The organism is Nonomuraea recticatena (assembly GCF_039533245.1).
GTDB lineage: Bacteria > Actinomycetota > Actinomycetes > Streptosporangiales > Streptosporangiaceae > Nonomuraea > Nonomuraea roseola.
The window spans coordinates 114,585-169,144 of sequence record NZ_BAAATE010000007.1 but is presented as its reverse complement, the minus strand read 5'-3'; the positions used below and the strand labels follow the sequence as shown (position 1 = coordinate 169,144).

Here is a 54,560-nt window from a genome sequence, read left to right as displayed (position 1 = left end):
CAGGATGGATGCCATGAGGGAAACCCGAGTCTCAGCCGCGGGCCTGCGTGAAGCGATCGAGCGCAGCGGCTACTATCCCGACCTCGTCACCGATGCGGTCGAATCCGCGCTGGGCAAGGAGGCGGTGACCGCCTACGTGGTGCACCACGAGGCCACGTTCGACCCGGCCATGGAGGTGCGCAGGCACGTCACGGTGCTGGTCCTGACGGGCTCCCGGCTGCTGGTCTGCCACACCGACGAGCACCCGCCCGCCGAGGGCGTCTCGGCCTCCCACGCCTCCACCACCACCGAGGCCGTACGGCTCAGCCGCGTCCAGTCGGTCGCGGTCACCAGGGTCGTGCCCGATCCCGCCTCCTACGTTCCCGGGGTGCCGCCCACCGAGGCGACGCTCACCATCGGGTGGGGCGCCATCTCCCACGTCGACCTCGAACCCGCCACCTGCGGCGACGAGAACTGCGAGGCCGACCACGGCTACACCGGCGCGATCACCGCCGACGACCTGTCGCTGCGGGTCAGCGAGGCCGCCGACGGTCCCGAGGCGGTGGGGCACGTGCTCGCCTTCGCCAAGGCCCTGTCCGAGGCCACCGCTCGCGCCGCCACCTGACCTCCCGCCACCCCGTGCCCCCGCCTCCGCGCCCTACGCCACCGCCCCGCGCGTGCTCGTACCGCCCCCATCGCGCGCGGGCCGAGGCGGAGCCCCTGCGTGCGCCCCCTGTGCGCGGGGCGAGGTCAGGGGCCCGCTTCCCCGCGCCCCGCCGCGCACCGGACTCGCGAGGGCGCGCCGACGCACGTCCCCTGAGCGGCGGTGGCGCACGCGTCCGGCCGCCCTGGCCCCGGCGAGCTCGAGCGGAGGCCCGCACGAGCGCGCACCCATCCGAGTTCGACACCTCAGGAGCGTGATGGACGGCAAGCCCCCCCAGCCCATGGTCCCCGCCTACGGCGGCAACTCCCTGGCCGACCTGCCGAGCTCACTCCTCGCCGCCCTCGGCGTCCCGAGCCGCGACCAGGGCGCCCGGTCCGCGGATTCGGACAACCTCCTGGATCTCGCCCCCGCCGACCGGGTCTGCCTCTTCCTGGTCGACGGGCTGGGCGCCGAGCTCCTGCGGGCCCACGCCGACCGCGCCCCCTTCCTGTCCTCGGCCACCGCGAGGCGTCTCACCGCGGGCTTCCCCTCGACCACCGTGACCAGCCTGTGCTCGCTCGGCACCGGCCTGCCTCCCGGCGAGCACGGCATGCTGGGCATGACGCTGGCCGTGCCGGGGGAGCGGCACCTGTTCAACTGCCTGCGCTGGACGCTGCCCAAGGGCATGCCGCCGATGGACCCCTCCGAGTGGCAGCCCGCCGAGACCGTCTACCAGCGCGCGGCCAGGGCGGGCATCACGCCCAGCTACGTCGGGCCCGCCGCCTTCGAGGGCACGGGCCTGACCGAGGCCGTCTACAGGGGCGTGCGCTACGTGCCCGCCGACACGGTGGAGGAGCGCGTGGCGGGGGTGAAGGCGATGCTGGCAGGGCCCCGCGCCCACGTGACCGTCTACCACGGCGACCTCGACGCGACAGGGCACCTCGTGGGCTGGGGCAGCCCCCAGTGGCTCGACCAGCTCGAGCTGGTCGACGACATGGCCGCGCGGCTGGCCGAGACGCTCCCTCCCGGCTCGGCGCTGTACGTCACGGCCGACCACGGCATGGTCAACGCCGTGGAGAAGATCGACGCGCAGGCCACGCCCGCCCTGAGCGAGGGCGTGGCGATGTTCGGAGGAGAGGCCAGGGCCAGGCACGTCTACACCGAGAAGGGCGCCGCTCCCGCGGTGCTCGAGGCATGGCGTGAGGTGCTGGCGGGCAAGGCGTGGGTGGTGTCCAGACAGGAGGCGGTGGATTCGGGGTGGTTCGGCCCCGACGTGCGCAGGGAGTGGATGGGCAGGATCGGCGACCTCGTCGCCGTGCCGTACACCGACTGTGTCATCCTCGCCTCTGCGACCCACCCGATCGAGGCGGCCTTCGTCGGCTACCACGGCTCGATGACGGCCGCCGAGCAGCTTGTCCCACTTCTGGAGGTGTCCACCCGATGACCAGCCCTCTGATCGGTCCATCCGAGCTCGCCGCGCTCGAAGGGGCCGCCCTGCTCGACGTGCGCTGGCGTCTGGGCGGCCCGCCGCAGCGTGAGGCCTACGCCGAGGGCCACATTCCGGGCGCCGCCTTCTGCGACCTCAACGCCGACCTGGCCGCGCCCGCGGGCGAGGGCGGCCGTCACCCGCTGCCTTCCGCGGAGGCGTTCACCGCCTCCATGCGCAGGCTCGGCGTGGACGGCTCGCGCCCCGTCGTCGTCTACGACGACGCCGACGCCACCGCCGCGGCGAGGGCCTGGTGGGCGCTGCGCTACTTCGGCCACGAGGACGTCAGGGTCCTCGACGGCGGCTTTCGCGCGTGGCAGGAGGCGGGCCTGCCGGTCACGAAGGACGTCCCGGAGGTCACGGGCGACTTCACCGCCAGGCCGGGCGGCATGCCGGTGCTGTCCGCGCAGGAGGCGGGCGCGCTGGCCAGCACCGGCGTGCTGCTGGACGCCCGCGCGGGCGAGCGGTACAGGGGCGAGGTCGAGCCCATCGATCCGGTGGCCGGGCACGTGCCGGGCGCCGTCAGCGCCCCCACCACGGAGAACGTCGGCCCCGACGGCCGCTTCCTCGATCCGGCCGCGCTGCGCTCCCGCTTCGCCGTGCTCGGCGCGGTCGAGGACGTGCGGGTGGGCGCCTACTGCGGGTCAGGCGTGACGGCCGCGCACGAGGTGCTGGCGCTGGAGGTGGCGGGGGTCCGCGCGGCGCTGTACGTGGGCTCGTGGTCGCACTGGATCACCGACCCCTCGCGTCCCGTCGCGACCGGCTGACGACCACGGGGTGCTCGCCCGCGCCGAAACAGGCGAAGCCGGGCACCCTCGTCTTGCTGGAGGCCGTGGCCAGTGCGGCGGCGGGCGGCTCGCCTGCGGCGATGAGGTTGTGGAAGAGCGTCATCAGCGCCAGCGCCTCGTCGTCGGGCACCGGGATGAGCCCCGCCACCACGCAGGCGGCGCCCCTGGCCAGGAACGTTCCCGCCAGCCCGAGCGGCGCGCCCTCCGCGGGCACCCTGGCCATCCCCGAGTCGCACGCCGACAGCACGACCAGGCGCGGCGGGCAGTCGTGGGTGAGCAGGTCGTAGGCCATCAACGGCCCGTCCTCCAGCTCGATGCTCGACAGCAGCGGGCTGCGGGAGTGGAAGGTGCCGTGCGCGGCCAGGTGCAGCACGTCGGCCCTGCCGAGCGCGTCGGCGACGTCGGCGAGGCGTCCGCGCACCAGCTCGGTGCGCCGGTGGGCGGCCAGCACCCGCTCGACCTCGGTGGCCGCATGCCGCAGCCCGGGGCCCGCGGCGGCGATCACCAGCGGTTGCGCGCGGCGAGCCCGCTCACGGGCCGCCAGCCACGCCGCGGCGCTGGGCACGACGCTCACCGGCCTGGCGTGCAGGCACGGCAGCACCGACCAGGGCAGCGTGTGCAGGGGGCCGGCGGGGACGATCACCAGAGCGCGGCCGTCGATCTCCTCGGCCACCTCCTCCAGCAGCAGCCGCTGGAGGATCGTGGCCTCGGCGAGCACCGGGTTGGGGCCGCCGTGCCTGCCTCCGGGGGCGGCGTCGCCCAGGCTGGCGCGGCGCAGGCCGTACCTGAGCCTGACGACGGCCTCGGACACGGTCGCCGTGTCGGCGACCCTGCGCAGGGTGATGCCCGTGGCGGTGATGACCAGGACCAGCAGCGCGTCGTCGTGGCAGACGAACTCCACCAGGGCCGCCCCCGCCAGCGCGGACCTGACCGCTGTCATGCCGGGCGCGTCGGGGCGCCCGCCCGCCACCGCCCGCCACCGCTCGGCCCAGGCGAACACCGACTCGGGCTCGCGCGTGTCGATCGCCAGCCCCAGGCCGAAGGAGGCCAGCCGATGCCCCGCGCGGGCCATGTGCGCCCTGAGCGAGGGATCGTCGAAGCGCCCCGCGTCGGAGCCGACCTCCCGCAGCCCTCGATGCACCGCGGCGAACGCCGCCGCGCTGTCGCCGCGCAGCCCCGCCAGCACCGCCGCCGCGTGCCATCGCACGGGGGACGGCACGCCGTCGCAGGGGTCGGGCTCGCCGCCCGGGTAGGCGGCCTGCTGCGCCGAGGCCAGCGGGATGAGGTGGCGCAGGCTCAGCGCGGGCGCGTCGAGCAGCGGGGCCAGATGGCGCGCCTCGCGCGCGGGACGCCGCGCCGCCGCCTCGGGGTCGAGCAGTGACAGCTGTGCCGTGGCCGTCTCGGTGTCGCCCAGCGTGAGCGCCAGCTCGGCGGCCGCCAGCCGTACGGCGGCAGCCTCGGCGGCGAAGGAGGAGGAGGCGAGGTCGTGCGCGCACGCCAGCAGCCGCTCGAGCAGCTCGCGAGAGGGCGGCTCCAGGGCGAGCCTGGCGCGCAGGACCACCTCGGCCGCCAGCCGCCAGGAGTCGCAGCCCTGGGCGCTCAGCTCCGCCTCGGCCCTGCGGGCCACGGCGAGCGCCTGGCGCGCGTCGCCGGTGACCAGCTCGACCTGCGCCAGGCGCAGCCTCGCCTCGGCCAGCGCCACCTGCGCGCCCGCGGCCTCCAGCTCAGGTACGGCCAGGCTGAGCATCGCCCTCGCCTCGCCAGGCAGGTGGGCGGCCAGCAGCGCGCCCGCGAAGTCGGCCCGCATCGTGGCCAGGCGCTCGGGGTAGCCGAACAGGGTGTCCTCGCACGCCCGGTAGTGGGCGAAGGCCGCGGGGATGTCGCCCTGCCGTACGGCGAGAAAGGGCAGGTTGGCCGCGGCCAGCCTGGCCAGGTGCGCCAGCCCCGCGCGCTGCGACAGTTCGAGACAGGAGGCGATGTCGCGGGTGGCCTGTGTCCAGCGGCCCTGGTAGGCGTGCACCAGCCCCCTGTTGAGCAGCCCACCCGCGCGAAAGCGCTGGTCGTCGATGGTGCCCGGCGCCTTGGCCAGGACCGCGAGCGCCCTGTCGCACGAGGCGACGGCCTCCTGGTGGCGGCCGAGGTGCGCCAGCGCGACGGCCCGCTGGGTGTCGAGCTTGGCGCGGTCGAGCGGCGACAGGTAGGCCCACGCCATGGCGGCCACGCGCAGCGCCTGCAGCGGGTGGCCGCGCTGGGTGCGCACGCTCACCAGCGACAACCGCGCCTGGGCCAGCCGCTCGGCCGGGGCGCCGCTCGTGGCGATCGCGCGGCGCAGATGGCTCTCCGCGGTCTCGAGATCGCCCAGCTCCCTGCAGGCCAACGCCATGGCACGCAGGGCGATCACCACCGCTTCGACGGCCCCTGCCTCCTGCGCGGCGGCGAAGACCGCGCGGGCGCTGTCCAGCGCCCGCGCGGGATCCATCCCGGACTGGAGGATCGCCTCCTCCGCCCGCGCGACCAGCCCTTCTGTCACGGACGGATCCGCACCCATCGGGTGGCGACGGGCGTGAACCCCGGCCGGTGGCACACCACGCTGAACCAGCCGGGCGGCAGGCCGGTGGCGGCGAACTGGCCGGTGGACGGCAGGTCGCGCGACACCGTGAGATGCGGCGTGCGGATGTCTATCGTGGCCCCGTCGCCGGGATGCGGTGTCACCCGCCCCGCCAGGTCGATCAGGCCGTCGCCGATGGTCACCTCCAGATCGAAGGAGAAGTCCTGGGTGGCGAACCTGACCAGGCGTGGCCCGTCCGCGTCGCGAGTGTCGCGGGTGGCGACGCTCTCCGCCGGGGCGGCGGTGTCGGCCTGGGCGAGACGCAGCGCGAAGGTGTCGCGCGCGGCGGCCGAGACATGGGCGGGAACGGGGTCGTGTCCCGCGGCGATGCGGAGCGCGGCCAGTAGGTACTCGTCGTCGATCATGGCACCGTTTCCTCTTGAGAGATCAGGGTGCGCAGCTTGTTCAGACAGCGAAGTCGAGTAGGCCCGACGCTGCCGGTCGGCACGCCCAGCCGAACCGCCAGTTGGTGCGTTCCCGCCTCGGGAACCGTCGCCACCAGGCGGAGCAGGGTTCGGCATGGTTCGTGTAGTGCGGACACCGCCTGCCAGAGCAGACGTCCCTCGTCGGCCTCGAGAATGAGCGAGGCAGGGTCGGGATCGAAGGGACCGCCTTCAGGAAGGCAGAGGTGCGGGCGCAGCCCCGCGCCTCTCCGGGAAATCAGCAGAGCCTCACGTCTGGCCGCCGTGGCGAGCCAGGCGCCCACGCTCGCTGGGTCCCTGATCGAGTGCAGATTCTCCAAAAGCCGCAACCACGCACCCTGGACGGCGTCCGCGGTGTCGGCCTCGTTCAGCCCGCACGCGTGAGCGACCGACCACATCCGCTGCCCGAACCGGCCGACCAGGCCGGTCCATGCGGAGTGGTCGCCGTCGGCAGCCGCCTTCAGCAGCTCCTCCGGGAGACGGTGGTCGCTCACGATGCCTCCTCGTAATGAGACGAGGACTGAGAGTAAACCTTATCGCGACCGAGGGCTTTCAGGTTGAGTGAACGACAACTCCCAGACCCGGAATCTGCCGCGAATCAGGCAGATCGGCGACATCGCGCACGGCGGGCGAGGCGGCGAAGGCTCCGGAGACCAGGGCGGCGGCGAAAGAGGTGCCACTCCAGCTGGCGAACCCCTCGAACTCGCCGAACTCCAGGAAGGTGCTGGTGAGCCACTCGCCCCTGGCCCAGGCGTCCACCCATGGCCCATGGGCGGAGAACGGCGCCCTGTGCTCCTGCGCCGCGTCCAGCGCGCCCACCCCGACCACGGAGGGCAGCGCGGCCGGCCAGAACGGACGGTCGGAGGCGGTGTTGCCCGCGCACGCCACCGTCACCGTGCTCTCCAGCGAGCCCACCGCGTCGGCCACCAGCCTGGACGGCTGGTCGTCGAAGGTATGGCAGCCCAGGGAGAGGTTGAGCACCTGAGGCGGGTCGGCGCGCAGCCGGTGCAACGCGCGCAGCAGGCCCGCCTCGTCGCCGACGCCGTCGGCGCCCAGCACCCTGGCGACCTGGAAGGCGGCCGAGGGCGCGCGCCGCTGGATCAGACCCGCGATGAAGGTGCCATGGCCCGCCTGCGCTTCGAGCGCGCCGTCGCCGTCGCCGTCGGGACGGTCGGCCGCCTCGGGCCCCAGCCTGCCGTACCAGTCGCTCTTGGCCCACCACGGGTGCGCCGCGATGCCGGTGTCGACCACCGCCACCCGCACCTGCGGGCCGTCGCGGCCGGAGGGGGCCGCCAGAGGGGCCGCGGGGAACGGTCTGGAGGCCGGGCCGCCGAACCACAGCGGCTGACCCGTCAGCACGTGGTTGGGTCCCGCCCTGTGGCCCTCCTCGCGCAGCCTCATGGCGATCTCGCACGGGTCCACACCGGGCGTGAGCCTGATGCGGAACACCCCGTCGGCCTCGGACACCGCCTGCGTCCATCGCGCCGCCGCCGACAGCGCCCCGCGGTCGGTGAGAAGTTGGCCGGGGCGGATGAGCGCCGCGCCGACAGCTTGGATGTCCATGGACCCGTATCTTTCCTGCCCCGGGCAGACGTCACATGCCCCAGCCGCAACATCTTGGTATAGCCCCCCACTAGCACCGGGCGGCAACCGACGGTAGTCTCTCCCTAGTCACTTGTGATCATCCCAGGACGAGGCCGTTGGGGAAGGCGCACCTCGTACCGAAACGGGAGGTCCGGTGTCTGCTCGTGGCGTGCTGTACGTCCACTCGGCTCAGCCCGCGCTATGCCCTCATATCGAATGGGCAGTCGCGGGTGTCCTTGGCGTGCCCGTAGACCTGACGTGGACACCCCAACCTGCCGCGCCGAACGTGGTGCGCGCGCAGGCCGAGTGGGAAGGACGCCCCGGCATCGCCGCGGCCATCACCTCCTCGCTCATGGGCTGGCAGCGCATCCGATTCGAGATCACCGAGGACGCCTCGCAAGGGGTGGACGGCTCCAGGCACGCCTACACGCCGACGCTCGGCGCCTTCAACGCGGTCATCGGGGCCGCGGGCGACATCATGATCCCCGAGGACCGGCTGAGGGCGGTGATGCTCATGGCCTCGCAGGGGCGGTGCGTGCTGGAGGACGAGCTGGACAAGATGCTCGGCAAGCCCTGGGACGAAGAGCTCGAACCGTTCCGCTACGCCGGCGACGGCGCGCCGGTCCGCTGGCTCCACGCGGCGGTGTGACCGGCCGCGGGTCCCGACCGGCTCGCAGGTGGGCCGAACACCGCCGCGCCGGGCCCGCCGCGAGCCGGCGCGGTGCCGTGCCGGCGTCGAACCGTGCGCGCAGGGGCAACGCGGTCGAAGCCCAAACGGCTGCCCGGCGAATGAAACGTTCGCGGGTGTGGATCTTTGGCTGTACCTTCGCGACATGCTTGCGCGATCGGTGATGTTGAGCAGTGAAGTGCCCTCCTCGTCCCGGATCATGGACTTCACGTTGGTCGGGGCCCCTGCCGGGCCGCTCGTGGTCTGTGCCGACTCCAGGTATGGAGGAGTGTGGACCTGGGATCCCCTGCGGGACGTGTGGCAGGAGCGGCCGCTGACCTTCGCCTGCGCCGGGGACCCGCTGGCCGCCCGGTATCCCGATGCTGAGAACGATGTCGATTCGGTGGCCGCAGTCGTGTCCGGCGGACGGGTGATCCTGGCTGCGGGAGGCGACGAACAGGGCTTCGCCTTCTGGGATCTGGAGAGCGGCGAGCTGATCCGGGGGGCAGGTTTCGACGATCCCTACCTCGCGGCGATCACCGAAGTGCGGGGAGAGGGACCGCCGCTGTTCGTGACCGCCACGCAGTACGCGGACGAGATCCTGGTGTGGAGGCCGTCCGCCGAGGACGTTCTCACCGAACTCTCCAACGACATCGGCCGCATCGCCTGTCTCACGGCCACATATGCCCATGGCCTCTCGCTGGCGGCGGCGGGCGGGATGGACGAAGGGGTGGCGGTGTGGGATCTGACGGCGGGCGGGGAAGTGAGGTCGTTCGACACCGACGAGAAGGGCGTGCCGGCCGTCTCACTGGCACGGCTCGCTGGTGATCCGATCGTGGTGGCGGGGGTCGAGGACGAGATCCATGTGTGGGGCCTGTCCGACGAGCATGGAGACGATCTCATCCGTGACCCGCTCACCGGTCATGAGGATGCCGTCGTCGCCCTGGACACGGCCGTGATCGGCGATCGTGTCCTGGCGGTGAGCGGGGGCGAGGACGCGACGGTGCGTCTCTGGGACCTGTCGACCGGCAGGCAGCTCGGCGATCCGCTGATCGGCCACGACGGAAGCGTCGAGACGGTCCAGACCGCCGTGCTCGACGGGCGTCACGTCGTCCTGAGCGCAGGCCGGGACAGCAAGATCAACATCTGGGATCTCCAAACCTTCGTGCGGTAGACGGCCGGCCGACCTGACCGGCGGACCGTCACCGGGGCCGAGCACGCCCACTGATCGACGCGCGGCCGAGCGCCTCGTCAGCGAGACGGCATGCGCGTGTGCCCCCTCCAGCAGGTGGAGGGGGCACACGCGGTCGGGCACTACAGCGGGATGTTGCCGTGGGCGCCGCGGGCGGGGGTGGCCGTGGCGAGGACCCTGGCGATCGCGCCGCGGGTCTGGGACGGGTCGATGACCTCGTCGATCACGCCCAGCTCCTGCGCCCGCGCCAGTCCGCCGGCGAGCTTCTCGTGCTCCTCGGCCAGGCGGTTCTCCAGCTCCGCGCGCTCCTCCTCGGGGGCGGCCGCCAGCTCGCGGCGCTTGAGGATGCGCACCGCCGCGACCGCGCCCATGACGGCGACCTGGGTCGTCGGCCAGGCGAAGACGCGCGTGGCGCCGAGGGCGCGGGAGTTCATCGCGATGTACGCGCCGCCGTACGCCTTCCTGGTGACCAGCGTGACGCGCGGCACGGAGGCCTCGGCGAAGGCGTGCAGCAGCTTGGCGCCGCGGCGGACCACGCCGTCGTGCTCCTGTCCGACGCCGGGGAGATAACCGGGAACGTCCACGAGGACAACCAACGGCACCCCGAAGGCGTCACACATACGAACGAAGCGGGCGGCTTTCTCGGCGGACGTGGCGTCGAGGCAGCCGCCGAGGCGCATCGGGTTGTTGGCGATGACGCCGACGGTCCTGCCGCCGAGGCGGCCGAGCGTCGTGACGATGTTGGGCGCCCACTTCGGGTGCAGCTCGATGCCGGGCTCGTCGAGCAGGCCGTTGACGAGCGGCTTGACGTCGTAGGCGCGGCGGGCCGACTCGGGCAGGAAGGCCGAGAAATCGACCTCGTCGACCGACGAGCTGCGCACGCGGCCCTGGTGGCCGAGCAGCACGGCCAGCTGGCGCGCCCTGAGCAGCGCGTCGCCCTCGGTCTTGGTGACGATGTGCACCACGCCGCTGCGCTTGCTGTGCGGCTCGGGGCCGCCGAGCGCGGCGCTGGTGACGTCCTCGCCCGTGACGCTGCGCACGACGTCGGGCCCTGTGACGAAAATGCGGCCCTGGTCGGCGAGGATGACGATGTCGGTGAGCGCGGGACCGTAGGCGGCGCCACCGGCGGCGGGGCCGACGACGACCGACAGCTGCGGCACGATGCCCGACGCCTTGGTCATGGCGGAGAAGACCCGCCCGACGGCGTGCAGCGACTCGACGCCTTCGGCGAGTCGCGCACCACCGGAGTGCCAGACACCGATGACCGGCACCCGTTCACGGACGGCCACGTCGTAGGCGTGGACGATGTGCTCGCAGCCCTCGCTGCCCATCGCACCGCCCTGGAAGCGGGCGTCACTGCAGAACGCGACGACGGGAACACCCTCGACGCGGCCCATGGCGGCGAGCACGCCGCTCTTGTCCTGGGGAGTGAGCAACCGCAGCGAGCCCTCGTCGAGCAGCGCGGCCAGGCGGACGATCGGATCGCGGGGATCGACGGGCGACTCGTCGGAGGCGCCGGTCACCACCCCGTTGTCGAGCACGGTCATCTATGGCTCCCTCAGTGCGTGGTGAAGACGACGGTGACGTTGTGGCCGCCGAATCCGAACGAGTTGTTGACCGCGGCGATGTCACCATCGGGGAGCTTGCGGGACCCACCGTGGACCAGGTCGACCTCGATGCCGTCGTCAGGGTTGACCAGGTTGATGGTGGCGGGCACGACGCGGTCCTCGAGAGCCTTGACCGTGAAGACGGACTCGATGCCGCCGGCGCCGCCGAGCAGGTGGCCCGTCATCGACTTGGTCGAGGTGACCAGCGGGTGGGTGCCGATGGCCTTGGCCACGGCCTGCACCTCGATGACGTCGCCCGCCGGCGTGGAGGTGCCGTGCGCGTTGATGTGCTTGACGTCCTGGCCTGTGACACCGGCGTCGGTGAGCGCCTGGGTCATCGCCATGATGATGCCCCGGCCCTCGGGCTCGGGCTGGGTGATGTGGTGGGAGTCGGCGGAGTAGCCGACACCTGCGGCGTAGGCGTAGACCCGCGCGCCACGCGCCTTGGCGTGCTCCTCTGACTCCAGCACCACGATGCCCGCGCCCTCGCCGAGCACGAACCCGTCGCGGTCGCGGTCCCACGGACGGGAGGCGCCCTGCGGGTCGTCGTTGCGGGTCGACATGGCCCGCGCGGCCGCGAAGGCGGCGATGTTGAGCGGGTGGATGGCGGCCTCGGTGCCACCGGCGACGACCACGTCGGCGCGACCCGACCTGATCATCTCCATCGCGTAGCCGATCGCCTCGGCGCCCGAGGCGCAGGCGGAGACGGTCGCGTGGACTCCCGCCTGAGCGCCCAGGTCGAGACCGATCCAGGCGGCGGGGCCGTTGGGCATGAGCATGGGCACGGTGAACGGCGAGAGCCTGTTCCAGCCCTTCTCCTTGAACGTGTCGTAGGCCGACAGCGTCGTGGTGATGCCGCCGATGCCGCTGGAGACGACCACGCCGAGCCGCTCGGGCGCCACCTGCGGAGCGCCGGCGTGCTGCCAGGCCTCCCGCGCGGCGACGAGGGCGAACTGCTCGCTGCGGTCGAGGCGGCGCGCCTCGGGCCGCGGAAGCACCTCGGACGGGTCGACGGCCGCGACCCCCGCGAACTTCACGGGGACGCTGTCGACCCAGTCCTCGGTGATGCTTCGCACACCCGACTGACCGGCGAGGAGCGCCGACCAGGTCGAGGTGACGTCTCCACCGAGGGGCGTCGTCGCGCCGAACCCGGTGACGACGACTCGTGCCCGGTTTGCACTCACGTGGTTACGCTCCTTGCTGATCAGAAGGGACTTTCAGGCCTGGATGAAGTTGAGGACGTCCTTGACCGTCTTCAGGTTCTTGAGCTGGTCGTCGGGAATCTCGACGCCGAACTCGTCCTGCGCGGCCACGGCGATCTCGACCATGGACAGGGAGTCGATGTCGAGGTCGTCCACGAAGCTCTTCTCCGGGGTGACCTCGGACGCCGGGATCCCAGTGATCTCGTTGACGATCTTGCCGAGGCCTTCGAGGATCTCCTGCTCGCTGACTGCCATGTCGGTAGTTCTCCTTTGAGTTTCTTTCTTGGGTTTGTACGGCGAGCCGTACAAGCTATGGGATCTCGACGACCTGGCCGGCGAAGGTGAGACCGGCGCCGAAGCCGAGAAGCAGGGCCAGCTGGCCCGACTGCACCTCGCCGCGCTCGATCATGCGTGAGAGCGCGAGCGGGATGGAGGCCGCCGAGGTGTTGCCCGCCAGCACGATGTCGCGGGCGATGACGGCGTTGTCCGCGCCGAGCTTGCGGGCGATGGCCTCGATGATGCGCAGGTTGGCCTGGTGCGGGACGAACGCGGCCAGGTCGGCCGGGTCAACCCCCGCACGGTCACAGGCCTCCTTGGCCACCGGGTGGAGCGCGGTGGTGGCCCAGCGGAAGACGGTCTGGCCCTCCTGCTGCAGGAAGGAGTCGCGGTCCTTGATGATGATCGCGTCGAACTTGTCGCCCGCGCTGCCCCAGACCACGGGGCCGATGCCGGGGGTCTCGGAGGCCGTGACGACCGCCGCGCCCGCGCCGTCGGCGAAGATCACCGCGGTCGCCCTGTCGGTCCAGTCGATCCACTGCGACAGCTTCTCGGTGCCGACGACGAGCACGTTCTTGGCCGAGCCCGCCCGTACGGCGGCGCTGGCCGTGCCGAGCGCGTAGCAGAAGCCCGCGCACGCGGCGTTGACGTCGAAGGCGCCGGGGGAGTCGATGCCCAGGCGGTGGGCGACCCTCGCCGCGGCGTTGGGGATCTGCGACTCGAGCGTGCAGGAGGCCACGATCACCAGGTCGATGTCGGAGGCGTCGAGGCCGGAGCCCGCCAGGGCCTTGCCGCCCGCGTGGACCGCCATGTCGATCTCGGTCTCGTTGGCGGGGGCGACCCTGCGCTCCTTGATGCCGACCCTCGACTGGATCCACTCGTCGTTGGTCTCGATGGTCTTGGCCAGATCGTCGTTGGTGACGATGTTGGCCGGCTGGTAGTGGCCGAAGGACAGGATCTTCGCTCCTGCCGCGACCTCGGGAATCCTCACTTGATCAGCTCCCTGGCCGCGTCGAGGTCATCGGGGGTCTTCAGTGCCACGCTCTGGACGCCGCGCAGCGCGCGCTTGGCCAGGCCCGTCAGGGTGCCGCCGGGCAGCAGCTCGACCATCCTGGTGACGCCGAGCGCGGCCATGGTCTCCATGCAGGAGTCCCAGCGCACGGGGTTGCTGACCTGGTTGACCAGAAGCTCGACGAACTCGGCGCCACTGCCGACGACCTGCCCGTGAGCGTTGGACAGCAGCCTGGTGTGCGGATCCCCGGGCGTGAGGGCGGCCGCGGCCTGGCGCAGCTGGTCGACAGCGGGCGCCATGTGCACGGTGTGGAAGGCGCCGGCGACCTGCAGCGGGATCAGCCTGGCGCGGGCCGGTGGCTCCTCCTTGAAGGCGGCCAGCTGCTCGAGCGTGCCCGCCGCGACGATCTGACCGGCGCCGTTGATGTTGGCGGGGGTCAGGCCGTGCCGCTCGAGGGCGGCCAGCACGTCGGCCTCGACGCCGCCGAGGACGGCGGTCATGCCGGTCTCGGTGACCGCGGCGGCCTTGGCCATGGCCTGGCCGCGCTCGCGGATCAGGCTGAGCGCCTGCTCGGGGGTCAGCACCCCGGCGAGCGCTGCCGCGGCGAACTCGCCGACACTGTGGCCCGCCAGCAGATCGGGGGTCGCGCCCAGAGCCTCGGCGGCGGCCAGCGAGGCGGCCACGAGCAGCGGCTGGGCGACGGCGGTGTCACGGATCTCGTCGGCGTCGGCGGTGGTGCCGTAGGCGATCAGGTCGAGCCCGACGACCTCCGACCATGCGGAGAGCCTGTCCGCGAGGCCTGGTAGCTCTAGCCATGGGGACAGGAAGCCTGGGGTCTGGGCGCCTTGGCCCGGAGCGACGAGTACGAACACGATTTCCACCATGCCCTGTAGAAGTCCGACACGCGGATAGAGATCCGTACGAACTTTGTCCCAGGGTTTTTGTAGGAACCCTACAGTAGGGGTTTCGGTGGAGTTACGTTAGAGCGCGCCAGGTTACGGCGCTCTCTGTGAGCCTGCCCAATATCAGGCCGACCTGCAAGGTGAAGGCCGATCTGCCCTCCGTCGGCTGGTAACCCGTCAGTTCGGTGATCTTCTTCAGCCGGTACCTGACCGTGTTCGGATGGACGAACAGCAGGCGGGCCGTGGCCTCGAGCGAGGTGCCCTGCTCCAGATAGGTCGCGAGGGTGTCGAGCAGCGGCGTGCCTGCCAGCGGGAGATAGACGTTCTCCACGAGCTGCTGCCTGGCGTCGTCGTCGCCGTCGAGGGCCCGCTCGGCCAGCAGGTCCTCGGCGTGGACCGGCCTCGGCGCGTCGGGCCAGCCCGAGGAGGCCTTCAGCCCGGCGATCGCGGCCCGCGCCGAGCGGGCGGCCGCGTGCAGGTCGGGCACCTCGGGGCCGATGACGATCGGGCCCGCGCCGAAGCGCGGCACCACCTGCCTGGCCGCGTGGTCCACGTTGTCGGCGCCGCCGACGATCACGATGAGCCTGTCGGCCTGGACACCGGCCAGCAGGTCCATGCCGATGCGCCTGCCCTTCTCGCGCAGGCCGTCGATGACCGCTCGGGGGTCCTCGTCGGGGGCGTGCCCCGCGACCACCACGACGGGGGCGGAGGTCCAGCCGAGCGCCGCGGCCCACGAGTGGAGCCCGTCGTCGACCTCGCCGCGCACCAGCGCGTCGACGATCAGGGCCTCCAGCCTGGCGTCCCACGCGCCGCGCGCCTCCGCCTCGCGGGCGTAGACCTGTGCGGCGGCGAAGGCCACGTCGCGGGTGTAGCGGAGCATCGCCTGCTCCAGCTGGTCGCCGCCGCCAGGGGCGGCCAGCTCGTCGGTCATGGTCTCGACGACCTCGACGACGATGCGGACGATGTCGACCGTCTGCTGCAGCGAGATCGAGCGCTTCAGCTCACGCGGCGCCGTGCCGAAGAACTCGATGCTCGGCGTTGGACGGCCCTCGCCCGCGTGGGCGAACCACTCGACGAAGGCGGCGATGCCCGCCTGCGCGACCAGGCCGACCCAGGAGCGGTCCTCGGCCGACAGGGCGCGGAACCACGGCAGCCGATCGTCCATGCGCGCCATGGCCGCGGTGCCCAGGGTGCCCATGTTGCGCTCGAGACGCCGGGTGGTGTCTTCCCGTGTCCGGTCCTCGTGGTCTGTCACGCCTCTAGAGTGCCAGGTCCGACGGAGTGCGCCGCTCCTGCCCGAACCTGACGGCGGCCATCCTGTCGGGTACGGAGAGTTTGCGGTAGACGTTCTCGAGGTGCTTGTCCACGGTGCGCTGGGAGATGCCCAGGCGCCGGGCCATCGCGCGCCTGGACAGGCCGCGGCGCAGCAGGCCGAGCACGTCGCGCTCGCGCGGCGTCAGGTGGGAGGGGACGGCGCGCCTGTGCTGCTCGTCCAGCGCCACGAGCAGGGGGTGCAGCCGCTCGACGAAGGCCCTGTCCTGGGCGGTGAAGCGCTCCCTACCCCTGCTGAGCGCGAAGGAGCGCATGGCGCCCGCGGGCGCGGTGAGCGGGACCGCGAGGTGATGCAGGACGCCTACCGTCTCGTACAGATCGCTGCCCTCCCGTGACGAACGCCACTGGCGCATGCTGACCGTGTCGGTGATCTCCAGCGGGGTGAGGTCGCCCGACAGGACGTAATGGCGGACGAGCGGGTGGCCTCGGGCGTTGCGGGTGGTGGCCTCGGTCATGAGGTCGTCGGTGAACACCGTCTCGGGCCAGCCGTAGCCGATGGTGAGCCCCTTGGCGAAGTCCACCTCGGAGAAGACGCAGATGGGCAGCTCGAGTGAGGTGCGGAGCAGCTCGGCGATCGTGCCGAGGTCGACACCTGCCTCGGCGCTCCTGCACAGCTGTCCTGCCAGGCCGAGCAGCTCGGTGTAGCGGGCGGGAGTGATCAATCCGGGCTCCCCTGCGTACGCGGTTGTGCGTATGGCCCACACCGTAACCTCGCGCCTAGCGTTCGGGGCATGGAAGGCGTGATCTGCCCCAGGTGCGGCGTGCTGCCGCCCTCCCCGTTCCCCTCGGGGGAGCTGTGGGTGCGCAGGAGGGGCGACGAGGTGCGGATTCTGCTCAGAGTGGGGCGGCAGGTCGTCGAACGCACCGCCGTCGGCGCGGTGGACGTCGCGGCGGTGCTCGGAGAGGCGCTGTCGGTGCTTCCTGCGGCGCCGGATGAGGGGCGCTAGATGACCGCGACGGCGGTGATGAGCCCGATGGCCAGGTGGGTGACGGCGAGCAGGCGGGCGCCCGGCTGAAGGTCGCTCTGCTTGACCAGCTCGCGCACCGAGATGCCCGCGACCAGATCGAAGATCAGCATGGCCACCGTCTGTACGGCGATGCCGACCAGCCCGAACACCGCGGTCGCCAGCAGCCCCTCGTGCAGCGCGCCGCCCGAGGACCAGATGGAGGCGGCGACGATCAGGCCGACCGCGGCCAGGCCCGAGCTGGCGAGCAGCGTGGCGTTGGGGTTGCGCTCGTGCTTGATCACGGCGCTGAGCTTGCCTGGAGTGGCCAGGTCGATGGCGTAGAAGCCGATGATCAGCAGGATCATGCCGAGGACGGCGTAGGCGGCGATGGCGAGCGCGCCGGAGAGAAGGTGGTCGACCAGAGGGGACATGGGGTGCCTTTACAGCTCGATGCGATGGGGGACGAACGACGAGGTGTCGTCGGTGATCAATCCTGCCGTCTCGCGGATGCCGAGTCCCGCGGACTCGTCGGCGACCATCCACGCGCCCAGCACGGGCCGCTGCCCCTCGAAGGAGGGCAGCGCCTCGAAGCCCTGGTAGACGAAGCCCTCGGCGCCGTAGGAGCCTTCGGTCCGCGCCTGGTGGTCGGGCGAGACGATCTGCATGGAGGCGCCCTCCCTTCCCAGGAGTGGCTTGACGATGTAGGAGGTCAGCTCGCGGGGGCCGTCGAGATAGGCGGGAAGCAGGTTCGGGTGGCCAGGGTAGAGCTCCCACAGCAGCGCGAGCAGCGCCTTGTTCGACAACAGCGCCTTCCACAGCGGCTCGATCCAGGTGGTGGAGGCGGCATGCCGTACGGCGTGCTCGCCGAACCTGTCGGCCAGCATCCACTCCCACGGGTAGAGCTTGAAGGCGGAGCGGAGCACCCGCCCGCCGGTGTCGACGAAGCGCCTGTTCAGAGGGTCCCAGCCGATGTCCTCCATCGCGATGGCGACGGTCTTCAGCCCGGCCTGGTCGGCCGTCTCCTGCAGGTAGGCGACGGTCATCGCCTCTTCGCCTGTCTCGTCCATGTTCGTCCAGGCGAAGTGGGTCGGCCCCGTGGGCAGGACCAGCTCGCGCCACCTGTCGATGAGGCGCTCGTGGATGGAGTTCCACTGGTCGTCGCCGGGGAAGCGGTCCTGCAGCCAGTACCACTGCACGACGCTCGACTCCAGCAGCGAGGTCGGGGTGTCGGCGTTGTACTCCAGCAGCTTCGGCGGGGAGACGCCGTCGTAGCGCAGGTCGAAGCGGCCGTAGACGTGCGGGTCGCGCCGCTCCCACGAGTGGGTGATCTCCTGCCAGGTCCACTCGGGCAGCGCGAAGTCGGCGAAGCGCCGCTCGGCGATCACGTGCTCGACGACGGCCAGGCACATCCGGTGCAACTCCTCGACCTGCGCTTCGAGGTCGAGGACCTGCTCCATGGTGAAGACGTAGTGGACGGACTCGTCCCAGTAGGGACGGGGCAGGTGCGCGGCCTGCACCGAGCGGTGGAAGGCCAGGCCCTGGCCCTCGATGGTCTTCTCCCAGCCCTCACGGGGAGTGGCGTGCTCGCGTCGCATCAGGATCCCGTCGAAGTGCGGTTGCCGAAGCCGTTGGTGGAGATCTTTCCCGAGCGGGTGAGCTCGTCGCCGCCCCCCGTGACGACGGAGACGTCGCGGGGGCGGGCGGTGGTGCCGCCGGACATCCTGCTGCCGTTCGTCGTCGTGCCTCCGTAGTACCAGAGGTAGGCGCCGTGCTTGCTCACGCCGTCGCAGTTCTCGTCGTCGACGACCTCGTAGGAGTCGTCGTCCTCGCTGTCGCGCTCGACGCACGTGGCGACGACCTCGTCCTCCTCGAAGTCCTCCTCGAAGTCGTCTTCGTCGTCCTCTTCGAGGGTCTCGCCCGCATCGTCGGCAGGCTCCTCCTCGGCGTCGTCGACGGGTTCATCCTCGGCGGAGTCGTCGTAGGGAGCTGCGTACTCGATGGTCGGGGAGGGCTCGGGGGAGGCGCAGCCGGTCAGCACGGCCGAGGACAAGGCCACGAGGGCGCCGAGCGAGACCGAGCGCGAGGAGAGCGCCCGCCGCATCAGCTGCCGCCTCCGCCTCTGCCGCCGAAGCCGCCCTTCTGGATGACGTGCCCGTTCCTGCTGGTGATGCGGGCCTCCGCGGGCCGTACGGTGGTGCCCTGCAGCACCCGCGCGCCGGTCCTGACGCCGCCGTAGTACCAGCCGTAGGCGTGGTGCGAGCCGCGCGCCTCGTCGCAGTAGTCGTCGTCGACCACCTGGTAGGAGCCGTCAGGCAGTCGGGTGTCGAGATCGACGCAGTCCGCGCCGACCTCCTCGTAGTCGTCGTTCTGTGCGGAGCAGTACCCGACCACCAGGACCGACACCACTCCGAGCGCGGTCAGTGTGATCGCCTTGGACGATTTCCGGGTTTCTGCCATGGGGCTCCAGAGCTTATCGATGCTTTATGACTGGAACAACGGGCAGGTGAAGTGCCGGGTTCCCATCGGGTATTCAACCGGCATGGAACCGGTCAAAGCACTGCGTGACATCGCTTTTCTGCTGGAGCGGGCGGGCGAGCCGTCCTACAGGGTGCGCGCCTTCAGGCGCGCCGCCTCCGTGGTCGCCGACCTCCCTCCCGACGAGCTGGTACGGCTGGCCCAGGCCGGCGCGCTCGCCGACCTGCCCGGCATCGGCAAGGTGACCGCGCTGGCGATCACCGAGGCGCTCGACGGCCAGACCCCCACCTACCTGCGCAGACTCCAGGCCACCGAGGGCGCGGACCTCGACTCGGACAGCGCCGCGCTGCGGGCCGCGCTCAAGGGCGACCTGCACAGCCACTCCGACTGGTCGGACGGCGGCTCGCCGATCGAGGAGATGGCCGCCTCGGCCAGGGAGCTCGGTCACGAGTACTGGGCGCTGACCGACCACTCGCCCCGCCTGACCGTCGCCAACGGACTGTCGCCCGCCCGCCTACGAAGGCAGCTCGACAGGGTGGCCGAGCTGAACGAGAAGCTGGCGCCGTTCAGGATCCTCACCGGCATCGAGGTGGACATCAACGTCGACGGCACCCTCGACCAGGACCCCGCGCTGCTCGGACGGCTGGACGTGGTGGTCGCGAGCGTGCACTCCAAGCTGCGGATGAACGCCCACGAGATGACCCGCAGGATGGTCACGGCGATCGCCGACCCGAACGTGGACGTGCTCGGGCACTGCACAGGCCGGATCGTGAAGGGCGGCACCAGGCGCGGAGGGCTGCGGCCCGAGTCGGACTTCGACGCGGAGCTGGTCTTCGAGGCCTGTCGCAGGTTCGGGGTGGCCGTCGAGATCAACTCCAGGCCCGACAGGCTCGATCCGCCCAAGCGGCTGCTTCGGCTGGCCTACGAGATGGGCTGCGTGTTCTCGATCGACTCCGACGCGCACGCGCCGGGCCAGCTCGACTGGCAGCGCTTCGGGTGCGAGCGGGCGGCCCTGTGCGGCGTCGAGGCCGAGCGCGTGGTGAACACCTGGCCCCTGGAGCGACTCCTGGAGTGGACCGCCTGACTCTGTGCTGATCGTGAGCGGACGGCGGTTGCGCGCGGTGTGGTCACGGAGAGTGCCGTTCGGGGAAGAGTCATGTCACCCCGAGGGCGCGACGGGGTGAAATGTCGGTGGCGGCGCGTAGCGTGCCGGTTGTGAACCGTACCGATCGGCTCTACGCGCTTGTCGAGGACCTGCGCGCGATCTCCCCCAGGTGCCGGTCAGCGCGCCAGCTCGCCGAACGCTTCGAGGTGAGCGTGCGCACGATCGAGCGTGACATCGCCGCCCTCCAGGAGTCGGGCGTGCCCATCTACGCCGAGCCGGGCCGCAGCGGTGGTTACGCGGTCGACAAGAACCACTCGCTGCCGCCGCTCAACTTCACCCCCGCCGAGGCCGTCGCCATCGCCATCGCCCTCAGCAGGGCGGGAGACCAGCCGTTCGGCCGCCAGGCGCGCAGCGCGCTGCGCAAGGTCGTCGCCGCGATGCCGGGCTCGGAGGGTGAGCTGGCGCGAGAGCTCGCCAGCCGCGTCCAGCTCGTCGCCCCCGTCGAAACCGGCGAGGAGATCCAGCCGCTCGGCCGCGCGGGCGTCTCCCGCGTCATCGAGGACGCCCTGCTGCGCCGCCGCGTCCTGCGCCTCGACTACGCCGACAGGAAGGGCGCGCTCACCTCCCGCGACGTCGAGCCCGGGGTCTTCCTGGGCGGACGGGGCGGGTTCTGGTACCTGGTGGCCTGGTGCCGCCTTCGCGACGACGTCCGCGTCTTCAGGCTCGACCGCATCGCGAGCGCATCCGTCAGCGACGAGCGCTGTCCCGACCGGCCGCTCGAGGGCTACGTGACGGACGTCCCTGACATGATCGTTCACGGCACTCTGCTCGATTAGTCGTTCGGAAACACCGACATAGGGTTGTCGCCATCACGACTTATCGTTGCCTTGTTCGAGAAACTCGACGGCTGGAGCTCCTGTGGTCAACACCGTGTCGTGGTTCGAGGTCGCCACCGGCGACCCCGAGGGTGCGTGGCGTCCCTCCGGCGACCTGTCCGGCCGGCGCCTCGCCGAGCCGGCCGGCTGACCCGCGTCACCCCTGTCCGCTGAAGGGCGTCGGACCTTTCCCTCCGACGCCTCGTCAGGCGCCTTCCCCGCCGCGGACGTGACGCGTACCGACCGCCCATCCGGGCGGTCACCTCCCTGGGCACGCCGCCAACCGCCGAGCGGCGGCGCGCCCAGGGCATTCCCGCCCGCCTGGCGCCGGCTACCTCAGGGACACTCGGGACCCCACTCGGACGGCTCCCACGCTGGAGACCACGCGTTGGGTCATGGTTCACACCGAGCACACCGTCCGCCACCGCCCAGCTGATCGCGCTCGGCCGTACCACTGTGGTCATTCCCGAGTCAGCCAGCGCCGACCTGCGCCGGGACCCCGCCGCCGTGCCGGTCCTGGACGCTCCGCCCGTGACAACGGTGATCGCCTGGCCGTCGCACAGCCGCCTTCGTGCAGTCGCTGACCTGATCCGCGTCGCAACACGTCTTTGATCGCTGATGAGGAGGGCGGCCACCCGACGACAGCCCCGAACAAGCACCTGTCAGCTCAACGCTCCTGCATCAGCGAGGCAGTGTCCTTCAACGTCTCTTGAGCCGTGACTAGGGTGCTGTGGTGAGCACCTCCCGATCCTCCTGGTGTAACACCACCCATGACTGGGCGACCGACGTCGACCTCGGCCACCTCGCCCGCATCCAGGGGAACCCGGCCGAGTTCGCCCCCGGCGGCGTCCGGCACCTGATCCTCGAAGTCCTCGCCCACCCGGCCGACGAGGCGGCGAGCACGGGCGCCGGGCGCTGCACCGTCATCCTCCACCTCGACGGCTCGGTGTCCGTGGCCGACGAGGGGCGGGGCACCGACACCCGTTTCGACGAGCAGGGGCGGCCGGTGAAGAAGCCCGTCATGTCGTCCAAGGACCTGCGCTTCTTCGACGACCCCGGCGCGGAGACGCTTCCCGACGGGCATCCGCGCCGCGGTATGTCCGTCGTCGCCGCGCTCAGCGAGTGGCTCGTCCACACCAACCGCCGCCTGAACGGGTCCTGGGTCCAGCGGTACGAGCACGGCGTCCCCGTCACCGGCCTGGAGGCCGTCGCCGGCGACGGCGCCACAGGGACGACCGTGCACTTTCTGCCCTGCGGGCACCTGCCCCCACTCGCAGACGACCTGCGCCGTTTCGCGGACGGATGGCCTGGCCTGGCCGTAACCGTCGACGACCGTCGTGGTGGCTGACTGATCGAGGACTGTGCCGTCTGCCAGAGCTGAGCGGCTCGCTCTTCGCCCAGACGAGCACCTTCAGCAACGGCTGGCCGCCGCGCAGGACGAACCCGATGACCTCGCCGCTGTGGGGCATCCGTACCGTCAGCGTGCCGGTGGGGTGGAGTCCGCGAGTCCGCCGGTCTGATCACCGGATCGGACCAATCGGCGTTCCCAGGCCAGGGCCGCGACCACACCGATGGCATAGGCGATCAGGTCCCATGGGTCGGGGAACGCGCCGACCAGGACACCGCCGATGCCCGGCGGGGTCATGCCGACTATTTGGTAGAACTCGACGGCGGCGGCGATCGCGGCCGTGGCCAGGGTGCGGCGTGCGGCGGTGGTGCGCCACAGCAGCCCCAAGAACGCGTAGACCAGCATGGTGGCGCCGACGTCGCTCACGTAACCGCGGATGAACGGTTGTCCCGGGCCTCGGTAGAAGAGGGCGAACGCGCCGACGGCGAGGGCGACGCCACCAAGAAGGAGCATGGCACGGCGCATGTGATTGACATCTTCTCCGAATCTCAACGATCAGGACGAACCTGATCATAGAGCTCGTCCCTTATGGCGGCATGCTGACTGCGGCAGGTCAGCGACCGCGGTGGAGTGCCATGGCGACGGCATGCCAGAGCCGATTTCCTGGTCCCCGCCCGGCCTCGGCAGACTCTCGCCGAGGAGTTGGACGATGTGGACCGGGACAGCCCTTATCCGCAAACGTCTTCACGCCAGCAACGGTCAATGCGTCGATCAAGCTCACCGCGCGAGCGGCACTCACGTCGTGGACGGCGCCAGGAGTGCCGGTGAGGCCCACACCAGCCGGCCCGCGCGGATACCCGGATGCGGCAAGTTCCAGGAGCGCCGCAGCAAGGTCAGCCACATGTACTGGACACCGCACCATGGACGAGGCGTCCACCCGCCATGGAGACGGCGAGAGCCACGTTCGCTGCGCCGGTCGCCGTGGTCGTCCAATCCGTCTGCCGGAAGGCGGCGTTGATGACCGCCTCCGGCTGGAAGGCGCAGATCAGCTCATCGACGTTCTCTCGTCGGCGCACGTCGAGCGGCAGCCACTCAACGCCGGCGGTCTCTCCAGCTCGGGTCAGGTACGTCGCAGCCACCTCGTGTCCTGCCTGCGAACACTGTCGAGCGAGCTCGCTGCCGAGCAAGCCGCTGCCGCCGACGATGAGGGTCCTCATGGCCGGTCACCATAGTTGACCAGCCGTTCCGAGACGGCCGCCGTGGCTCACGGCCCGTTTCCGCGATCGGAAACAGAGCTCTTGTCGCAGGTGTGCTGTCTGACCCGGCGCGGACCGTATCGCCTGGTGCCAGTGCGTGAGTTCTCTGGTTCCGCAGGGCATCGAGGACTTCCCGGCGGCTCATCGGACGAGCTCGTCTCCAGGCTGAGCCGTGCAGGGTCTCAGCTGTCTAGCGCTGCTTGAGGCGGAGTGCCTCTTTGCGGGCCTCGGCCTGGACGGATCGCTCGCGCTCCAGCCATGCCGGGTTCTCCGCCTTCAGCTCATCGATCTCAGCGGTGGTGAGCGGTCCGGTGATCCCGCCTCTGGCCAGGCCGGAGATGGAGATCCCGAGCTTCGCGGCGACGACCTGCTTGGGGTGCGGGCCGTTGCGGCGCAGGTCAGCGAGCCAGGTGGGTGGCTTCGCCTGCAACTCGTTCAGCTCGTCCCTGGAGACGACACCCGCCTGGAACTCGGCGGGAGTGGCCGAGAGGAGGACCCCCAGCTTCTTGGCCGCGGTCTCGGGCTTCATCGTCTGGATGGTCTTCGGTTTGGGCGAGGTCATGGCGTCGAGAGTAGTCAGTCGGAACGGGTTCCCCTGACATCGGTACCCTGAGGAAGTGACTGATGGGGAGATCGGCAGGGTGTTCCGGCTGGCGTACGTGCCCGGGGTGACCCCCGCCAAATGGGTCAACGTCTGGACCGAGAGGATGCCCAGCGTGCCGATCATCCTGGTCGAGGTCGCCGCCGCCGAGGTGGTGCGACTTCTGCGGGACGGCGGCGCCGACGCCGGATTCGTCAGGCTGCCGGTCGACCGCGACGGGCTCAGCGTGATCCCTCTCTACGTGGAGACCACGGTGGTCGTGGTGCCCAAGGACCACGCGGTGGCCGCCGCCGACGAGGTGACCACCGCCGACCTGACCGACGACGAGGTGTTCCATCCTCTGGACGACACCATCGACTGGACGGCCCGCCCCGGGCTGCCCGCGTTCAGCCGGCCGCCCACCACGGCGGACGCCGTCGAGCTGGTGGCGGCCGGCACTGGGCTTCTCCTGGTTCCGCAGTCGCTGGCACGCCTCCACCACCGCAGGGACCTCACGTACCGGCCGGTGACGGACGCGCCGCAGTCTCAGGTCGCGCTGGCCTGGCCCACGGACGCGACCACAGACCTGGTGGAGGATTTCATCGGCGTCGTCCGCGGCCGGACGGTGAACAGCTCGCGGGGCCGTACCCCCGCCTCCTCTGCGGAGAAACCGGCACAGCGGCAGCCCCAGAAACCCGTCCAGAATGGCTCCGGACGCCGGGCCGTACCGGCCGGCCGTAAGAAGAAGGGCAACCGACCCCGGTGACCCGCAGCCCCGAACCTCCGGTTCGGAGCCGGCAATACCGGTAGAGCACGCGCGCCCATCGACTTTCGCAGCCAGTTGATACAGATGGTGCTGCTTCACGGAGTCTGGCACCAAACTCCGTGAAGCGGTCACTTGACGTCGTCGAGAAGCCGCTGGACGGGACAGCTTGCCCGTACGGCCAGCCGCTGGGCAGGGCGACTACGGGATCTCTACCCGGTCGCTACGGGGCCGCTCAGGCGCGACCTAGACGGCATCGCCGAGCTGGCCCCGGATGGCGCCATCCGGGAACGGCGCGTTGTGGACGTTGGTGTAGAACCCGCTCGGATTCCGGACGATGTCCCGCAGCTCCTCGCGGGTCAGCGTGGTGTCCTGGTTCTCCTCCGTCTGATGCTTCTCGACGCGGATGCAGGCGCTCGCGAAGCCGTCGGTGGGCGCTTCCAGCGTCACCACGATCGGACCCGCCACTCCTGCCGCGCCCCTGTGGATGTGCGCCGCGGTCGCGGGTTCGATCTTGTGGGCGGTGATGACGTAGCAGAGCGACTTGTCCTTCACCTTCCAGGCGAAGATGCCCACGCCGTCCGGATCGCCGGGACCGGGAACCTCCTGAGCCCCGGTCATCTCGACGACCTCGAAGGGCGACGGGTCGCCTGTGGTCGCGCCGGCCGTGCCGGGGAAGACGGCCGCTACCGCGGCGAGTGCCGGAATCAGGATGATCGACTTGATCAACGTACTCTCCTTGGTGACTATGAGTAGCGATGCGCTACTTTGCGTAATGTATCCGAGTTCTGTCGAAGTGAAACCGTGCTGTTATGAGCGGGATCGTCAAGGAAGCGACATGTCCGACGACGACCTTGTAGAGGCGTGGGCAAGCCGGCCTTTCAGCTGACGAGACCATGCGCCGTCCGTGAGGCGGGCCTCGATGTGCCGGGGCGGGACGTGAGCGTCGTCACCGCCGGGCGGGGGTCGGAGACCCGTGGACGTCCGGCTTGGCCGACCGCGCGGCAAACGCCTCAAGGTCGGACCGAAGAGCGGGACTCGACCAGTCAATCGGGGCGCGGAACGCTGGAGAGCAACTCGTTTGCCCGCAGCGCACGGCCCACGACATGATCGAGTATGACGGTGACACGGGAGCTGCTCGCCTACTACGAACAGGACAGAGAACACGGCCGGCTTCGCGAAGGGCGTGACCGGTTGGAGTTCTGGCGGACACAGGATGTGCTGCGCCGATCGCTGCGGCCCGCTCCGGCACGGGTGCTCGACGTGGGAGGCGGCACAGGGGTGCACGCCGAGTGGCTGGTCGCCGACGGCTACGAGGTCGAGCTGCTGGATCCGGTCCCGCTGCACGTGGAGCGGGCCTCGGAGCTGGCCGGGGTGACAGCGCGGCTGGGCGACGCGCGGGAGCTTCCGGTGCCGGACGCGAGCGTGGACGCGGTCCTGCTGCTGGGCCCGCTCTACCATCTGGCCGAGCGTTCCGACCGGGTGCGGGCGCTGGCCGAGGCTCGCCGCGCCGTACGGCCAGGCGGACTGGTGGCCGCCGCGACCATCAACCGGTACGCGGCCGTACACCACATGGTTCACACGGGCGCGTACGCCGAGGAGCGACAGCGGGAGGCGGCGCACGCGGCCGCGAAGAACGGGATCATGCTCTCACCAGGGCGCGGGTTCCCCGCCTACTTCCACGACCCCGACGAGGTCCCTGGCGAGTTCGCCGACGCAGGACTTCCCGCCGCCGAGCGGTACGGGCTCGAGGGCGCCTTCTGGCTGTACGGCGACGTCGACGAGTGGCTCGACGATCCGGAACGCCGCACGCTGCTGCTCGATGCCCAGCGCTCGATGGAGTCCGTCCCGTCGCTGCTGGGGGTGAGCGGCCACCTGCTCACCATCGCCCGGCGGCCCGGCGCGCCATGACGGGCATCCACGATCTCGTGACGCAGCGAGCGGGCCGCTTCATGCCACTCCGCCGACCTCAGCCAAGAACGGCTCACGGTACCCGCGCCGCATGGAAAATGAACCCATGCTCCCCGACATGTTCTTCCACCCCCTGAAGCCCGCGCAGGTGCTCGACGCCGTCTACGAGCAGTTCGGCGAGCTGGACGAGTCCGGCGAGGTCACCAACGAGTCTGCGGCCAGGGAGACGGTCCTGCAGGTGCTGCTGGACCCGCGCAGCCAGGGCGATCCCGGGGTGTTCGAGCTCGCATGGGAACTGGTCGAGCTCTATGACGACGACGAACTCGACGACGCGGTCGAGCTGCTGACCGAGGTACTCAACGCCCACCCCGACCAGCGCTTCGCCCTGGGTGCCCTGCGCGCTGCCTACCGCGACGCCGAGGGCCTGGCCGAGATGGAGTCCCTCCATCGCGACATGTCGCTCCTGCTACCGGAGCGCCGCGACATCCGTTTCTACTACCTGGCCCCGGCTTTCCTCGCCGAACAGGGGCAGACCGACCGTGGCGCGTTCCTGGCCAGGCAGGGGGCCGCTCTGGCCAGAAGCCTCGGGCTTGAGGAAGAGGCTGAGCGGATCGAGGAGCGCAGCCCCGATCCCGAACACCGGCAGGCGTCGAGCGCCCGGCTCGGGAGCGCGATGGAGGAGTTGCTCAGCGCAGCAGGCGCCGCAGCCACGCCCACAGGGAAGCGGGCGCTGGGTGGCGTGCGCTCCAGGTTCCGGATGGCCTATCTGCCCCCGCGGGAGTACGCCAAGGGCCTGGCCGAAGGGCTGCTCGACGCCACATTCCCCCTCGACCACGAGGATTACCGTCGCGAGCTGGAGTCATCGCTGCACGACTCGGCCGAGCTCGGCCAGGTCTCGGTGGTCGCCATCGACCTGGCGGAGGTCGACGCGTTCGCCAAGCGGACGGGACGCGACCCCCGACGTCGAAGCACACGGCTGGCCTACCTGTCCACGCTGCCGGATCGGGGCGCGATCTCCTGGCCGCCGGAGCGCAACACGCCCTGCTGGTGCGCCTCTCAGCGCAAGTACAAGAAATGCTGTGGCCGGCCCGGATTCCGCGACCAGCCGGTTCCCGACCGAGGGCGGGCCATCCTGCGTGTCGATGGACCCCAGCCGCTCCGGGTGCAGGTGCCCTCCAGGATTCGGCTTGACCGGCTCCACGCGGTGATCGACGCCGACGCCGGCGCGGGCGGCCACTACAGCTTCTCGATCCAGGACGGCGAGATCGACGCCGACCAGGCTCCGCACGCGACCCTCACACAGCTCGCCAGCGAGCCCGGCCAGTCGTTCGGCTATCACAACGGCCGCGACCACAGGGTGACGGTGGAGGAGATCGTCCCGGTGGACCCGGCGGACAACGAGCCCCGGGTGATCTAGCGACACGCTGTCGCAATGGGCGACCCCCATCGCGCACGGCCATCGACGAGCCTGAAGCCGACCGCTTCAGCACGGCGACGTGGCCGAAACTCACGCCAGTGTCTCCCTCGCGGCCATCAGCGCGAAGCCCAGCAAGTTGAGCCCCCGCCACGTCGCAGGAGAGGCGGCTCGCTCGTCATCGGCGGTCAGGCCGATCCCCCAGATCCGATCGAGGGGGCTGGCCTCGACGATCACCCGGTTACGCGTGCCAAGCAGAAACTCCTTCAGCGCGGCATGCTGGCCGAACTTGGCGATGTTGCCGCGCACCACGATGTCGAACCGGTGAGCGTCCCAGGCCTCTTCGTCAAAGTCCCGTACGGCGCGGCCCAGCTTCTTGGCCTCGCCCGGATGCCCGGCAGCAAGGATCTTGGCTGCGGTTTCGCGGTCGTCGAACAGCCAGGCCTTGTGCGCCATCATGTAGTGCTCGGCTGAGCCGTACGTCTGCCCGTCCTCGGTGAAGGTGACCGGCCACCACTGCGACAGGCAGCCGGGGCGCAGGCTCTGGTGACCCCAGAAGTGGAGGAACTTCAACGATTGACCGGCCTGTTCGGCGGCGATCGCCTCAGCCACGTTTCCAGGGAGTCGCTCAATCACCCCGATACCCTGCCATAACCTTCCCTTGGTTCACCCCTCAATTAGGGGTGCGGAGCCGCGCGAACTGCCCATGGAGATGAACGACAGCAACGGTACCGATCGCCCCGTCCCGGCGGCGGCGAGCGGCTCGTGGTGCCCGTCGAGCAGGAAACGCGGTGCTCGCGGTCGGAGACGTGTGGGCCGCTGACGTCGAGGACGTCGAGCGCGACAGCCGTACCGTCGTGATCGAATCGCGCGTAGCCGGAGACCGTGGCCTCACCCATCGACTCCTGCGATCGCATCGGCACGGTCGCTCGGGCTCCACTGCAGCTCACCGATTCCCGGACTGGTCGAGGTGATCACCCCGGAGCTCTGTCCTCCGCCGGAGGCGGGTTCTGGCCTGCCGCCGTTCTTATGAGGTACCGACCTCGCGGCTACTCCTGATCGGGCGAGATCGGGAATCTTTGACGCAGAGATCCGGCATCATGTCCCGATATCAACAGTTTGGACTATTGGAGGCGGCCGTGGAGGTCTCACCTCGTACGAACGATTGCACCTGGATTCCCTTGAGGAGATTCAACAAAGCCCGCACTTCGAGGTCTTCAGCGCAGGGGTAGGCGAACGGCTACGCCCGGCGATCGGTGATGATCTGGGAGAGTATCGCCCCGAGTGGGAGAATGTGTCCATGGCTGGAGGGCTGGTGTCTCACCAGCTCCGGTTCTCGGAGTTCTTCATCGCGTGGCAGACGACCGGGCCCCTTCTCCGCGTCCACGGCGAAATCGATGTGTTTCCGCTGTTGGATGTGGTCGAGCAGGGCGATGTGCCCATGGGGTACCCGACCACAGAGTTCCAACGTCGCTTCTATTCTCAGTCACGGTGCATCGCGGGCTCCCGGGGCACAGGGAGCGGCCACCTGACCCACTTGCGCGTGCAGCCAGATGCCGGCCCGGTCGAAATCTGGTTCGACGACCAGCATGCCGCCACTGGGCCGTCTCCCAGCCACCCGTACCCCGTGACCTACACCAAGCTCGATCTCACCTACGGTGAGTACATGGACGCCTTGCTCGCCACCAAAGGGGCTCGCGGCTGGGAGTTTCTGTTCGCTGAAATGGAGCTGGGGAAACCAGGCTTTCATGACATCGTGACGAATCTGCGCAACATGCTTGAGGTCTTCCCCCGGCTGTTTCCTGGTTGCGACTACACCCCGTTCCAGGAGCGCCTGGCAGCGCGGCTCTAGCCGTACCTCAGAGGTGTCTGTTTCGGATCAGTCTGGCCGACGGCGACCCCCGCGCGAGACAGGCCCCCAGGCCTATTACGAGGGCTAAGGCCAAGTTCTACCCTCGACTTTTTAGCCCCCTAAAGTGGGGGATGAAGTAGGCCCCCGCCATGCGAACACGGTGCTGGACTACCGCCCACAACGGGGGTCCAGAACGCATCGAGAGCTTTGGGGCGTCACCGAGACGCCCTGCTGCGAGAGCACGACATACCGCGGACACGCACGACGGGTACGCATGGCGCTCGGGCTGGTGGTGTGGTGCGACGGCGAGTGGTTCTGGTGGAGGTCGGGCTGGGACGGGCGGCGCAAGCGTGCCGTGTAAGCCCGCCATCCGGCCATGGATCCATCACGGGCCGCTCGACGAATCGCCTTCCGCTACGCCGACCTTCGGGGGATACGACCGCTGTCGGCCGTATCTGATGATGTGGGAACAGCGAGCAAGGCACCGAGGTGACATCGCCTCGGCGTATGCCGGGGGTGCGGGCCAAGATCGTGGACTTGCTGCACAGTCCGGCTCGGACCCGTGCCTCTGGCGCGTGGTTGATCGGTCAGCGTGGAACCGTGGTCATGGTCCTGCGCAACGGCACCCTGGCCTTGTTCGAGCTCGACGACGCGGCCGACGATCTACCGGGCGGCGTTCGGCGCTGGCCGGTTCACTGGGACGACCTGCTCGTGTACGCCACGGAATCGGGGTCGGACCATCCCTGTGACGTCTACCGACTTGGGCTGTCCGGCACTGGACGGAACGCGGTGCAGCACGCCGTACCGCTCGACACGAAGATCAGCTTGTGCGGGGAGTCGATGTATCCATTGCCCGTGTGCGGCTGGTCGATACCGTTCTCGCCCACAGCGGACCGGGCTTGCCTGGAGTGCGTACACCGCGCGGAGCTCCCATGAGCATCGCTGGTGAGCGGGCTGGGCCGTCGCGCCGCCGGTCGTGGGTCGGTTCTTCCCACGGCCATTCCTCCATAGCTGCCAGATTGTGTGGCCCGCCCAGCATGATCGCGACGTTGCAGTTCGCGGTGATCTTCTCGGCGGTGAACAGTGGGGCGTCGGGTTCGACGTCGCGCATGGCCAGGTCCCAGTCGAAGGCTTTGACGTCGGAGTGGTTGCGGGGTGCGGCGAGGTCTGGCCTTTCACACCATCATCCGCCTCGACGGCCTGACGGACCGGACCACCTACCACCGGACTGGGCCGATCACCACCTGCTGGTGCGGGCGGCGCCTGCTGCGGCGCAAGCCGTTGAACTGCTGTCTCCTGCCAGCGACCTCGGCCGGTGGACCCTGGCCTGGGGTGACCAGCTCGACATCCGCCCCATCCTGCTCGACGCTCGCGCCGACCGGGTCAGCGAACGCGCGGTGGCGGGCCAACACAGTACGGCGGAGGCCGACCGCAAGATCGCTGACGCGACGGACGACAAGATCAATTAGGGCAGCCCGGACGATCTTCGGGAGCACTCGTCCGTGTGAGCTAATGGCACGAAGCCCGGTAGCAAGATCGCTACTGGGCTTCTTCGTGCAGGTGGGCAGTACTGGTATCGAACCAGTGACCCCTCGCTTGTAAGGCACCCCAGGGAGGACTGGGACCTGCACAGGCGCCAGCTCTGACCTGGCCATACATGTCCGTGGCAATGCGCTGCTGTCCAGGGTCGTCCACTGTCGTTGTCACCCAGATAGTCACTCAGACGGCCACGCCTGCGATCAGCCGGGCATCTCCCATCACGGGAGACGGCACGAGCAGCGGTCCCTCTGCCTGGCGGAGCAGCTTAAGGCAGGCATGGTGGTGCTCGTCCTTGACGTTGCCCGCAGCGAGCAACACACCCGTGTCGCACAGGAGCACGTCAGCGGCCCATTTCCGAACGCAGGATCTCCTCGTGCCGCTCGGCCAGATCCGGCTCGGCCTCGAACGACGCGAAGAACGGCAGATCACGCTCTGCCGGGGCGGGCTCGTCCAACCGCCCGCGAATCAGTTCCAGAGCGGGCCGTAGCTCCGACTCCGGCAACTGGTCAACCAGGTGATGCAGTTCGTCCCGCGTGACGCTCATGCAGTCAAGTCTAGGTCTCAGGGCACGCGCGGGAAGTAGCGCCAGGCGAAGTCAGCCATCAGACAAGACACCCCGAAGCTGACGAAGACAGCTGGGATGAAGCACAGAGTTCCAACGCCGCCTTCTTTCTCAGTTACGGTGCGTTGCGGGCTCCAGGGGCACAGGGAGCGGCCACCTGACCCACTTGCGCGTGCAGCCAGATGCCTGCCCGGTCGAAATCTGGTTCGACGACCCGCATGCCGACACTGAGCCGTACCCCAGCCACCCGTACCCCGTTACCTACACCAAGCTCGATCTCACCTACGGCGAGTACATGGACGCCTTGCTCACCACCAGAGGGGCTCGCGGCGGGGAGTTCCTCTTCGCTGACATTGAGCTGGGGAGACCCGGCTTCCATGACATCGTGACGAATCTGCGCAACATGCTTGAGGTCTTCCCCGACTGTTTCCTGGTTGCGATTACACCCCGTTCCAGGAGCGTCTGATAGCGCGGCTTTAGCAGTACCTCGGACGGGTGTCTGTCTTTGTGATCAGTCTGGCCGACGGTCTCGCCCGCGTGGGCTAATGGCGCGCTAATGGCACGAAGCCCGGTAGCAAGATCGCTACCGGGCTTCTTCGTGCAGGTGGGCGGTACTGGTATCGAACCAGTGACCCCTCGCTTGTAAGGCGAGTGCTCTACCGCTGAGCTAACCGCCCCTGATCGGCACTACACCTTACGACACCGCGGGCGCCGATCGCACATCCATTGTCCATCCCGTGCCCGCTCCAGGCACACCCGCCGCCCTCCAGCCCAGGAGGGCCGCGCCCAGCATGCCCGCGTTCACCCCCAGTGCCGCCGCCACCAGGGGAGGGGCCTCCCTGAAGGCCAGGCGCTTGACCAGCCTGGTGCGTACCGGGTCGAACAGGGCGGGGCCCGCCTCGGCGAGCCCGCCGCCGAGCACGATGACGGAGGGGTCGAGCAGCAGCGTGTACGTGGCCAGGGCCAGCGACAGCGCCTCCACCGCCTCGTCCCACACCTCGATGGCCAGCGGGTCGTCGGAGGCGACGACCTCCTCGGCCTTCACCCCCGCGATGCCCGAGCGCTCGCTGTAGCGGCGTCCGACCGAGGCGGCCGAGGCGTAGGTCTCCAGGCAGCCGAGCTGCCCGCAGGCGCAGGGCTCGCCGTCGGGGAAGACGGGGATGTGGCCGATCTCGCCGCCCCAGCCCTCCGCGCCGCCGTACGGCCGGCCGGACAGGATCATGGCGCCGGCGATGCCGGTGCCGATGGGCAGGAACAGGAAGTCGGAGATCCCGCGCCCCGCGCCCAGCACGCTCTCGGCCAGGCCGCCGGTGCGGACGTCGTGGCCGAGCATGACGGGGACGTCCATGTCCACGAAGGAGCGCGCGGGCACGTCGCGCCAGCCGATGTTGGCGGCGTAGATCGCGCTGTCGGCCGTGACGAGGCCGGGTACGGCCAGGCCGACCCCGGCGGGCATGCCGTCGCCCCTGGCGGCCAGGTCGGAGACGAACTCTCTGACGGCGCCCACCGCCTCGTCGCCGCGCAGCGTGGGACGCCGGTCGGTCACCAGCACCTGACCGTTCTCGCTGACGAGGCCGCCCTTCATGGACGTGCCACCGACATCGAGCGCGACAACGTAGGAACTCATAGCGGTCATCCTGAGGGGCAGGGGCAGGTCAACGGCTATGAACGATAGCGCACCTAATGTCGAGAAAGACCCAGCACTCTGTTGAGCGCCGCCTCGACCTCGTCGGCCAGGCCGGGAAGCGGGGTCGAACCCGTGGGCGCCGACAGTCGCGCGAGCCGTACCGAACCGCAGGAACGGCACTCGACCTCGCCGAGCCGGCAGATGAGCGACGAGGAGCCACAGGACTCGCACACGTCGAGTTCGAGGTCGTGGGACAGCTGGCAGTCCGGGCAGATGAGCACCTGGACCTCGCCGCGGACCCCGCGCCGCCACGGCGAGACGCCGCGGACCGGGTCGGTCTGCCGGGCCCCGCACTGGTAGCAGGGCATGGTTTCCCTCCGTTACGACAAAGCCTTGAGATAGTCGGCGACGTCACGCGCCGAGGAGATCGGATTGACGACCGACCACCTGATCACGCCCTCGCCATCGATGAGGAAGGTCCCGCGCTTGGCGAGCCCTCTCTTTTCGTCGAAGACACCGTACGCCTGAGCGACCTGTCCGTGGGGCCAGAAATCGGATAGCAGGGGGAATTCGTACCCCTCCTGCTCGGCCCATGCCCGCTGGGCGAACATCGAGTCGACCGAGACGCCGAGCACCCGTACGTCGGCGGGCAGCTGGGGGATGAGCTCGTCGCGTACCTGGGCGAGCTCGCCGCGGCACACCCCGCTGAAGGCCACCGGATAGAAGATCAGCAGGACGCGGCTGCCGCGCAGGCCTGAGAGCCTGACCGGCGTGCCGTGCTGGTCGGGCAGTTCGAAGTCGGGAGCCATGCGGTTCATCCTGCCGTACGGCCCTGGGGGCCGCACGGCAGGCTCAACGTCTGACTAGCGCCGGCCCTTGGGCGCCACAAGCCTGGTCCCCGACCAATCGGGTGCGGCGGAGATGCTGCTGGTCTGGGAGAGGCCCGCCGTGGTGGCGTCCTCCCCGATGTCGCTCGGCTCCACGTGGCCGTCTCTGCCTGCCTTGGGAGTCAGGAGCCAGATCTGGCCCGCGTCGGCCAGTGATCGCATGGCGTCACTCAGAGCGTCGAAGAGGTCCCCGTCGCCATCGCGCCACCACAGCAGCACCACGTCGGCGACTTCGTCGGTGTCCTCGTCGAGTAGCTCGGTGCCGGTCAGGTTCTCGATGGACTCGCGAAGCTCTTCGTCGCAGTCCTCGTCCCAACCGATCTCCTGCACCACCTGACCCGGCTTGAGGCCGAGTCGTTCGGCCAGGCCGCGCTCGCCCTGCGCCTGACCCGCGGTCGCGCTCACTTGTATCCCTCCTGATATGCGGTCATCGCTTCGGGACAGTCCACACGCTGTGACCCTCAGTCGTCAACGGTCGCCACGATGACGGCCGTACTCGAGACGGATTAATCAGACAAAAACGACAGGCGAACCTGGCGTTCACGGTTGTCGACGTTGAGGTCGACGATGGCGATCGACTGCCAGGTGCCCAGTGCCAGCCGCCCGCCCAGCACGGGGACGGTGGCGAAGGGCGGGATGAGCGCCGGCATGACGTGCGATCTGCCGTGGCCCTTCGAGCCGTGGGCGTGTCGCCATCGGTCGTCGGCCGGCAGCAGGTCGCCGAGCGCCGCCAGCAGGTCGTCGTCGCTGCCCGCGCCGAGCTCGATGATCGCCACCCCGGCCGTCGCGTGCGGCACGAACACGTGCAGCAGCCCGTCGCCGCCCACCGAGCCCGCGAAGGACTGGCACTCGCCGGTGATGTCGTGCACCGTCTCGCGCGACCCGGTGGTCAGCGAGATGATCTGGGATTTCACATGGAAATCCTACTTGGGCTCGACCACCGCGTCCGGGCCGGGAAAGACCAGGCCGGTGTGGCCGTCGTCGAACCTGACCATGTAAGGCGGCCCGCCGTCCGTGCCGCGGACCTCGATGATCTCTCCGATCCGGTCTCTCTCGCCCACGGTGCTCCCGTGCACGTGCAGCCGGTCTCCTACCGTCGCGTTCATACCTCCACCTTCGTACGGCGGGCGCGATAGGAAAAGGGCCTTCAGCTCACAGAGCGGCTGGCGGAATGATGACCGAAACGTTACCCGCCCGCTGACCCCTTCTCCTGTGGCGCTACGCTGACGCGCGGTCCGTCGCGGCGGCCGGTCGGCGCCTCGACTCCTTGCCGAAAATTTCGTAGCTTTTCCGGGGTTGTTAAATCCGTACCTAGATGTAACCTTTGGTGGCGATTCGTCCTACCATCGGTGGTCTAGGCCACCATTCATGGCCCTGCCAGCAGGGACGTTCTGGTTACCGGTCAGTAGAGATGCACTTTCCGGAGTTAGCGACCAGGATGGAAGGCGACCCAGACCAGACATCAGTCGATCCTCGGAAGGCGAGACCCAGTGGCTTCCGGACGCCAGCGTTTCTCGATCATCAGCGACGGCCTACCCAGCCAGCTGCCTGATGTCGACCCCAGCGAGACCAACGAGTGGCTCGAGTCCCTCGACAACGTCATCAAGACCGAGGGGCGCACCCGCGCCCGCTACCTGATGCTGCGCCTGCTGGAGCGGGCCCGAGAGCATCAGGTCGGCGTGCCCGGCCTGCGCAGCACCGACTACATCAACACCATCCCGCCCGAGCGCGAGCCCTGGTTCCCCGGCGACGAGCACGTCGAGCGCCGCATCAGGGCCTACATCAGGTGGAACGCCGCGGTCATGGTCTCGCGCGCGAACGCGCGCACCAACGTCGGCGGCCACATCGCCACCTACGCCTCGGCCGCCTCGCTGTACGAAGTGGGCTTCAACCACTTCTTCCGCGGCAAGGACCACGGCGAGTCCGGCGACCAGGTCTTCTTCCAGGGTCACGCCGCGCCTGGCATCTACGCCCGCGCCTTCCTCGAGGGCCGTCTCAACGAGGCGCAGCTCGACGCCTTCCGCCAGGAGCTGTCGCACGGCTTCCACGGCCTGCCCTCCTACCCCCACCCGCGGCTCATGCCCGACTTCTGGGAGTTCCCGACCGTGTCGATGGGCCTGGGCCCGATCGGCGCGATCTACCAGGCGCGGTTCAACCGCTACCTGCTCAACCGCCAGATCAAGGACACTTCGCGCAGCCACGTCTGGGCCTTCCTCGGCGACGGCGAGATGGACGAGCCCGAGTCGCTCGGCGCCATCGGCCTGGCCGCCCGCGAGGAGCTCGACAACCTCACCTTCGTCATCAACTGCAACCTGCAGCGGCTCGACGGCCCCGTGCGCGGCAACGGCAAGATCATCCAGGAGCTCGAGTCGTACTTCCGCGGCGCGGGCTGGAACGTCATCAAGGTCGTCTGGGGCCGCGACTGGGACCCGCTGCTGGCGGCCGACGTCGACGGCGTGCTGGTCAACCAGATGAACACCACGCCCGACGGCCAGTTCCAGACCTACTCGGTCGAGTCGGGCGCCTACATCCGCGACAACTTCTTCGGCAGCGACCCGCGCCTGCGCAAGATGGTCGAGCACCTCAACGACGACGACATCCGCAAGCTGTCGCGCGGCGGCCACGACTACCGCAAGGTCTACGCGGCCTTCAAGGCGGCCCGTGAGCACGTCGGCCAGCCGACGGTCATCCTCGCCCAGACCATCAAGGGCTGGACCCTCGGCAAGGACTTTGAGGCGCGCAACGCCACGCACCAGATGAAGAAGATGACCAAGGCCGAGCTGAAGGAGTTCCGCGACCGGCTCTACCTGCCGATCCCCGACTCCGCGCTCGAGGGCGACCTGCCGCCGTACTTCCACCCTGGCGAGAACGACGAAGAGATCGCCTACATGAAGGAGCGCCGCGCGGCGCTGGGCGGCGTGCTGCCCAGGCGCGTCGTGCGCGCCAAGTCCCTCAAACTGCCGGGCGACGACGTCTACAAGCAGTTCGCCAAGGGCTCGGGCAAGCAGCAGGTGGCCACCACCATGGCCTTCGTCAGGCTGCTCAAGGACCTCATGCGTGACAAGGAGATCGGCAAGAGGTTCGTGCCGATCATCCCCGACGAGGCCCGCACCTTCGGCCTCGACGCGATGTTCCCGACGGCGAAGATCTACAACCCGCACGGCCAGACCTACGAGGCTGTCGACAGGGACCTGCTGCTGTCGTACAAGGAGTCGACCGAGGGTCAGATCCTGCACGAGGGCATCAACGAGGCGGGCTCGATGGCCTCGGCGACCGCGGCGGGCACCTCCTACGCCACGCACGGCGAGCACATGATCCCGATCTACATCTTCTACTCGATGTTCGGGTGGCAGCGCACCGGCGACCAGATGTGGCAGATGGGCGACCAGATGACCAGGGGCTTCCTGGTCGGCGCGACGGCGGGCCGCACCACGCTGAACGGCGAGGGCCTGCAGCACGAGGACGGCCACACCCCGCTGATCGCCTCGACGAACCCGGCCTCCATCTCCTACGACCCGTCGTGGGCGTTCGAGACGGCCTACATCGTCAAGGACGGCCTGCGCAGGATGTACGGCGAGCAGCCGGAGAACGTCTTCTACTACCTGACCGTCTACAACGAGCCCTACGTCCAGCCGGCCGAGCCCGCGGGCCTCGACGTCGACGGCCTGCTGAAGGGCCTGTACAAGTTCGCCGACGGGCCGCAGACGCAGGGGCCGAAGGCCAACATCCTCTCCTCGGGCGTCGCGGGCCCGTGGGCGATGGAGGCGCAGCGCCTGCTGGCCGAGGACTGGGGCGTGTCGGCCGACGTGTGGTCGGCGACCTCCTGGTCGGAGCTGCGTCGCGAGGCGCTGGCCTGCGACGAGCACAACCTGCTCAACCCCGACGCCGAGCAGCGCGTGCCGTACGTCACCCGGGCGCTCAGCGGCGCCCAGGGGCCGTTCGTGGGCGTCAGTGACTACATGAAGGCCGTGCAGGACCAGATCTCGCAGTGGGTGCCAGGCGACTGGAGCTCGCTCGGCACCGACGGGTTCGGCCTGTCTGACACCCGCTCGGCGCTGCGCCGCCACTTCCACGTCGACGCCGCCTCGATCACCCTCGCGGTGCTCACCAGTCTGGTCAAGCGCGGCGAGCTCGACGCCGAGGTGCTGCGCGAGGCGATCGCGCGCTACCACCTGAAGAACGGTGTCACCGAGGCCGGTGGCGCCGAGAGCAACGACACCCAGTCGATGGGCGTCTGACCTTCGCTCCAGGGGAGCCCGTGCCGTCCGCGGCGCGGGCTCCTGGTTTTTCACCGGAAGTTTTTCCGCGCGGTCGCGTCATGGATGGGCGGGGGCGCTGTCTTGGATGGTGAGGCGGCGTGTTCAGGAGGGGTGCACGCCGCCTCGCCGTCCATGCCGGGGCGCGACGGCGCCTGCCGCCTTGCGCGCGCGAGGCGCGCGCGCCGGAGCTAGCGTGGAAGGCGCTGCGGTTCGACGGCGAAAATTCCCGGTCAAGGGGGAGCATCGGCCGATGAGGACGCGCGCGGGGCGGCGTGTTCCTCGCCCGGGATTGTGACAGGATTTTGTCGCTACTCGATATCGGGGGATATTTTTCATGCGCTGGACTCTCATCACGGTCACCGTGACGGCGGGGCTGTCCATCTCGCTCGTCGCCTGTGGCACCTCCGCGGGCACCTCCGCGGGGGCCACGCCCAGCGGTTCGGCCTCCGCCCCGGGCTCTGAGCCCGGCGCGGCCCCGGCGGGGAAGATTGCCTGGGGCGCCTGCACGGATCTGCGCAGGCCGGGCGGTGACTCGCCCGCCACTCCGGCCGCCACCATGCAGTGCGGGAAGCTGGCCGTGCCGCTCGACTACGGCAAGCCGGACGGCGAGACGCTCGACCTGGCGCTGATCAGGATTCCCGCGACAGGTCCCGGCCAGCGCATCGGCTCCCTGGTGTTCAACTTCGGCGGGCCCGGCGCGTCGGGCGTCGACACGATGGCGCAGGCGGCCAAGGCGTTCGGCACGCTCGGCGCGCGTTACGACCTGGTGAGCTTCGACCCGCGCGGCGTGCAGCGCAGCCGCGGCGTCACCTGCGGCACCGGCGCGCAGATGGACGCCTACGTCGCGCTCAACACCCTTCCCGCCAACGCCGAGACCAGGGACAAGAACGAGGCGGCCATGCGGGAGTTCGCCCAGCTGTGCGAGAAGGACTCGGGAGAGGTCCTGCCGTACGTCGGCACCGTGAACGCCGCCCAGGACCTCGACAGGATGCGCGTCGCGCTCGGCGACGCCAAGCTCAACTACTTCGGCATGTCGTACGGCACGCAGCTCGGCGCCGTCTACGCCACCAAGTTCCCGAAGAACGTGGGCCGCACCGTCCTCGACGCCCCGCTGGACCCCAGCGTCACGTTCTACCAGCGCACGATGGCGCAGACCAAGGGTTTCCAGCAGGCTTACGAGAGCTTCCTGAAGGCGTGTGTCGCCGAGGGCTGCGAGCTCGGCCCCGACACCGCGACGGCCAGCAGCAAGATCGACCGTCTCATGGAGCGGTCGGTCACCGCCCCGCTGCAGGTCGGCGACCGGCTGCTGACCCAGGGCCTGGCCAGCACCGCGGTCGCCGCCGCGCTCTACTCCAAGCTGACCTGGCCCTTCCTCGAGAACGCGGTGGCCTCGGCGCTGAAGGGCGACGGGGGTGCGCTGCTGTACCTGGCCGACACCTACACCGGCCGCAAGCCCGACGGCAGCTACTCCACCGAGATGTCCAGCTTCCCCGCCATCACCTGCGTCGACACCGCCGAGCGGCCCGGCGAGGAGGAGCTTCTCCGCACCGAGGAGGCGGCGCTGAAGATCTCGCCGCTGTTCGGCAACGCCGGGGCGGGCTCCATGTGCTCGGTCTGGCCGGTGCCAGGCAGCGACGAGGCCAGGAAGGTCGACGCGACGGGCTCGGGGCCGATCCTGGTCGTGGCGGGCAAGGGCGACCCCGCCACGCCGTACCAGTGGGGTCCGAAGCTGACCGAGCAGCTCAAGACCGCCACGCTCCTGACGTACGAGGGTGAGGGCCACGGCTCCTACCTGTCAGGCAGCCGCTGCGTGGCAGGGGCGGTCAACGCCTACCTGCTGGAAGGCAAGATGCCGGACTCCGGCGCCTCCTGCCCTGCCTGACGGCGGCGCGGGGCCACCTGCCCTCGCGTGAGCCTCCGTAGGCGCCAGCCGAAGCCGCAGCAGCCGGCCCGCGAGACGAAGCGCGGGGCGGCTGCCGCGGATCGGACCCGAAAGGGTCCCCTGGCCGCGCGGAGTGAGGCGCCAGGGCGGGTGGCTCACAGGGCGGGCATGCCGCCGTCCACGAGGACGGAGGCGCCGGTGACCGGCGCCACCTCCGTGAAACGCCCGGAAGGGACCGCCGCGCGGCGGCCTCGCAGAAGCCGGGGCCGTACGGCCGGCGAGATCAGCCGCCCTGGGTGTAGACGGTCTTCCAGCGAGAGCACTTGCCGACAGGGCGCTTGGCCGTGCCGCGGCAGACCTTCACCCTGATCTGCAGCACGCCCCCCACGTCCTTGCGGAAGGTGCCCGTGCCCGTGACGCAGTTGTAGACGCCGTGCGTCCGCCAGCGGCCGTTGCGGGCGTTCTGGTAGCGGATGAGCGCCCACGAGCAGCCCTTGCCGTAGGAGTCGTCGAGGTTGCCCGACACGACCAGCCCCGACTGGCCGACCGAGACCTTGCCCCACGCGGTGGCCCACCCGTCGGTGGAGTGGAGGGCGCCCCACTTCCAGACGGTGGAGGGTTCGGCGGAGGCGGCGGGCGAGCAGGACAGGGCGAGCGTGGTGGCGGCGGTCATGCCGATCAGGACGCGGGCACCGATGCGCACGAGGGTCTCTCCAAGCTGGAAGAACGGTTGTCGACCCCTCCAGAGGTATCCCCGCGCGCTTGCGTCCGGCTTGGAGCCGGATGTGAGCGCCGGTGGGAGGGCCGGAAATGGCCGGGAAAATGTCGGTGCCGTAGGGAAGAATCATGCTCACTATGGCGATCTCCCCTCTTCTTCCTTTCACCCCCGTGCGCTCGCCCTCGGGCGACATCGTGGTGTTCTACACAGGCACCGAGCCGCGCATGACGCCTGAGCAGGCGCTGGCCTTCGCCGACCAGCTCAGGGAGATGGCCGCGCCCGCCGGCCTGGTCACCGCCACGGCGGCGCTCTGACGGCGAAGGCTGGTCACACTGGAACCATGAGTCTGTATGTGGAGCTGGCGCTCACCGCGGCGGAGAAGGACCGAGTCCGCTCGCTCGCCGGTGAGGTCCCCGTGTGGTTCGCCGAGCCGAAGGAGCACACCGACCGTGACGCCGAGGTGTTCGCGCGTGCGGAGGTCGCCGTCGGCAACTGCCCGCCCGAATGGCTGAAGCAGGCGGCGAGCCTCAGATGGCTGCAGCTGTCGTCCATGGGGATCGACAGGTATGTGGGGCTCGACTGGGCCGAGCTCGGCCGGCGGATCACCGTGACGAACCTGACGGGCACCTTCGCCGACCCCGTCGCGCAGACCTGCCTTGCCGGAATCCTCGCCCTCTACCGGGGCGTGGACGAGCTGGCCAGGCTGGGGGAGCGGCACCAGTGGTCGACCACCCCGCTGCGGCCGGGGCTGCGGCTGCTGACCGGCGCCTCGGTGGTCATCCTCGGCGCGGGCACGATCGCGAGGCGGCTGGCCGAGCTGCTCGCGCCGTTCGGGTGTGAGGTGACGCTCTACTCGCGCAGGATGACGCCAGGCGAGCTCGACGCCCTGCTGCCCGAGACCGACGTGCTCGTGGGGCTGCTGCCGGGCACGGAGGAGACGGCCGGGCTGGTCGACGCCGCGCGGCTGGCCCTCCTGCCGCGCGGGGCGATCTTCGTCAACGCCGGCCGAGGTTCCCTGGTCGACGAGGACGCGCTGGTGGCCGCGCTGCGGGAGCGACGGCTCGGCGGAGCGGTGCTCGACGTCACCGCGACCGAGCCGCTGCCCCCCGACCACCCGCTGTGGAGCTGCCCGCGCACGCTGCTGACCCAGCACACGGCGGGCGGCTCCGACCAGGAGTCCGGCCAGATCCTCGAGGTCTTCGAGGACAACTGGCGCAGGTTCACGTCGGGGCGGCCGCTGCGCAACGTCGTCGAGTGGTCAAGGGGCTTCTAGCGCCGGGCCGCCGGCCGGCGGTTCTCAGGTAGAGGGTCCTGGCGGACCAGTGTCCTCCCCTTCATGCCCGCGTCGAGCGCAAGGTGAGTAGGGCCTACCCATGCGGAACCCGCTTGCCTGCGCCAGCATTCCTGGAACAGATCGCTCCAGCCACGCGGGAGTCCCCATGCCCACGATCAATCGAAGAGTGAGGCCGGCATCGGTCGTCCTGGTCACCGCGGCAGTGTTCCTGACCGGCACGACCTCCGGCGTGTCCAGCGCCGTGGCGTCATCGAGCGTCAGATCCACTCTGATCGGCAACCTCCACAGCGGCAAGTGCCTCGAGATCCTCGGCTACAGCACGGCCGACTGGGCGCAGGCCGGTCAATGGACCTGCCACGGCGGCAACAACCAGCAGTGGAACTACAGCTACACCACCGGACTGATCCAGAACGTCCACAGCGGCAAGTGCCTCGAGATCCTGGGCTGGAGCACGGCCGAGGGAGCGGTGGCCGGTCAATGGACCTGCCACGGGGGGAACAACCAGCGGTGGTACATGAACACGTCCAACGGACTGATCGGCAACCTCCACAGCGGCAAGTGCCTCGAAGTCCTGGGCTGGAGCACGGCCGACTGGGCCAGGGTCGGCCAGTGGACCTGCCACGGGGGGAACAACCAGCGGTGGGGCTGGTGAGCGACGTCTACGAGCTGAAGAGCCGATCCCAGACGAACGGAAGGGGCCGAGCCGGGCATGAGGCATGAGGCGGCCTGCTCCTCACGGCTCGCGCGAGGCCCGGCCTTCGGCCTGCTCGGCTCGAGCGGGCTCACCTGTCCGGCGGCAGGGGAGCACCTCAGCCGCGGGCGACGATGTCGCCGAGCTTGGTGACGGTGTCGAAGTCGTTGGCCAGCCGGTTCTTGGTGACGGCGAAGGCGAGGCCGGAGGCGGTGTCGGCGTACGCCACGCTCCCCCCGGCGCCGGCCATGCCGAACACCGTGGGCGTCTGCTCGGGCGTGGACCCCGGCCGGCCGATCGCGTAGCCCAGCCCCCACGCCGACGGCATGCCGAACACCTCGTCCATGCCGGTGTAGGCCACGGCCGTCACCTCGCGCAGCCTCTCCGGCGAGATCAGCCGCGTGCCGTCCACCTCGCCGAGCAGCGCGGCGTACATGCGCGCGATCGCCCTGGCCGAGGTCTTGCCGCCTGCGGGGATGTCGGCCGACAGGTAGTCGGGGCGACTGCCCAGCGCGGCGGTGGGCATCAAGTCCATCGGGGCGGCCTTGAACATCGGCAGGTCCTCGGGCATGTCCGCGAACGCCGACATGTCCATGGGGGCGTCCTCCAGCCGTGCGAGCCTGTGGTGCTCCGACCGGGGCATGCCGAAGTAGAGCTCGTCGGCCACGGCGAGCGGCCCGCTCACCTCCTCGCGCAGCACCTGCGAGATCGGCTTGCCGGTGGCCCGCCGGACGATCTCGCCGACGAGGAATCCGAACGTGTAGGCGTGGTAGCCCGTCTTGGTGCCCGGCTCCCACCACAGCTCGGCGTTCTCCAGGGCGGCGACCATCGTGCCCCAGTCGCAGACGTCCTCCGGCGTCGTGTCCAGCGGGACGCCGGGCACCCCCGCGGTGTGCGTCAGCACGTGGCGCACCGTCACGCCTTCCTTGCCGTGCGCCCCGAACTCCGGCCACAGCTCCACCACGCGCGTGTCGTAGCCGAACAGCCCGCGCTCCACGAGCACGTGGGCGACGGTGGCGGTGGCGCCCTTGCCGATGGAGAAGTTGTAGAAGGGCGTGTCGGGCGTCACGGGCCTGCCGGTCTCCGGGTCGGCCACACCGGCGACCACGTCCACGACCTGCCGGCCGTCACGGTAGACGGCCACCTGGAGGCCCCGCTCCTGGCCCGACTCGACCAACTCGTCGGCGGCTTCCTGCACCAGCTTCTGGAGATCACCCATCGCTACCATCCTGTCCATGGTGAGAACTAGACGGTACAGTACTCACTTGGGTACGGAACTGTCTAGTACTATGCGATCGTCGGCAGAGGGGATCACATGGCACCGGACGTGGACGAAGGCCGTACGGCCCGCAAGCGCAGGCAGATCATCGACGCGGCCAGGGCTGTCTTCCTGCGCAACGGCTACGTGGGCGCCAGCATGGACGAGGTGGCGACCCTCGCGGCGGTGTCGAAGCAGACGGTCTACAAGCACTTCACCGACAAGGAGCAGCTCTTCACCCACCTCATGCTCGACACCACCGGCGAGATCGAGGGCCTCACCCGGGTGATCACCGCGGCGCTCGACGACAGCGACGATCCCCGCAAGGCCCTGGGCGAGCTGGCCCGCGCGTTCCTCGGCTCGCTCATGCGGCCCGAGGTCCTGCGCCTGCGACGGCTGATCATCGCCGAGGCCGACCGCTTCCCTGATCTGGGCTGCACCTGGTACGAGCAGGGCTTCGAGCGGGTACTGGAGACGCTGACGGGCTGCTTCGGGCGCCTGGAGGAGCGCGGTCTGCTGCGTCTGGACGACCCCCGGCTGGCCGCCGACCACCTCATGGGCCTGCTGCTGTGGATCCCGGTGAACAGGGTCATGTTCTGCGGCGGGAGCGCCTCCTACACCGATGCCGAGCTCGACCGGCTGGCGGAGGCGGCGGTGGCGGCATTCCTGCGAGCCTACGGCCAGGACGCTTCGCGCCCACAGGCCGGAGACGCCTGAGGACCGCGGGCCGACGATCGACGTGCGCCGGAGCTCGACGGCCACCGCCGCCCTCCGAAGATCGACACGGATCCCGCAGCACCTTGACGGTCAGGGACGACCGAGCCGGGTCCCCTCTGCGTCCCGCCGTGGATGGGCGCAGGCATGGTCGATGAGGAAACTCGGACGCCGCCTCGAACCAATGATGGTGTCGTCGCATCCAACAAGATCACAGCATCGGAAGGGACTCACGTGATCATCTGGTTGGGCGGCGCCTTCGGAGCAGGCAACGATGTCACCGTGGACGGGCCTTTCGGCAGGTGGCCAGGGCTGCGCGGGACGCAGGCTGTCCTCGCAGCCGTGAGCGTGTCCGAGGCATGGTGATCCGCAAACGCGCCCGACGCTCCACGCAGCGAATCGACGTGACCCGCCTTCCCGAAGACGTCGTGGCGCTCATCGACGCCCTCGGGCCTGGTGAGAACGTGGTCGTCACGCGTGACGGCGCGTCGATCGCGACGATCTCCAGCACCGTCGACGTGGTCCAAGGCGCCATCGTCGAACGCGACGCCCCGGATGGGGCCGGCGATCAAGCACCGACGGACTACGAGAGCGTGACAGTCGTGGTCACCGCGATGGCATTGTCGAAGAAGGCCCGGGTTGCGCTTTCCACCCAGCTCGGGGCGGACTACGTGGTGCTCGACATGCATGCGGCTCCAGCGACGGCCGATGTGCTGCTGGTGCCTGCGGGCAGCCCGCAACTGATCGGAGCGCTCCGATCGATGTTCCCGAAGGCTCGCGTCGTCGTCACCGAAATCGAGGACCCCGAACTCGGAGTTCGGTACCACGGCCCGGTCCGGCGACTGCTCGATGCCGGCGCTGACGCGTATCTCCCTCCGGCGACCCTCCCACTCCTGGCCAGGCAGCTTGACTACACCCTGAGTCAAGGGCGCGAGATCGCCGGCGGGCCCGCTGCACCACTGCAGATCGCACAGACGGGGGACTCGGCAGACCCGGATGCCGAATGACCCTCCTCTTCGCCCTCGGTCGGCGGCTGTAGAAGGCGGCCGGCCTTCAAGCGGCAGCGACGGGACCAAGGGAGAGGGCCGCATGGAACCGCCTGAAGGAGTTCAGGTACCTGGCGCAGGTGCTGCCTGGCACGGAGGCGCTGGCGCTGGAGCTGTCCCACCTCGACGACCTGCGCCCCGAAATGGGGGATGCACTGCTACGAGCGGGTCTCCTGATACGTTCTCCGACGTGATCGTCATCACATTTGACCGATTCGTAATCAACCGCCCCCTTGTCGGGGCGGTTGATGCGTTTGTACGGTCCCTTCATTGCTACTTAACAAATTGTTCAGTGCAGAGAATCGAGACGTTCGATGGCATCTGAGCCCTTGGGCGATCGGATCCGTGCCTACAGGACCATGCGCCAGATGACCGTCAGGGGTCTGGCTGCGCATGCACAGGCGAGCGCCAGCTTCATCAGCCAGCTGGAGCGCGGGCAGACCAGCGCGAGTGTCGGCATGCTGCGGCGGATCGCCGTGGCGCTCGGCATCACGGTCGCCGACCTGTTCAACGAGGAGCAGGCGACAGGACACCGCCTGGTTCGCAGGGCGGAGCGCCCCGAACTGCACGCGGGGCGCGGCTCACGCAAGTACCTGATCTCGCAACGGCCGCTCCAGAACCTGGAGGTGTACAGCGGCGAGTTCGAGCCCGGCGCCTCCACAGGGGACGACCAGTACACCCACGGAGACTCCCAGGAGATCCTGCTCGTGCTGCGCGGCACGGTCACCGTCCACCTCGGCGAGGCGATCCCGCGCCGGCTGGAGCCCGGCGACAGCGTCGAGTACCGCACCTCCATCCCGCACCGCGTCGTCAACGACGGAGTCGACGACGCGGAGGTCCTCTGGATCATCAGCCCGCCAACCCCTGACTGACACCCCGTTTCTCCATTACAGAGGGGGCAGACATGCTCAACAAAACCAAGCGACTGGCCGGTACGGCCGCAGCCTCCGCCTCCCTGCTGCTCGCCGCGGCCTGCGGCGGTGGCGCCGCGGCGCCCGCGGACATCGACCTCGGCTCCGGCCCCGCCAAGTCGGGAGTCGTGAAGAAGGACGCACTGAAGGGCGTCAACCTGACCTTCGTCTCCTACGGAGGCGTCTACCAGAAGGGCCAGCAGGACGCGGCGATCGATCCCTTCGCCAAGGAGTCGGGCGCCCAGGTGCTGCAGGACGGCCCCACCGACTACGCGAAGGTCAAGGCCCAGGTCGACTCCGCCAACGTCACGTGGGACGTCGTGGACACCGACTCCATCTGGGCCGCGGCGCAGTGCGGCAAGCTCCTCCAGCCGCTCGACTACAAGATCATCGACAAGTCGAAGGTCCCCGAAGGCCTGGCCACCGAGTGCAGCGTCCCCGCGATGCAGTACGGCATGGTCCTCGCCTACAACAAGAACAAGTTCGGCGCCAACCCGCCGCAGGGCTGGGCCGACTTCTTCGACACCGCCAAGTTCCCCGGCAAGCGCGCCATCCCCGGCAACCCCGGTGACTCGGCGCCAGGCCCGTTCGAGGCCGCGCTGGTCGCCGACGGTGTCGCCCCCGACAAGCTCTACCCGCTCGACGTCCCCAGGGCGACCAAGAAGCTCGACACCGTCCGCGCCGACCTGGTCTTCTGGAAGACCGGCGCCGAGTCCCAGCAGCTGCTGGAGTCCGGCGAGGTGGACATGGTCATGATGTGGAGCGGCCGCGCCTACGCCGGTATCAAGAACGGCGGCACGTTCGACGTCCAGTGGAACCAGTGGATGCCCATCATGGACTCGCTGGCCGTGCCGAAGAACGCCAAGAACCCCAAGGCCGCCATGGCGATGATCAACTACTACCTGGGCGCCCAGCAGCAGGCCAAGCTCACCGAGCTGACCTCCTACTCGCCCATCAACACCGACGCCAAGCCCAAGCTCGACGAGCTCGGCACCTCCTTCCTGACCACCCGCCCGGAGGTCGCCGACAAGCGGCTCACGGTGGACGACAAGTGGTGGGCGGAGAACCAGCCGGAGATGATCGAGAAGTGGTCCGCCTGGCTCGGAGGCTGAGCACGCCGTGAAAGAGAGAACGGCGGGGCCCGCGCTCCTGATCCTGCCCGCGCTGATCGCGCTCGGCGTCTTCTTCCTCTACCCCCTGCTGTCCATGCTGGTCAGCGCGTTCACCGACCCGGAGCCAGGGCTGGGCAACTTCGCCTGGTTCTTCGGCGAACAGGCCAACATGCAGGTGCTCGGCCGCACGTTCAGCACCGCCTTCTGGGTGACGCTGGTCGCGCTGGCGCTGTCCTACCCCTACGCCTACGCGATGACCATCGCGGGGCCCAGGGCCAGGGCGGTCCTCACCCTGCTGGTGCTGGTGCCGTTCTGGACCAGCCTCATGGTGCGCACCTTCGCCTGGGTGATCCTGCTCCAGGACACCGGCGTGATCAACAAGGCGCTGGGCGCGATCGGGATGGGGCCCTTCAGCCTCATCCGCACCCAGACCGGCGTGGTCATCGGCATGGTGCAACTGCTGATGCCGTTCATGGTGCTGCCGCTGTACGCGGTGATGAGCGGCATCGACAGGCGGCTGCTGCCGGCCGCGACCAGCCTGGGCGCGCACCCGGTCAAGGCGTTCCTGCAGGTGTACGTGCCGCAGTCGTTGCCAGGCGTCTCCGCGGGCTGCCTGACGGTGTTCATCAGCGCGCTCGGCTTCTACGTCACCCCCGCGCTGCTGGGCTCGCCGACCGACGCGCTGATCTCCCAGCAGATCTTCACGCAGGTGAACGGCCTGCTCAAGTGGGGCAGGGGAGGGGCGATGGGCGTGGTCCTGCTGGGCCTGACACTCGCCATGATCGCGTTGCTGGCCGTGACGCTGCGCCGTACGGGAAGGAAGGTGACCGGATGAGGGCCCGCGGCCTGCTCTGGGCCTTCTGCACCCTGATCGGCGTGTGGCTGGTCGCACCGGCGCTGATCGTGGTGCCGCTGAGCTTCACCGACAAGCCGTCGCTGAAGTTCCCTCCCGACGGCTACTCCACCCGGTGGTACGCCAACTTCTTCGGCGACCCCGCCTGGATGTCGGCGCTCGGCACCTCGGTGCAGGTGGCGCTGCTGGTCACGGTCGTGGCCACCGTCCTCGGGACGGCCGCGGCGCTCGGCCTGACCAGGGCGAAGATCAGGGGCCTGGCGCTGGCCCAGGGCTCCATGCTGGCGCCGATGATCGTGCCGGGTGTCGTGCTCGCCATCGGCACCTACGCGGTCTTCCTCAAGCTCCAGCTCGTCGGCACGCTGGCCGGGTTCGTGATGGCGCACACCGTGCTCGCCCTGCCTTTCGTGATCATCCCGGTCACGGCGTCGCTGCGCGGCTTCGACAGGCGGCTCGAGGACGCCGCGGCCAGCCTCGGGGCGAGCAGGTGGACCGCCTTCCGCAGCGTGACGCTGCCACTGGTGGCCCCCGGCGTCGCCTCGGGCGCCCTGTTCGCCTTCGTGACCAGCTTCGACGAGGTGGTCGTCTCGCTGTTCATCCAGAGCCCCTACCTCCAGACGCTGCCGGTGAAGATGTACGCCAGCGTCACCCGCGAGACCGATCCCACCATCGCCGCAGCGGCCACGATGATCATCGTGCTCACCACGACGCTCGTCCTGGTCGCCACCTTCTTCGTCGCCAGGAGGACCCGTGCCAAGTAGCATCCAGCTCACCGGCCTCACCAAGACCTACGCCGACTTCGTCGCCGTCGACGACGTGTCGCTGGCGATCGAGCCCGGCGAGTTCATGACCCTGCTCGGGCCGAGCGGCTCGGGCAAGACCACGACGCTCAACATCATCGCCGGGTTCGTCAGGCAGACCAGCGGCGAGCTGACCGTCGACGGCGCCTCCATCGGCGCCACCCCTCCGCACAAGCGCGACATGGGCATGGTCTTCCAGCACTACGCCCTGTTCCCGCACATGACGGTCGCCGAGAACATCGCCTACCCGCTCAAGCAGCGCAAGGTGCCGAAGGCCAGGCGCGCCGAGCTGGTGGCGGCGGCGATGGAGACCGTCCACCTCGGCGACTTCGGTCACCGCTACCCGCGCGAGCTGTCAGGAGGCCAGCAGCAGCGCGTCGCGGTCGCCCGCGCGATCGTCTACAACCCGCGCGTCCTGCTGATGGACGAGCCGCTCGGCGCCCTGGACAAGAAGCTGCGCGACTGGCTCCAGCTGGAGATCAAGCGCATCCACGCCGAGCTCGGCACCACCTTCGTCTACGTCACCCACGACCAGGACGAGGCGCTGGTGCTCTCCGACAGGATCGCGGTGTTCAACAAGGGCCGCATCGAGCAGGTCGGCCCCGCCGCCGAGCTCTACGAGCGGCCCAGGACGCTGTTCGTGGCCAAGTTCCTCGGCGAGTCGACCGTCCTGCGCGGCACCGTCGACGGCCAGGGCCTCGGCGCCTGCGCCCGGCTGCTGCGGGTGCCAGGCTCGATCGAGGGCAGGGACGGCGCGCTCGTCGTGCGGCCCGAGCGGCTGGCCGTGCGCAAGCAGGGTCACGAGGCCGAGTCCGGCTGGAACGCCCTGCCCGCCACGGTCACCGGCGAGATCTACCTGGGCTCCAGCCGCAAGCTGGAGCTGAAACTGCCGGACGGCTCGCCCGCCCTGGCCCGCGAGCAGGCCGGCGGCCTGAGCGAGGCTCGCGTGGGCGACGAGGTGACGCTGACCTGGCGCGTCGCCGACTCCGTCCTCCTACCCGACGAAAGCGACGCGGAGGCTGTGCTCACGTGAACCTCACCAAGGACTTCGCCAACGGAGGAGTCTCCTTCTGGTACCGCCAGATCGGCATCCCCGAGCGCAGGGCGGCGCTGCCCGGCTCGCGCGACTACGACGTGGCGATCGTCGGCGGCGGCTACACCGGCCTCTGGACCGCCTACTACCTCAAGAAGGCGCAGCCCGACCTGCGGATCGCCATCCTGGAGAAGGAGTTCGCCGGGTTCGGCGCCTCAGGGCGCAACGGCGGCTGGCTGTCGGCCGAGTTCGCCGGCTCACGCGAACGGCACGCCAAGGCGCGCGGCCGCCAGTCGATGATCGACCTGCAGCACGCGATGTTCGCCTCCGTCGACGAGGTCATCCGCGTCGCCGACGCCGAGGGCATCGACGCCGACATCCACAAGGGCGGTCTCATCCACACCGCCACCAACCCGGCCCAGCGCCGCCGCCTGCACGAGGAGCTCGACGAGCTGCGCGCGTGGGGCTACGGCGAGCAGGACCTGCGCCTGCTCGAACGCGACGAGCGCGAGGAGCGGCTGCGCGTCGCGGGAGCGCTCGACGCCACCTACAGCCCCCACTGCGCCAGGATCCAGCCGGCCAAGCTGGCCGTCGGGCTGGCAGGCGTCGTCGCCGGGCTCGGCGTCGACATCTTCGAGGGCACCACCGTCACCCAGATCAAGCCACGCGAGGCGATCACCGACAGAGGTGTGGTCAGGGCCGAGTACATCATCAGGGCCACCGAGGGCTTCACCGCGGGCATCGAGGGACAGCGCCGCCAGTGGCTGCCGATGAACAGCTCGATGATCGTCACCGAGCCGCTGCCCGCCGACGTGTGGAAGCACCTGGGCTGGGAGGGGCGCGAGCTGCTCGGCGACGAGGCGCACGCCTACATCTACGCCCAGCGCACCTCCGACGACCGCATCGCCATCGGCGGGCGCGGCGTGCCGTACCGCTACGGCTCGCGCACCGACGACCGCGGCGCCACGCAGAAGTGGACCGTCGAGTCGCTGTGGCGGATGCTGGTCAAGCTCTTCCCCGCCGCGGCCGACGCGCGCATCCAGCACTCCTGGTGCGGCGTGCTCGGCGTGCCGCGCGACTGGTGCTCCACGGTCCACCTGGACCACTCCACAGGGCTCGGCTGGGCCGGCGGCTACGTCGGCAGCGGCGTGACCACCACCAACCTGGCCGGGCGCACGCTGCGCGACCTGGTGCTGCGGCGCGACACCGAGCTCACGGGGCTGCCGTGGGTGGGCCGTCAGGTGCGGCAGTGGGAGCCCGAGCCGCTGCGCTACGCGGGAGTACAGCTCATCTACACCCTGTTCAGGGCCGCCGACCGGCGGGAGAACGACAGAGGAACCTCCACCTCGGGCTACGCCCGGCTGGCCAACCTGATCGCGGGTCGCTGATGACGTACCTGGACGACGCCTACACCGTGGCGATGCCGCCCGCCGTGGCCAAGCCCACCAGCCTCACGGGGCAGCGCGAGTCGACGCTCGAACTGTGGCGCGCGGGCGGCGCGGAGACGGGCGTGTGGGAGTGCGAACCCGGCACCTTCACCGCCGTGCGCGACGGATTCCACGAGATCTGCCAGATCCTGAGCGGCAGCGCCACCCTCACCACCGCGGACGGGCAGGTGACCGAGCTGGGCCCCGGATCGACCGTGGTGCTGCCGGACGGCTGGCAGGGCACGTGGGTGGTGCACGAGAAGCTGCGCAAGATCTATGTGACAATCGAACATTAGTTCATTTATCCTGGACGCATGCTGTTCCAGGGTTCACTGCTCGACCTGGGCGCCGAGGAGGGGCCGGGGCCCCTCACGGTCAAGCGCGTCCAGCTCGGCCGCGGCGCCTGGATCGATGTCCTGCCGGGCTGGATCGGCGGGGCCGACGCCCTGCTCGAACGGCTCGTCACCGGCGTGCGGTGGCGGGCCGAGCGGCGGCACATGTACGACAAGGTCGTCGACGTGCCGAGGCTGCTCGCCTTCTACGAGGAGGGGCAGGCGCTGCCCGATCCGGTGCTGGAGGAGGCGCGGGCGGCGCTCGACGCGCACTACGGCGCCGAGCTCGGCGAGCCGTTCGCCACGGCGGGGTTGTGCTTCTACCGCGACGGGCGCGACAGCGTCGCCTGGCACGGCGACACGATCGGGCGCGGCAGCACCGAGGACACGATGGTCGCCATCGTCTCGGTCGGCGCGCCCCGCGCGCTGCTCCTGCGCCCTCGCGGGGGCGGTGGCGCGACGGTGCGCCACGACCTCGGCCACGGCGACCTCATCGTGATGGGCGGCAGCTGCCAGCGCACGTGGGAGCACGCCATCCCCAAGACGGCCAAGCCGGTGGGGCCCAGGATCAGCATCCAGTACCGCCCGCGCGGCGTGCGCTGACCCCTTCGCCCCTTTCCCTGTGGCGAGGCGCGGTCAGTAGGCTCCAGGGGGTGGAGACTCTCCTCGAAGGATGGACGGCGCTGGCCGGGCGGTCGAGGGCGGCGACGGCCGTGGGCGCCGAGCTGGTCGCCCGCTGGTCCGAACCGCACCGCCGCTACCACACCCTTGACCACCTGTGGGCCGTCCTGGCCGCGATCGAGCCGCTGTCGCCGGTCGCCGACGACGCCGACGCCGTACGGCTGGCCGCCTGGTTCCACGACGCGATCTACGACGGCAGGCCCGCATGGGACGAGGAGCGCAGCGCCCAGCTCGCCCAGGCCCTGCTGCCGAGGTGCGGGGTGGCGGAGGGCAGGGTCGCCGAGGTGGCCAGGCTCGTGCGCCTCACCGCCACCCACGACCCCGGCTACGACCCCGCGGGGGCGGGCGACGCCAACGGGGCCGTCCTGTGCGACGCCGACCTGGCGGTGCTGGCGGGGGAGCACTACGACGCCTACGCGCGGGCGGTGCGCGAGGAGTACCGCCACGTTCCCGACGAGCTCTTCAGGGCGGGCAGGGCCCAGGTGCTGCGACGCCTGCTCGGCGCGCCCCGCCTCTATCGGACCGCCCGGGCCCACGACCTGTGGGAGGCGCGCGCCAGGGCCAACGTGAGCGCCGAACTGCGCCTCCTCGATGGCGTGGGAGCGGTCGGGGGTGGCTTCACGTCGCCCGCGGCGGCCCGGACCGGGCGCGATCAGGCGGAACAGCGGCTCACGTGAGGTGACCGGCTCGGCGCCCAGGGCGACGGCG

Annotated in this window: 61 protein-coding genes, 1 tRNA gene and 1 pseudogene; 32 read left to right on the top strand and 31 right to left on the bottom strand. The window is 70.0% G+C overall.

Annotation, left to right across the window (positions count from 1 at the left end; genetic code table 11):
- Window positions 1–13 precede the first annotated feature (13 nt).
- The 3 genes from ABFX50_RS16680 (at window position 14) to ABFX50_RS16670 (ending at window position 2,875) form a co-directional block, all read left to right on the top strand.
- The gene (locus ABFX50_RS16680) at window positions 14–604 is read left to right on the top strand and encodes a DUF5998 family protein (protein WP_183646900.1); all 591 of its coding nucleotides are present in this window, start codon (window positions 14–16) and stop codon (window positions 602–604) included.
- A gap of 295 nt (window positions 605–899) precedes the next feature.
- Window positions 900–2,066, top strand: a complete 1,167-nt coding sequence (locus ABFX50_RS16675) for an alkaline phosphatase family protein (protein WP_346147347.1) — start codon at window positions 900–902, stop codon at window positions 2,064–2,066.
- Window positions 2,063–2,875 (top strand): sulfurtransferase, encoded by an 813-nt coding sequence (locus ABFX50_RS16670; RefSeq protein WP_346147345.1) that lies wholly within the window; start codon window positions 2,063–2,065, stop codon window positions 2,873–2,875. The genes ABFX50_RS16675 and ABFX50_RS16670 overlap by 4 nt, the downstream gene beginning before the upstream one ends.
- Here ABFX50_RS16670 and ABFX50_RS16665 read toward each other — a convergent pair.
- Genes ABFX50_RS16665 through ABFX50_RS16650 form a run of 4 tightly spaced genes read right to left on the bottom strand, consistent with a single transcriptional unit; the run spans window position 2,841 to window position 7,489 of the window.
- Entirely contained in the window at window positions 2,841–5,426 is a 2,586-nt protein-coding gene (locus ABFX50_RS16665; RefSeq protein WP_346147343.1) for a CHAT domain-containing protein, read from the bottom strand. The two genes, ABFX50_RS16670 and ABFX50_RS16665, sit on opposite strands and share 35 nt — an antisense overlap.
- Window positions 5,423–5,869 carry a peptidase associated/transthyretin-like domain-containing protein gene (locus ABFX50_RS16660; RefSeq protein ID WP_183646893.1) on the bottom strand — a complete coding sequence of 149 codons (447 nt, stop codon included), beginning with the start codon at window positions 5,867–5,869 and terminating at the stop codon, window positions 5,423–5,425. The genes ABFX50_RS16665 and ABFX50_RS16660 overlap by 4 nt, the downstream gene beginning before the upstream one ends.
- Window positions 5,866–6,420 (bottom strand): RNA polymerase sigma factor, encoded by a 555-nt coding sequence (locus tag ABFX50_RS16655; RefSeq protein WP_312895521.1) that lies wholly within the window; start codon window positions 6,418–6,420, stop codon window positions 5,866–5,868. The genes ABFX50_RS16660 and ABFX50_RS16655 overlap by 4 nt, the downstream gene beginning before the upstream one ends.
- 58 nt (window positions 6,421–6,478) lie before the next feature.
- A complete protein-coding gene (locus ABFX50_RS16650; RefSeq protein ID WP_346147341.1) occupies window positions 6,479–7,489 on the bottom strand; it encodes a S8 family peptidase in 1,011 nt (336 codons plus the stop codon).
- 175 nt (window positions 7,490–7,664) lie between these two features.
- Between ABFX50_RS16650 and ABFX50_RS16645 the strand changes: the two genes are divergently transcribed.
- Both ABFX50_RS16645 and ABFX50_RS16640 read left to right on the top strand, forming a co-directional pair.
- On the top strand, window positions 7,665–8,159 hold the full coding sequence (locus ABFX50_RS16645) for a DUF3145 domain-containing protein (RefSeq protein ID WP_183646891.1): 495 nt from the start codon (window positions 7,665–7,667) through the stop codon (window positions 8,157–8,159).
- 334 nt (window positions 8,160–8,493) lie between these two features.
- Complete coding sequence (locus ABFX50_RS16640) at window positions 8,494–9,351, top strand: WD40 repeat domain-containing protein (RefSeq protein WP_346147338.1); 858 nt, start codon at window positions 8,494–8,496, stop codon at window positions 9,349–9,351.
- Between the two features lie 140 nt (window positions 9,352–9,491).
- Here the strand turns inward: ABFX50_RS16640 and ABFX50_RS16635 are convergent, their stop codons facing one another.
- The 7 genes from ABFX50_RS16635 to ABFX50_RS16605 form a co-directional block, all read right to left on the bottom strand.
- Window positions 9,492–10,916, bottom strand: coding sequence for a carboxyl transferase domain-containing protein (locus tag ABFX50_RS16635; protein ID WP_346147336.1), 1,425 nt, complete (start codon window positions 10,914–10,916; stop codon window positions 9,492–9,494).
- An 11-nt stretch (window positions 10,917–10,927) separates the two neighbouring features.
- On the bottom strand, window positions 10,928–12,160 hold the full coding sequence (gene fabF, locus ABFX50_RS16630; protein ID WP_346147334.1) for a beta-ketoacyl-ACP synthase II: 1,233 nt from the start codon (window positions 12,158–12,160) through the stop codon (window positions 10,928–10,930).
- Between the two features lie 33 nt (window positions 12,161–12,193).
- Window positions 12,194–12,433 carry an acyl carrier protein gene (locus ABFX50_RS16625; protein WP_183646883.1) on the bottom strand — a complete coding sequence of 80 codons (240 nt, stop codon included), beginning with the start codon at window positions 12,431–12,433 and terminating at the stop codon, window positions 12,194–12,196.
- Between the two features lie 55 nt (window positions 12,434–12,488).
- Complete coding sequence (locus ABFX50_RS16620; RefSeq protein ID WP_346147331.1) at window positions 12,489–13,445, bottom strand: beta-ketoacyl-ACP synthase III; 957 nt, start codon at window positions 13,443–13,445, stop codon at window positions 12,489–12,491.
- Window positions 13,442–14,338 (bottom strand): ACP S-malonyltransferase, encoded by an 897-nt coding sequence (locus ABFX50_RS16615; protein ID WP_346147329.1) that lies wholly within the window; start codon window positions 14,336–14,338, stop codon window positions 13,442–13,444. The genes ABFX50_RS16620 and ABFX50_RS16615 overlap by 4 nt, the downstream gene beginning before the upstream one ends.
- Window positions 14,339–14,441: 103 nt before the next feature.
- Window positions 14,442–15,566 carry a PucR family transcriptional regulator gene (locus ABFX50_RS16610; RefSeq protein WP_183660067.1) on the bottom strand — a complete coding sequence of 375 codons (1,125 nt, stop codon included), beginning with the start codon at window positions 15,564–15,566 and terminating at the stop codon, window positions 14,442–14,444.
- A gap of 61 nt (window positions 15,567–15,627) precedes the next feature.
- Window positions 15,628–16,362 carry a response regulator transcription factor gene (locus tag ABFX50_RS16605; RefSeq protein ID WP_346147327.1) on the bottom strand — a complete coding sequence of 245 codons (735 nt, stop codon included), beginning with the start codon at window positions 16,360–16,362 and terminating at the stop codon, window positions 15,628–15,630.
- A 69-nt stretch (window positions 16,363–16,431) separates the two neighbouring features.
- Here ABFX50_RS16605 and ABFX50_RS16600 point away from each other — a divergent pair, with 69 nt between their 5' ends.
- The gene (locus tag ABFX50_RS16600; RefSeq protein ID WP_346147325.1) at window positions 16,432–16,647 is read left to right on the top strand and encodes a hypothetical protein; all 216 of its coding nucleotides are present in this window, start codon (window positions 16,432–16,434) and stop codon (window positions 16,645–16,647) included.
- Here ABFX50_RS16600 and ABFX50_RS16595 read toward each other — a convergent pair.
- From ABFX50_RS16595 to ABFX50_RS16580, 4 genes are read right to left on the bottom strand one after another with little or no spacing between them, the layout of a single operon-like run.
- Window positions 16,644–17,078 carry a DUF350 domain-containing protein gene (locus ABFX50_RS16595; RefSeq protein WP_346147323.1) on the bottom strand — a complete coding sequence of 145 codons (435 nt, stop codon included), beginning with the start codon at window positions 17,076–17,078 and terminating at the stop codon, window positions 16,644–16,646. The two genes, ABFX50_RS16600 and ABFX50_RS16595, sit on opposite strands and share 4 nt — an antisense overlap.
- 9 nt (window positions 17,079–17,087) lie before the next feature.
- Entirely contained in the window at window positions 17,088–18,242 is a 1,155-nt protein-coding gene (locus ABFX50_RS16590) for a glutathionylspermidine synthase family protein (protein WP_346147321.1), read from the bottom strand.
- Window positions 18,242–18,748, bottom strand: a complete 507-nt coding sequence (locus tag ABFX50_RS16585) for a hypothetical protein (RefSeq protein ID WP_346147319.1) — start codon at window positions 18,746–18,748, stop codon at window positions 18,242–18,244. Before ABFX50_RS16585 ends, ABFX50_RS16590 begins: the two co-directional genes overlap by 1 nt.
- Window positions 18,748–19,104, bottom strand: a complete 357-nt coding sequence (locus tag ABFX50_RS16580; RefSeq protein WP_346147317.1) for a hypothetical protein — start codon at window positions 19,102–19,104, stop codon at window positions 18,748–18,750. Before ABFX50_RS16580 ends, ABFX50_RS16585 begins: the two co-directional genes overlap by 1 nt.
- An 82-nt stretch (window positions 19,105–19,186) precedes the next feature.
- Between ABFX50_RS16580 and ABFX50_RS16575 the strand changes: the two genes are divergently transcribed.
- The 3 genes from ABFX50_RS16575 (at window position 19,187) to ABFX50_RS16565 (ending at window position 22,450) form a co-directional block, all read left to right on the top strand.
- Window positions 19,187–20,206 (top strand): PHP domain-containing protein, encoded by a 1,020-nt coding sequence (locus ABFX50_RS16575; RefSeq protein ID WP_346147315.1) that lies wholly within the window; start codon window positions 19,187–19,189, stop codon window positions 20,204–20,206.
- A gap of 131 nt (window positions 20,207–20,337) precedes the next feature.
- On the top strand, window positions 20,338–21,063 hold the full coding sequence (locus ABFX50_RS16570) for a helix-turn-helix transcriptional regulator (protein ID WP_183646863.1): 726 nt from the start codon (window positions 20,338–20,340) through the stop codon (window positions 21,061–21,063).
- Window positions 21,064–21,835: 772 nt separating this feature from the next.
- Window positions 21,836–22,450: an ATP-binding protein gene (locus ABFX50_RS16565; RefSeq protein ID WP_346147313.1), complete on the top strand. Its 615-nt coding sequence runs from the start codon at window positions 21,836–21,838 to the stop codon at window positions 22,448–22,450.
- A gap of 129 nt (window positions 22,451–22,579) precedes the next feature.
- Here the strand turns inward: ABFX50_RS16565 and ABFX50_RS16560 are convergent, their stop codons facing one another.
- The 4 genes and pseudogenes from ABFX50_RS16560 to ABFX50_RS16545 all read right to left on the bottom strand — a co-directional run bounded on the left by ABFX50_RS16560 (window position 22,580) and on the right by ABFX50_RS16545 (window position 24,268).
- Window positions 22,580–22,963: a DUF2809 domain-containing protein gene (locus tag ABFX50_RS16560; protein WP_346147311.1), complete on the bottom strand. Its 384-nt coding sequence runs from the start codon at window positions 22,961–22,963 to the stop codon at window positions 22,580–22,582.
- A 202-nt stretch (window positions 22,964–23,165) separates the two neighbouring features.
- Window positions 23,166–23,296: pseudogene (locus ABFX50_RS16555) on the bottom strand (IS5/IS1182 family transposase); the annotation flags it as partial.
- A 47-nt stretch (window positions 23,297–23,343) separates the two neighbouring features.
- Window positions 23,344–23,667 (bottom strand): NAD-dependent epimerase/dehydratase family protein, encoded by a 324-nt coding sequence (locus ABFX50_RS16550; protein WP_346147309.1) that lies wholly within the window; start codon window positions 23,665–23,667, stop codon window positions 23,344–23,346.
- 229 nt (window positions 23,668–23,896) lie between these two features.
- Window positions 23,897–24,268, bottom strand: coding sequence for a DUF5997 family protein (locus tag ABFX50_RS16545; RefSeq protein WP_346147307.1), 372 nt, complete (start codon window positions 24,266–24,268; stop codon window positions 23,897–23,899).
- A 55-nt stretch (window positions 24,269–24,323) separates the two neighbouring features.
- Here ABFX50_RS16545 and ABFX50_RS16540 point away from each other — a divergent pair, with 55 nt between their 5' ends.
- The gene (locus ABFX50_RS16540) at window positions 24,324–25,052 is read left to right on the top strand and encodes a LysR family substrate-binding domain-containing protein (RefSeq protein WP_346147305.1); all 729 of its coding nucleotides are present in this window, start codon (window positions 24,324–24,326) and stop codon (window positions 25,050–25,052) included.
- Window positions 25,053–25,295: 243 nt separating this feature from the next.
- On the opposite strand, the gene ABFX50_RS16535 is transcribed toward ABFX50_RS16540, so the two are convergent.
- Window positions 25,296–25,778, bottom strand: coding sequence for a CHRD domain-containing protein (locus tag ABFX50_RS16535; RefSeq protein WP_346147303.1), 483 nt, complete (start codon window positions 25,776–25,778; stop codon window positions 25,296–25,298).
- Window positions 25,779–26,165: 387 nt separating this feature from the next.
- On the opposite strand from ABFX50_RS16535, the gene ABFX50_RS16530 reads away from it, so the two are divergent.
- Window positions 26,166–26,960, top strand: a complete 795-nt coding sequence (locus ABFX50_RS16530) for a class I SAM-dependent methyltransferase (protein WP_346147301.1) — start codon at window positions 26,166–26,168, stop codon at window positions 26,958–26,960.
- Window positions 26,961–27,051: 91 nt separating this feature from the next.
- Complete coding sequence (locus ABFX50_RS16525) at window positions 27,052–28,377, top strand: SEC-C metal-binding domain-containing protein (protein WP_346147300.1); 1,326 nt, start codon at window positions 27,052–27,054, stop codon at window positions 28,375–28,377.
- A 90-nt stretch (window positions 28,378–28,467) separates the two neighbouring features.
- Here the strand turns inward: ABFX50_RS16525 and ybiA are convergent, their stop codons facing one another.
- Window positions 28,468–28,986, bottom strand: coding sequence for a riboflavin biosynthesis intermediates N-glycosidase (gene ybiA, locus ABFX50_RS16520; RefSeq protein ID WP_346147298.1), 519 nt, complete (start codon window positions 28,984–28,986; stop codon window positions 28,468–28,470).
- A gap of 688 nt (window positions 28,987–29,674) precedes the next feature.
- On the opposite strand from ybiA, the gene ABFX50_RS16515 reads away from it, so the two are divergent.
- The 3 genes from ABFX50_RS16515 to ABFX50_RS16505 all read left to right on the top strand — a co-directional run bounded on the left by ABFX50_RS16515 (window position 29,675) and on the right by ABFX50_RS16505 (window position 31,695).
- Complete coding sequence (locus tag ABFX50_RS16515) at window positions 29,675–30,226, top strand: hypothetical protein (RefSeq protein ID WP_346147296.1); 552 nt, start codon at window positions 29,675–29,677, stop codon at window positions 30,224–30,226.
- A gap of 600 nt (window positions 30,227–30,826) precedes the next feature.
- Window positions 30,827–31,162, top strand: a complete 336-nt coding sequence (locus tag ABFX50_RS16510; RefSeq protein WP_346147294.1) for a hypothetical protein — start codon at window positions 30,827–30,829, stop codon at window positions 31,160–31,162.
- A gap of 101 nt (window positions 31,163–31,263) precedes the next feature.
- Complete coding sequence (locus tag ABFX50_RS16505) at window positions 31,264–31,695, top strand: replication initiator (protein WP_346147292.1); 432 nt, start codon at window positions 31,264–31,266, stop codon at window positions 31,693–31,695.
- 410 nt (window positions 31,696–32,105) lie between these two features.
- On the opposite strand, the gene ABFX50_RS16500 is transcribed toward ABFX50_RS16505, so the two are convergent.
- Entirely contained in the window at window positions 32,106–32,309 is a 204-nt protein-coding gene (locus ABFX50_RS16500) for a hypothetical protein (RefSeq protein ID WP_192773569.1), read from the bottom strand.
- A gap of 190 nt (window positions 32,310–32,499) precedes the next feature.
- Between ABFX50_RS16500 and ABFX50_RS16495 the strand changes: the two genes are divergently transcribed.
- A complete protein-coding gene (locus tag ABFX50_RS16495; RefSeq protein ID WP_346147290.1) occupies window positions 32,500–32,793 on the top strand; it encodes a hypothetical protein in 294 nt (97 codons plus the stop codon).
- Between the two features lie 139 nt (window positions 32,794–32,932).
- On the opposite strand, the gene ABFX50_RS16490 is transcribed toward ABFX50_RS16495, so the two are convergent.
- The 7 genes from ABFX50_RS16490 to ABFX50_RS16460 form a co-directional block, all read right to left on the bottom strand.
- Window positions 32,933–33,004, bottom strand: a tRNA-Val gene (locus tag ABFX50_RS16490).
- A gap of 17 nt (window positions 33,005–33,021) precedes the next feature.
- Entirely contained in the window at window positions 33,022–33,954 is a 933-nt protein-coding gene (locus ABFX50_RS16485) for an ROK family protein (RefSeq protein WP_346147288.1), read from the bottom strand.
- A 53-nt stretch (window positions 33,955–34,007) separates the two neighbouring features.
- Entirely contained in the window at window positions 34,008–34,322 is a 315-nt protein-coding gene (locus tag ABFX50_RS16480; protein ID WP_183646786.1) for a hypothetical protein, read from the bottom strand.
- 12 nt (window positions 34,323–34,334) lie between these two features.
- A complete protein-coding gene (locus tag ABFX50_RS16475) occupies window positions 34,335–34,772 on the bottom strand; it encodes a peroxiredoxin (RefSeq protein WP_183660063.1) in 438 nt (145 codons plus the stop codon).
- A gap of 45 nt (window positions 34,773–34,817) precedes the next feature.
- Complete coding sequence (locus tag ABFX50_RS16470) at window positions 34,818–35,246, bottom strand: DUF3052 domain-containing protein (RefSeq protein WP_183646783.1); 429 nt, start codon at window positions 35,244–35,246, stop codon at window positions 34,818–34,820.
- Between the two features lie 101 nt (window positions 35,247–35,347).
- On the bottom strand, window positions 35,348–35,755 hold the full coding sequence (locus ABFX50_RS16465) for a secondary thiamine-phosphate synthase enzyme YjbQ (RefSeq protein ID WP_346147285.1): 408 nt from the start codon (window positions 35,753–35,755) through the stop codon (window positions 35,348–35,350).
- 9 nt (window positions 35,756–35,764) lie between these two features.
- A complete protein-coding gene (locus ABFX50_RS16460; RefSeq protein WP_183646777.1) occupies window positions 35,765–35,947 on the bottom strand; it encodes a DUF1918 domain-containing protein in 183 nt (60 codons plus the stop codon).
- 384 nt (window positions 35,948–36,331) lie between these two features.
- Here ABFX50_RS16460 and aceE point away from each other — a divergent pair, with 384 nt between their 5' ends.
- Complete coding sequence (gene aceE, locus ABFX50_RS16455) at window positions 36,332–39,079, top strand: pyruvate dehydrogenase (acetyl-transferring), homodimeric type (RefSeq protein ID WP_346147283.1); 2,748 nt, start codon at window positions 36,332–36,334, stop codon at window positions 39,077–39,079.
- Window positions 39,080–39,434: 355 nt separating this feature from the next.
- Window positions 39,435–40,982: an alpha/beta hydrolase gene (locus ABFX50_RS16450; protein WP_346147281.1), complete on the top strand. Its 1,548-nt coding sequence runs from the start codon at window positions 39,435–39,437 to the stop codon at window positions 40,980–40,982.
- A gap of 283 nt (window positions 40,983–41,265) precedes the next feature.
- Here ABFX50_RS16450 and ABFX50_RS16445 read toward each other — a convergent pair whose 3' ends face one another.
- Window positions 41,266–41,685 carry a hypothetical protein gene (locus ABFX50_RS16445; RefSeq protein WP_346147279.1) on the bottom strand — a complete coding sequence of 140 codons (420 nt, stop codon included), beginning with the start codon at window positions 41,683–41,685 and terminating at the stop codon, window positions 41,266–41,268.
- A gap of 143 nt (window positions 41,686–41,828) precedes the next feature.
- Between ABFX50_RS16445 and ABFX50_RS16440 the strand changes: the two genes are divergently transcribed.
- The 3 genes from ABFX50_RS16440 (at window position 41,829) to ABFX50_RS16430 (ending at window position 43,646) form a co-directional block, all read left to right on the top strand.
- Window positions 41,829–42,014: a hypothetical protein gene (locus tag ABFX50_RS16440; protein WP_183646764.1), complete on the top strand. Its 186-nt coding sequence runs from the start codon at window positions 41,829–41,831 to the stop codon at window positions 42,012–42,014.
- Between the two features lie 26 nt (window positions 42,015–42,040).
- Window positions 42,041–42,973, top strand: a complete 933-nt coding sequence (locus tag ABFX50_RS16435; protein WP_346147277.1) for a D-2-hydroxyacid dehydrogenase — start codon at window positions 42,041–42,043, stop codon at window positions 42,971–42,973.
- A gap of 187 nt (window positions 42,974–43,160) precedes the next feature.
- A complete protein-coding gene (locus ABFX50_RS16430; protein ID WP_346147276.1) occupies window positions 43,161–43,646 on the top strand; it encodes an RICIN domain-containing protein in 486 nt (161 codons plus the stop codon).
- Window positions 43,647–43,803: 157 nt separating this feature from the next.
- On the opposite strand, the gene ABFX50_RS16425 is transcribed toward ABFX50_RS16430, so the two are convergent.
- Window positions 43,804–44,904, bottom strand: a complete 1,101-nt coding sequence (locus tag ABFX50_RS16425) for a serine hydrolase domain-containing protein (protein ID WP_346147275.1) — start codon at window positions 44,902–44,904, stop codon at window positions 43,804–43,806.
- Window positions 44,905–45,000: 96 nt separating this feature from the next.
- Here ABFX50_RS16425 and ABFX50_RS16420 point away from each other — a divergent pair, with 96 nt between their 5' ends.
- From ABFX50_RS16420 to ABFX50_RS16370, 11 genes are all read left to right on the top strand, one after another.
- Entirely contained in the window at window positions 45,001–45,660 is a 660-nt protein-coding gene (locus ABFX50_RS16420; RefSeq protein ID WP_346147273.1) for a TetR/AcrR family transcriptional regulator, read from the top strand.
- A gap of 356 nt (window positions 45,661–46,016) precedes the next feature.
- Window positions 46,017–46,664, top strand: a complete 648-nt coding sequence (locus ABFX50_RS16415; protein WP_346147271.1) for a hypothetical protein — start codon at window positions 46,017–46,019, stop codon at window positions 46,662–46,664.
- Between the two features lie 353 nt (window positions 46,665–47,017).
- Entirely contained in the window at window positions 47,018–47,575 is a 558-nt protein-coding gene (locus ABFX50_RS16410; protein WP_346147269.1) for a helix-turn-helix domain-containing protein, read from the top strand.
- A 32-nt stretch (window positions 47,576–47,607) separates the two neighbouring features.
- On the top strand, window positions 47,608–48,726 hold the full coding sequence (locus ABFX50_RS16405) for an ABC transporter substrate-binding protein (protein WP_346147267.1): 1,119 nt from the start codon (window positions 47,608–47,610) through the stop codon (window positions 48,724–48,726).
- A gap of 7 nt (window positions 48,727–48,733) precedes the next feature.
- On the top strand, window positions 48,734–49,561 hold the full coding sequence (locus tag ABFX50_RS16400) for an ABC transporter permease (protein WP_346147265.1): 828 nt from the start codon (window positions 48,734–48,736) through the stop codon (window positions 49,559–49,561).
- Complete coding sequence (locus tag ABFX50_RS16395) at window positions 49,558–50,340, top strand: ABC transporter permease (protein WP_183646741.1); 783 nt, start codon at window positions 49,558–49,560, stop codon at window positions 50,338–50,340. Before ABFX50_RS16400 ends, ABFX50_RS16395 begins: the two co-directional genes overlap by 4 nt.
- Window positions 50,330–51,412, top strand: a complete 1,083-nt coding sequence (locus ABFX50_RS16390) for an ABC transporter ATP-binding protein (protein ID WP_346147263.1) — start codon at window positions 50,330–50,332, stop codon at window positions 51,410–51,412. The genes ABFX50_RS16395 and ABFX50_RS16390 overlap by 11 nt, the downstream gene beginning before the upstream one ends.
- Entirely contained in the window at window positions 51,409–52,800 is a 1,392-nt protein-coding gene (locus ABFX50_RS16385; protein ID WP_346147261.1) for an NAD(P)/FAD-dependent oxidoreductase, read from the top strand. The genes ABFX50_RS16390 and ABFX50_RS16385 overlap by 4 nt, the downstream gene beginning before the upstream one ends.
- Window positions 52,800–53,135 carry a cupin domain-containing protein gene (locus tag ABFX50_RS16380; protein WP_346147260.1) on the top strand — a complete coding sequence of 112 codons (336 nt, stop codon included), beginning with the start codon at window positions 52,800–52,802 and terminating at the stop codon, window positions 53,133–53,135. The genes ABFX50_RS16385 and ABFX50_RS16380 overlap by 1 nt, the downstream gene beginning before the upstream one ends.
- An 18-nt stretch (window positions 53,136–53,153) precedes the next feature.
- Complete coding sequence (locus tag ABFX50_RS16375) at window positions 53,154–53,774, top strand: alpha-ketoglutarate-dependent dioxygenase AlkB (RefSeq protein WP_346147258.1); 621 nt, start codon at window positions 53,154–53,156, stop codon at window positions 53,772–53,774.
- A 50-nt stretch (window positions 53,775–53,824) separates the two neighbouring features.
- On the top strand, window positions 53,825–54,529 hold the full coding sequence (locus ABFX50_RS16370; protein WP_346147256.1) for an HD domain-containing protein: 705 nt from the start codon (window positions 53,825–53,827) through the stop codon (window positions 54,527–54,529).
- The last annotated feature ends 31 nt before the right edge of the window (window positions 54,530–54,560 follow it).

Excerpts from the sequence above, each read along its gene's own strand:
- ABFX50_RS16680 (WP_183646900.1), top strand. The coding sequence starts at position 14 with ATGAGGGAAACCCGAGTCTCAGCCGCGGGCCTGCGTGAAGCGATCGAG.
- ABFX50_RS16675 (WP_346147347.1), top strand. The coding sequence starts at position 900 with ATGGACGGCAAGCCCCCCCAGCCCATGGTCCCCGCCTACGGCGGCAAC.
- ABFX50_RS16670 (WP_346147345.1), top strand. The coding sequence starts at position 2,063 with ATGACCAGCCCTCTGATCGGTCCATCCGAGCTCGCCGCGCTCGAAGGG.
- ABFX50_RS16660 (WP_183646893.1), bottom strand. The coding sequence starts at position 5,869 with ATGATCGACGACGAGTACCTACTGGCCGCGCTCCGCATCGCCGCGGGA.
- ABFX50_RS16650 (WP_346147341.1), bottom strand. The coding sequence starts at position 7,489 with ATGGACATCCAAGCTGTCGGCGCGGCGCTCATCCGCCCCGGCCAACTT.
- ABFX50_RS16635 (WP_346147336.1), bottom strand. The coding sequence starts at position 10,916 with ATGACCGTGCTCGACAACGGGGTGGTGACCGGCGCCTCCGACGAGTCG.
- ABFX50_RS16625 (WP_183646883.1), bottom strand. The coding sequence starts at position 12,433 with ATGGCAGTCAGCGAGCAGGAGATCCTCGAAGGCCTCGGCAAGATCGTC.
- ABFX50_RS16610 (WP_183660067.1), bottom strand. The coding sequence starts at position 15,566 with ATGGGCACCCTGGGCACCGCGGCCATGGCGCGCATGGACGATCGGCTG.
- ABFX50_RS16600 (WP_346147325.1), top strand. The coding sequence starts at position 16,432 with ATGGAAGGCGTGATCTGCCCCAGGTGCGGCGTGCTGCCGCCCTCCCCG.
- ABFX50_RS16595 (WP_346147323.1), bottom strand. The coding sequence starts at position 17,078 with ATGTCCCCTCTGGTCGACCACCTTCTCTCCGGCGCGCTCGCCATCGCC.
- ABFX50_RS16590 (WP_346147321.1), bottom strand. The coding sequence starts at position 18,242 with ATGCGACGCGAGCACGCCACTCCCCGTGAGGGCTGGGAGAAGACCATC.
- ABFX50_RS16585 (WP_346147319.1), bottom strand. The coding sequence starts at position 18,748 with ATGCGGCGGGCGCTCTCCTCGCGCTCGGTCTCGCTCGGCGCCCTCGTG.
- ABFX50_RS16580 (WP_346147317.1), bottom strand. The coding sequence starts at position 19,104 with ATGGCAGAAACCCGGAAATCGTCCAAGGCGATCACACTGACCGCGCTC.
- ABFX50_RS16575 (WP_346147315.1), top strand. The coding sequence starts at position 19,187 with ATGGAACCGGTCAAAGCACTGCGTGACATCGCTTTTCTGCTGGAGCGG.
- ABFX50_RS16560 (WP_346147311.1), bottom strand. The coding sequence starts at position 22,963 with ATGCTCCTTCTTGGTGGCGTCGCCCTCGCCGTCGGCGCGTTCGCCCTC.
- ABFX50_RS16550 (WP_346147309.1), bottom strand. The coding sequence starts at position 23,667 with ATGAGGACCCTCATCGTCGGCGGCAGCGGCTTGCTCGGCAGCGAGCTC.
- ABFX50_RS16545 (WP_346147307.1), bottom strand. The coding sequence starts at position 24,268 with ATGACCTCGCCCAAACCGAAGACCATCCAGACGATGAAGCCCGAGACC.
- ABFX50_RS16530 (WP_346147301.1), top strand. The coding sequence starts at position 26,166 with ATGACGGTGACACGGGAGCTGCTCGCCTACTACGAACAGGACAGAGAA.
- ABFX50_RS16525 (WP_346147300.1), top strand. The coding sequence starts at position 27,052 with ATGGAAAATGAACCCATGCTCCCCGACATGTTCTTCCACCCCCTGAAG.
- ABFX50_RS16515 (WP_346147296.1), top strand. The coding sequence starts at position 29,675 with ATGGCTGGAGGGCTGGTGTCTCACCAGCTCCGGTTCTCGGAGTTCTTC.
- ABFX50_RS16505 (WP_346147292.1), top strand. The coding sequence starts at position 31,264 with ATGATCGCGACGTTGCAGTTCGCGGTGATCTTCTCGGCGGTGAACAGT.
- ABFX50_RS16500 (WP_192773569.1), bottom strand. The coding sequence starts at position 32,309 with ATGAGCGTCACGCGGGACGAACTGCATCACCTGGTTGACCAGTTGCCG.
- ABFX50_RS16485 (WP_346147288.1), bottom strand. The coding sequence starts at position 33,954 with ATGAGTTCCTACGTTGTCGCGCTCGATGTCGGTGGCACGTCCATGAAG.
- ABFX50_RS16480 (WP_183646786.1), bottom strand. The coding sequence starts at position 34,322 with ATGCCCTGCTACCAGTGCGGGGCCCGGCAGACCGACCCGGTCCGCGGC.
- ABFX50_RS16475 (WP_183660063.1), bottom strand. The coding sequence starts at position 34,772 with ATGAACCGCATGGCTCCCGACTTCGAACTGCCCGACCAGCACGGCACG.
- ABFX50_RS16460 (WP_183646777.1), bottom strand. The coding sequence starts at position 35,947 with ATGAACGCGACGGTAGGAGACCGGCTGCACGTGCACGGGAGCACCGTG.
- ABFX50_RS16450 (WP_346147281.1), top strand. The coding sequence starts at position 39,435 with ATGCGCTGGACTCTCATCACGGTCACCGTGACGGCGGGGCTGTCCATC.
- ABFX50_RS16440 (WP_183646764.1), top strand. The coding sequence starts at position 41,829 with ATGCTCACTATGGCGATCTCCCCTCTTCTTCCTTTCACCCCCGTGCGC.
- ABFX50_RS16435 (WP_346147277.1), top strand. The coding sequence starts at position 42,041 with ATGAGTCTGTATGTGGAGCTGGCGCTCACCGCGGCGGAGAAGGACCGA.
- ABFX50_RS16425 (WP_346147275.1), bottom strand. The coding sequence starts at position 44,904 with ATGGGTGATCTCCAGAAGCTGGTGCAGGAAGCCGCCGACGAGTTGGTC.
- ABFX50_RS16420 (WP_346147273.1), top strand. The coding sequence starts at position 45,001 with ATGGCACCGGACGTGGACGAAGGCCGTACGGCCCGCAAGCGCAGGCAG.
- ABFX50_RS16415 (WP_346147271.1), top strand. The coding sequence starts at position 46,017 with ATGGTGATCCGCAAACGCGCCCGACGCTCCACGCAGCGAATCGACGTG.
- ABFX50_RS16410 (WP_346147269.1), top strand. The coding sequence starts at position 47,018 with ATGGCATCTGAGCCCTTGGGCGATCGGATCCGTGCCTACAGGACCATG.
- ABFX50_RS16405 (WP_346147267.1), top strand. The coding sequence starts at position 47,608 with ATGCTCAACAAAACCAAGCGACTGGCCGGTACGGCCGCAGCCTCCGCC.
- ABFX50_RS16395 (WP_183646741.1), top strand. The coding sequence starts at position 49,558 with ATGAGGGCCCGCGGCCTGCTCTGGGCCTTCTGCACCCTGATCGGCGTG.
- ABFX50_RS16380 (WP_346147260.1), top strand. The coding sequence starts at position 52,800 with ATGACGTACCTGGACGACGCCTACACCGTGGCGATGCCGCCCGCCGTG.
- ABFX50_RS16375 (WP_346147258.1), top strand. The coding sequence starts at position 53,154 with ATGCTGTTCCAGGGTTCACTGCTCGACCTGGGCGCCGAGGAGGGGCCG.